Origin of the sequence: Bryocella elongata (assembly GCF_900108185.1) — a bacterium.
Lineage (GTDB): Bacteria > Acidobacteriota > Terriglobia > Terriglobales > Acidobacteriaceae > Granulicella > Granulicella elongata.
The window spans coordinates 460,736-509,107 of sequence record NZ_FNVA01000004.1; the positions used below are offsets into that span (position 1 = coordinate 460,736).

Consider the following 48,372-nt stretch of genomic DNA (forward strand, 5'->3'; position numbering starts at 1 on the left):
GGATGGGCGTGGCGGCGCTTTCGATGCTGAACATCATGGAGCATTTCCCGATGGGCGAGCTGGGGCACAATACGCCGGACGCGCTGCACGTGATGATTGAAGCGAAGAAGCTGGCGTACTCGGACATGGCCAAATATGTGGGTGATCCGAGGTTCTCGACGGTGCCTGTCGACGCGCTGATCTCGAAGAAGCTGGCCGAGGAGCGATACAAGCTGATCGACATGAAGAAGGCGAGCTGCCAGGTGCTTCCGGCGGATCTGACGGCGGAGCTGAACAAGCACGGCAATTCGACCATCTACATGAGCGCGGTGGACAAGGATGGGAACATCGTCTCGCTGATTCAGTCGAACTACAGCGGGTACGGGACGGGAATGGTCGCCCCGGGGCTGGGCTTCAGCTTTCACAACCGTGGTGCGGGGTTCCAGCTGACGCCCGGGCTGCCGAACTCCTTGGCAGGGCACAAGCGGCCGCTGCACACGATCATCCCGGCGTTTATGGAGAAGGGGGACATGCACATCGGGTTTGGAATCATGGGTGGGTGGAACCAGGCGCAGGCGCATGCCCAGTTCGTGGCCAACGTTGTGGACTACGGGATGAACGTGCAGGCGGCGCTCGAGGCTCCCCGGTTTACCAAGGGAAGCTTCGAGGGCTGCGACGTGGATATGGAGGAGACGGTTCCGGCCGAGGTCCGGGCCGAGCTGGAGAAGCGGGGCCACAAGATTCAGCTGCTGGAGCCGTTCAGCTTCTCGGTGGGTGAGGGTGCGGCGGTGGTACGGGATTCGGCACGGCAGGTAAATTTTGCGGCAGGTGACCCGCGGTCGGACGGTGCGGCGATCCCGCAGGAGCCCCCGATGCCGTAGAGCAGGCGCCTGGATGGGGAGATCCCCCGGAAGGATTGAGCTATGATCCCCCGGACGCATCGTTTTCCACGCAATCGCATCTAGAATTGAGGGTGCCATCGAGAATCGACGGCACTCAGGATGCCCCGGTAGATGGCGGGCACCAACGGGGCGCCAGCCGTCGCAGGTAACGGTGACAAGAGGAGAGAGTATGGCAGGTCAGTTTGTCTCGGAAGTGAATGATGCGGAGTTTGAACAGCAGGTATTGCAGTCGGAGACACCGGTGCTGGTGGACTTCTGGGCAGCCTGGTGTGGACCGTGTCGCGCTCTGGCGCCGGTGGTAGACGCCATTGCGACGGAGAATCAGGGCAAGCTGAAGGTCATGAAGATGGACGTCGACCGGAACAACATGACACCGGGCCGCTACGGTATCCGTGGCATCCCTGCGCTGCTGTTCTTCAAGGGTGGCAAGGTCGCGCACCAGATCACGGGCTTCGTGCCGAAGGATACCGTGGAAGCTGCTCTCAAGCAGGTTCTCGCGTAAGATAAGATACGAGAAGCTAGATTCGAGATGCGAGGGTCGGCAAGGCGCCGGCCCTTTCGTCGTTTCCCAGGCGGGATTCGTTGCAGCGATACGAAATCGCATCTCGCATCTCGCATCCCGCATCTCGAATCTGTATCCGCGCTCTAGTAGACTGAATTCCACATGGTCGAGTGGCTCCTTGTACACGGCAGCCTGATCGCCTTCTTCATTCTGGCGAACAGCTTCTTCGTGGCCGCCGAGTTTGCGCTGGTCTCCGCGCGTGAGACGCGGATCGAGCAGTTTATTGCGCTCAATCGCCCCGGCGCACGCACGGCGCTGCGGCTCAAGCACAACATCGATGAGTTCCTGCCTGCCGTTCAGTTTGGCGTTACGCTGGCGAGCCTCGCTCTGGGCGGCATTGGCGAGCATGCACTGGCGGACCTGGTGACGGATGAGCTGGGGCGCATCCCGCATTTTTCGAGCCACGTGACGCTGTACTCGCATGCGATCTCGGTCGTGGTGGCGTTTGCGGTGATCACTTACTTCGAGGTCCTGCTCGGCGAGCTGGTGCCGAAGTCGCTGGCACTGCAGCGGGCAGAGCGGCTGGCGCTGGCGGTTGCGGGGCCGATGGAGGTCTTCATCCGCATCACGCGGCCCGCGGTGAAGGTGATGAACTTCTCCGCGACGCAGGTGCTGCGGGTGTTTCGCGCGCCGCTGCGGGGCGAGAGCGCGGCGCACTCGCCGGAAGAGCTGAAGCTGATGGCCACGGCGACCCGCCGCATGGGTCTGCTTCCCCCTTTCCAGGAGGAGATGATCCATCGCGCGATCGAGCTGAACAACGTGACGGCGAGCGAGATCATGACGCCGCGGGGGAAGATCTTCTCGCTACCGGCGGACATGCTGCTGGAGCAGGCGAGCGCGAAGATCGTCGAGGAGCAGCACTCGCGTGTGCCGGTGTACGACGCGGCCCGCGGGCGCGAGGCGATCATCGGGGTCGTGTACTCGAAGGATGTGTCGCGGCTGATGCACTTCCGCGGTGTGGCCCGGCCAGTGGCTTCGATGCGGCGTGAGGCGGCGGTGGCCTCTGGCGATGTGAATCTGCGGCAGGTGATGCGCGAGGTGTTGGTGGTGCCGGAGACCAAGCCCGCGCTGGAGCTGCTGGAGGAGTTCCAGGAGCGGCGGCGGCAGATCGCTATCGTAGTAGACGAGTTTGGCTCCACGCTGGGCATGGTGACGATGGAGGATGTGCTGGAGCAGATCGTCGGAGAGATGGAGGACGAGTTCGACACCAGCCGTACCTTGCAGGTGGCTGCTTCCGGTGGCGGACTGATGGTGGAAGGCTCGGCCAGCCTGCGCGATCTTGCAACGCAGCTAGGATGGAAGCTGCCTCGCGAGGCGGGAGTGGAGACGTTGGCAGGATTCCTGCTCGAGAAGCTTGGGCACATCCCGAAGGTGGGCGAGCGCGTGGACTTTGGCGGACGCTGCTTTGCGGTGATGGAGATGGACGGCATGCGCATCGCTCGGGTGCGCGTGGATACCGCGACCCCGAAGTTGAAGCCAAAGGCAGCGCAGAGCCCGGCGAATGTCGCGTAGATCGATCTTCGAGGGCGGGAGCCGGGCCAAGTTCCCACAACCCGGTCACTCCCTCCTCACGCTAGACTCAAGCGAGTGAGTCAGAAGTCCCCATCACCAGCCTGGACGACAGCCAGGAGCATCCTGATGCGTGTCGTGACGACACTGCCCGTGCTGTGGCTGGTGGTCACGATTGTCTTCCTGCTGATTCACCTTGTGCCCGGTGATCCTATCGTGCAGATGCTGGGCGACGGAGCGAGCGCGGGCGACGTCGAGAGCCTGCGGCACAGCTTTGGCTTCGACCAGCCTCTGCACACGCAGTATTGGCTGTACTGGCGCGGCATTCTGCACGGAGACTTCGGCCGCTCGCTGCGGTTGCATGACTCGGTACTGCATCTTGTACTGCAGCGTTACCCGTACACACTGGCGCTGACGGTGGCTGGGATGTTGATCGGGGCGGCGCTTGCGATTCCTGCTGGCGTCGCTTCGGCGCGTATGCGGAATCGCTGGCCGGACCGCACGCTGGGGGTTGCGAGTCTGTTCGGGCTCTCGTTTCCCAACTTCGCACTCGGCCCCATCCTGATCGTTGTGTTCTCCATCGGGCTGGGATGGCTCCCTGTCTCGGGCGCTGGCGTCGGCGCCGGGCAGTTCCTGGTCCACCTGATCCTGCCTGCCATCACTCTGGGCCTGGGCATGGCGGCGATCCTGACACGCATGGTGCGGACGTCGATGCTTGAAGAACTTTCGCAGGACTACATCCGCACGGCGCGCGCCAAAGGCCTCAGCGAGAGCCGCGTCGTCTACGCGCATGCCCTCCGCAATGCGTTGAATCCGGTGCTTACCGTGATGGGTCTGCAGTTTGGCTCGCTGCTGGCAGGTGCGATCGTGACGGAGACGATCTTCAGCTGGCCGGGCCTCGGGCGGCTGACGCTTTCGGCGATCTCCAACCGCGACTACGCGCTGGTGCAGGGAAGCATCCTTGCGATTGGGCTCACCTACGTCGCGGTAAACCTCATTACTGACTCGCTTTATGCGCTGGCGGATCCACGCATGCGCCGCTGAGGTGGGTCCTATGGTTTTGCCACGTCGTGTTGACGTGCAATCGGGAGAGATCGGCGAATGAAATTCGTAGATGCTGGCGGAATGAAGCGCTTGCTGGCTGCAGGGTTTGTGGGGCTCGCGGCGTATGGGGCCGGCGCACAGATCAGCGTTCCTGCGGCCCCGAATCCGGCCTCCGCCGCGCGTGACTTCAGAGACTCGCGCTACGGCGTCCACCTGGAGGTTCCGGCCGGTTGGACGCTGGCGCGGCGCGATGGGGAGCTCAGTAACTTCCTGCTCGACGTAAAGGGTTCGCCCGCGTCCAGTGTCGTAAGGGCCGCGTCCAGCATGGACTTCAATCCCTTTCCTCACTCCACCTTTGGCGGAGCCCTGCTGTATTTCACGGTGCAGCCGAACTCCGACGAACGGAGCTGCGAGAAGCAGGCGGACGCTTCCGCAGGGAAGAGCGAGGTCGTGGGCATCGGGGGCATGGGATTTACGCATGCTCACGTTGAGCATGGCAGCGAATGTGTGGAAGCCCGCGATGACGTGTACACGGCCTATCGGAAGCACGCCTGCTATCGCTTCGATCTTGAGGTCAACACCTTCTGCTCAGGATCGAGCGGAGCCCAGGAACTGAGCGCGGGCGAGTTGCACGACATTGAAGCTCGGCTCGCCGGAATCCTGTCGACCGTGACGTTCTCGTGGGAAAAATCCGGGGCACAAGAGGTGCCGGTATCGGATGCTCCTGTGTCACCGCGGACTCCACTGAAGAGTTCGCTTCCCGACGCTGCCAAGGGGCCAGGTACGGACCTCTAGCCGACTTCGCGGGGGGGGCGCTAGATCGCTAGATCGAGAAGTTCCGCGGTGGCCTGCCCCTTGTCGATGTTGAGCCAGGCCATCGCAATCGGCAGGGAGAACCGTCTGGGGCCGCAACTCCCGGGGTTCAGGTAGATCACGCCGTTGCGTTCGCGAATCTCCGGCTGGTGAGAGTGGCCGAAGATGACGACGCCTACCTGCGCGGCCTCCGGCTTGATGTCCAGATCGGCGATCGAGTGCAGCATGTAGATCAGGGTTCCGCCGAGTTCGATCACTTCCGTCGCGGGCAGGAGAGCGCAGGCGCCGCGGGTGTCGACATTGCCTCGGATGGCTGTCACCGGTGCAATCTCCCGCAGCGCGTCGAGGATGCGGATGTCTCCCACATCGCCGGCATGAAGGATGTGCTCTGCGCCCTGAACGGTCTGGAGCACCTGCGGTCGCAGCAGGCCATGGGTGTCTGAGAGAACGGCGATACGCATCAGTGGCTCCCTTTCTTCAACGTAGCCTGAAGCTGGGGACGTCGTCGTCTCACTGCATAGGAGAAAGCGTACGTCGTCAGCCCGACCCTACTCCAGCCGGGTACGCGGATCGAGGGCATCGCGGAGCCCGTCGCCGACGAGATTGAACGCGAGGACGCAAAGTGCGACGAACGCGGCCGGAAAGACAACAAGGTACGGCGCATCAAAGAGATGCGAGCGGGCGTCGTTGAGCATCGAGCCCCAGGTGGCCGTGGGCGGCTGAACGCCCAGCCCCAGGAAGCTGAGGGTGGCTTCAGCGAGGACGGCCGCCGCCATGCCGACAGCTGCTTGGACCAGGAGCGGTTGCAGGATGTTCGGCAGGATGTGCCGGAGGAGGAGACGCAGATCCGAAGCTCCGAGAGATCTGGCTGCTGCCACGAACTCTCGTTCTTTCATCGACATGACCTGCGCCCGGACGAGACGGGCGTAATTTACCCAGCCAGCCAGAGCAAGGGCCAGAATCAGGTTTTCGAGTCCGGGGCCCATGAACGCAACGAAGGCGATCGCGAGCAGGATCCCGGGAAGAGCGAGGAAGACGTTGGACAGGTACACGTTGATGACTGTGTCGATCCAACCGCCGTAAAAGCCGGCGAGGGCCCCCAGGAGAAGTCCTGCTCCCAGCGAAAGCCCAACGACGGACACTGCGACCGTCAGGGAGACGCGGGCGCCGTAGAGCGATCGCGAGAGGACGTCACGGCCAAGCTCGTCGGTTCCGAAGAGGTGCTGCGCTGAAGGGCTTTGCAGGCGAGCGTCCAGGTTCAGCGCGGCGGGATCGTGCGGAGCAATCCAGGGCGCCAGGAGAGCCATTGCCAGGAAGGCCGCCAGCAGAAAAAAGCCGGCCGCCGCCATGGGGTGACGTGCGATTCGATAGCGGTGTCTATCTGCTTTCGACGCGTCGTGCGAAGTTTGCATCCAACGGAAGATGGTGTCCATTCCTTGTCCCATCATAGAGCGCCGTAAAGGGAACTGTGGCGTATCCAGACGTTTGATTTGACTGCAACATGTTGGAAACTATTGGTTTGAGCGAGTAGAATCAAGACACCCTCAAACCAAAACACTTAGCTCAATCGCCCCGAAAAGAGCACCGAATGAGCGCGCGGCGATCAAAAAACGGGAGTCTTCACGAATGAAGTTGGAAGGATCTACGGCGGTCGTCTGCGGTGCGGGCGGCTTCATTGGTGGTCACCTGGTCAAGAGCCTTCTGGCAAGTGGGATTAAGGTCCTGCGGGCAGTCGATGTCAAGCCGCTGGACGAGTGGTATCAGGTTACGGAGGGCGTGGAAAATCTCTCCATCGATCTCAAGGAGATCGAGAGCTGCAGGGTTGCGGTCAAGGGAGTTGACCTGGTGTACCAGCTCGCCGCCGATATGGGCGGCATGGGCTTTATCGAGAACAACAAAGCGCTTTGTATGCTCAGCGTTCTCACCAACACCCATATGCTGATGGCGGCGAAAGACGCTGGTGTAAAGCGCTTCTTCTACTCTTCTTCTGCCTGTGTCTACAACGGTGAGAAGCAGACGAGTCCAGATGTGATTCCGCTGAAAGAAAGCGATGCCTATCCGGCGCTCCCGGAAGACGGCTATGGCTGGGAGAAGCTGTTCAGCGAACGTATGTGCAGGCATTTCGAAGAGGACTTCGGCCTCGTCTGCCGCGTCGCGCGCTATCACAACGTGTATGGTCCGCACGGCACCTGGGATGGCGGTCGTGAGAAGGCGCCCGCAGCTATCTGCCGCAAGGTTATTGAGGCAAAGCTGAGCGGGAAGCACGAGATTACGATCTGGGGCAACGGCGAGCAGACGCGCAGCTTCATGTATATCGACGACTGCACGCTGGGATCGCAGATGATCATGAGCAGCGATATCGACGAACCCATCAACCTGGGCTCGAACGAGCTGGTGACGATCAATCAGCTTGTGGATATCGCCGAAGATATTGCAGGGATCAAACTGAATCGTCGCTATGATCTCTCCGCTCCGAAGGGTGTGAACGGCCGCAACAGCGATAACACGCTTATTGTGGACAGGTTGAGTTGGCAACCATCCATCCGGCTGCGCGATGGGCTCGAAAGGACGTATCGCTGGATCGAAGCCGAGATCAAGGCGAGAGACGCCCGGGGGAACTAAAGAATGCTGCGTAGAAAAAAGACGCGCACGACAATCCTGGGCGTTGAGTTTTTCTCAGGGACGGTAGAGCAGGCGGTGGCTACCATCGAGCAAGGCGGCCTCCTCGTCGTTCCCGCCGCACCCGCGCTGAAGAACCTGACGCACGATCGCGTCTATCGTGAGGCTCTTCTGGGGGCCGATCTTGCGATCACCGATTCGGCATTCATGGTCATGATCTGGAATTTTCTGCAAGGAGACAATCTCCAGCGGCTATCCGGGTTGCAGTACCAGCGCTATCTGCTGGACCAGCAGAGCGTTCGCGATCCGGGGAATACCGTGTGGGTGATGGCTAACAAGCCCAGCGCGAAGCGGAATCTCGAATACCTTGCCACCGTCGGAATCAGTGTCCCGGAAGAGTGCGTTTACACGGCGCCTATGTATGGAGAGCACGACGCGATTGAAGATCAGGAGCTGGTGGATCTCATCGATCGCCTCCGCCCCCATCATGTTGTCATCACGATTGGTGGAGGGTCGCAGGAGAAGCTGGGCTTCTATCTGAAGCAGCATCTCAGCTTTCTCCCTGCGATCCATTGCACCGGAGCGGCTATTGCGTTTCTGAGCGGAGACCAGGTGCACATCCCCGGATGGGCCGATCGCCTGTACATGGGCTGGCTTGTCCGATCGCTCTCGGACCCGATGCGCTTCATCCCGCGGTACTGGGATGCCCGCAAGCTGTTCCAACTGATCGTGCGCTATCGTGAGCGCCTGCCCGCCACCGCCGACTAAGCTTTTCCAACTCCTCGCCCACATTACCTTCGGCTGACTTTTTTGCATGTGCCGCGCGTGGAGTTTGCGGCTCCGGTGTCCAATCAATCATGCTTCGCCTCGGGTCTCTGTTGTGCTCGCTCGCTTGCCTTGCCCTCGCCGGATTGGAAACTTCCGCCGTGGCCCAGCGTTCGCCCACCTCATTGGCAGAGCAGTACCTGTTCCAGTCTGCGAACCAGGAGCGCGCGTCACGGGGACTTCCTCCACTGCGTTGGGACGCTTCTCTGTACCACGCGGCCTATGACCACGCCCGGGAGATGGCGGCCCGCGAGACGATCTCCCACCAGTTTCCAGGGGAGAGCGAACTCGAGGTGCGGGGCCGGTACGAGGGCGCTCGGTTCAGTCTGATTGCGGAGAATGTGGCGATGGCGCCCAGCGTCGCCGTCGTGCACACGGCATGGATGAATTCGCCGGGGCACAGGGCCAATCTGCTTGATCCGCGGGTGGACTCGATCGGGATCAGCGTGCTGCGCCGGGGCAACGAGCTGTATGCCGTGCAGGACTTTGACCGGTCAGTGAAGATGCTCTCTCTGGATGAGCAGGAACAGCGCGTAGCGACGCTCGTGGCGTCAGGCGGAGCGATCGACCTGTTGCCTGCGACAGAAGATGCGCGTCGTACCTGCCAGATGGAGTCAGGCTATGCTGGAGAGCGGCAGCCGTGGTTCGTGATGCGCTACACAGCCGCAGATCTTGAGCACCTTCCGGATGCGTTGCGAGAACGGCTCGGAAGCGGTCGCTATCATCAGGCAGCCATCGGAGCTTGTCCGGCACGCGACACGAAGAACTTCTCCGCATTCAACATCGCGGTTTTGTTGTATCCCTAAAATTGTGATCTTCGCACCTGCAGACGATCGCCGTGGCCTGCACGTTGACCGCGATGGTGCCGATGAGGTTTGCACAGCGAGGGCCTTTGACCCTGCGGCTGTCGTTTGGTATAAAAGAGATCGAGCGGTCGCCCTGACCGCCGCGTTCCAAGCGCGATCCTGAGTAGCTCAATGGCAGAGCATTCGGCTGTTAACCGAAGGGTTGTAGGTTCGAGTCCTACCTCAGGAGCCATAAAATCAATAAGATACAAGCATCATCTCTCCCCGAAAACCTAGAAAAAGACCTCACTGTGGGGACTTTTGTGGGTACCCCAAAGAAATACTGTGGGTAAACGTGGGTATTCCCGAGCAATTGGGAGATGGCGGAATTTCGTATCCAAGATCGGTCCGCCGGCCGGGTTATGGATGTTCTTGCTCACCCGCGAGCACGGAGTCGCTGTTACGGTGGCACTCTCCATACATCTTGTGCCGACCACACCAACAAGGCAGCGTCGGCTTAATCTGACGGAGATGCTCCGCCGGCGTCATCGCCTTGGCCGAGCGGCCTGGCCAATAGCCCGACCAGAAATCCATCGCCCGCGCGGGACCGCTTCGCGTCTGTACCCATTGGAAGCGCGGAGCATCTTCGACAATCGCCTCGCCGGGTAGCGGCTGATAAAGCGGAGTGACGACGTGGCCGATCTTCCGGCAGAGCCTTCGGGTGCGGAGCCAGACCAGATGTTTCGCGACGTACTGCGTGAGCTGGTCGAGAAACTGCGTGTAGTAGTCCGCGTCTTCAACGAATCGAAACTCGGCACTTGAAAACACGCACAGGCCGGGCAGCGGCCTGCCACTGTAGTCAATGGTTTGGTCGCTCCTCGGGTGCGGGTGGACCGCGGTATCGGCGTAGTACGGCTGGTAGCGCGGACTAAGCAGGTAAGCGCGCGGCACGGCGTCCGGCTGCGTGCAGACCATCACCTCGCACGGCGCCGCCATGTTCACTAACAGCGGGTGCGCCCAGTGGCTTTCTGTAGACGCGCCGGGACGAATCGAGCCAGCAGAGATCCATAGCGTGCGCTCGGCCTCGATGTCGCAAAGGATGGAGCGCGCGGCAGCATCGTCTGAATAGGGCTGAATCACACCGCGCCAGGCGGAAACCGTCAGCCCATCGGCTGGCGGCTCCGCCTGGACGAATTGCTGGTAGTCCGGCGTTAGCATCGGCTTTACTTCAGCAACTTCACGCCGACACAGTGGCCGCGCTGCACCGGCGCGGGACGGTACGGGGCCGGCGACGGCGCGACAGCTTGAGTGTGCCGGCAGATTGGCAGCCGGCCCAGGTTGTCCGTGACGACCCCGTCGCGGTGGGTTTCGAGGAAACGGCGGGTGCCGTTGTGGGCAACGCGCACGTCAGCTTGGTTGCCCTTGTCGTCGCGCACGGCAAATCTCTCCGTGCCGGCGTTGATCGCCGCGATGGCCTGCGCCTCGGTGAAGTGTTTCAGCGCGCCGGTGGCGCTGTCCGTGCCCCCGACCGCAGCGATGCTGCCATTTGATGCGTGGGTAATACAACCTAGGTAGATCAAAGTTTTCTCCTTATTGCGGGCTCCCACCGTATACTCGGCGATGGTATGTTCACCCCATCTAACGAAGGGGCGTTACAGGACATCGGCACATGGCTGGAATCGACAGATTTCGTAAGGAGGCTGCCGGATGGGCGAAGTACGTTATCCGTTTGTGAAGCAGATGGTGAAGAAGGTTTTGAGGGACAGTAAGATTGTCGCTGCTCCCGTAGACCTTGTGGCGATTCTGACCAAGCACGGGATTGAATACGAGGAACTGGACGATTTGCCCGACTCAGTTGATGCAATGATCGTCGAAGACGGCGACGGCCAGACCCACGCGATGGTCAACGCAAACCATCACCCTCACCGCCAGCGTTTCTCGCTCGCGCATGAGTTGGGTCACTACTTCTTACATAAGGGTGCTTCGTTCGGAGAATCCGTGAGTATCGATAACCCTCCGTCCGGCGAAGAGATAATCATCAATACAAAATCACCCGAAGAAGCGGAGGCGGATTTCTTCGCGGGGGAATTGTTGGTGCCGCTTGAACTCCTCAAGGCTGAGTCCAACAAGCAAATTCCTCATCTATCCAAGGTTTTTGCCGTCAGCGAGCAGGTCGTCAGTATCGCTGTCAGCCGACATATGAATGCACTTTTCAAATGAGCAGATCTGCCCGGCCCTTGCGTTCTAACTCTTTGGCAAGCTTTTCGATGAATTCCTCTACACCAGCGTTAGCGGGTGGTGCTGCCGACGCTTTGGCTGCTTTCTTCTGATGAAGCCGGGCGGCAATCACATCTAGCGCTCTCTCGGTGTCCTCGCCTCTTCGGTCATGACGTAAACCGCCATGTGAACGCGCCGCCGCCTTCAAACCGTGTTTTGTCGCGCTGACATCGGTGCTTACGTTCATAGTGGCGGATGCTTGGCTGATCGTGACGCGAAAGAGCATTAGCACATTCGCGATATCCGATGGAGGGAGAGCTGTAGGGTGGACATCTCCTCGCTCAATTCTGGACACGAACGCCTCATCCTTGTACAGCCGATTCGCTATTTCAAGTCTGGTAAGTTTTGCTTCGTCGCGAATCGCCTCGATGAATCTTCCAAAGGGTAAGATTTTTGAACCGACAGCCGTACGGCCCTTTTCGATAGCGTCATTCTGAATTTGTGTAGTTAGCCGCGCCTTCAGTCGTTCGAGGCGTTCATTCGGTTCGGGAAGATGTTGACCGAGCAGGCAATCGACCCTTTCGTCAGTCATCTCTAACTCAATCTCCCCTCGGCTAATCAATTGGCGAAGTCCCGAGTTCAGTTCCCTTTCATTCATCTCCGGACACCTCCCTTTCCGTGGCGATTTCGCTTTCTTCCGACTGCTCTAGCGTGATGTTCAGTTTCTTCATGGCGCGTAAGTGTCGTACTCGTGCTGCTGTTTCTTTGATGCCGAGCCATCCGGCGATGTCGGCATATGAGCAATGATCTGCCCGCCACAGCACGATGTTCCGATCCCACTGCGTAAGCGCTTCCAACTTTACCTTAAGCTCGTCTAGCAGCGCCCTATTCAGGCCGGCGCATTCGGTCTTTCCCGGAGGTGGCGCGATCTCCCCGATCTCCTCCAGAGAGACGCTCTGGACGCGACATTGCCTATGAAAGTCGATGGCGCGATTCTTTGCGATTTCAAAAATCCAAGTGGTGAGTTTCGCGTTGCCCAGGCGAAACGTAGAGATCTTCCTATAGGCGCTATACAGAGCGTCGGAGGCGCATTCCTCTGCGTCAAGTTCGGGAACGTTCAACGTGGACGCCAGGTAGTTCGCCACGGGCTGGAGAAGACGCGCGAAGAGACGCTCCCAGGCGGACGTGGACCCGCTCTTCAGCTCCGAGACAAACTGCGGCGAGTTGATATCGTCGAACGACGTGGCAAAGCCCTCTCAAATCTTTAACGTAGGGGCGTTACATCCTGGGTCTACCGGCTGTCCCACTACTCCTATGCGCTCATTGAGCTAGAACGGGTAGCTCTGTGGCGACGCTGGCGGCTTGAGGAATAGGTCGAATCCCATTGCTCTTACTGGCTAGCGGCTTCGGTTTCGCAGGCTTAGTCACGAGCGATTCCAGAGCGTCGCGTTTCGCTTCCATGCGAATGTGGCTGTAGTGCTTGAGCATGTTCCGCGAGACGTGCCCCGCGATATCCATGATCGTCTGCTCGCCAGCGCCGCTCTCAGCGAGATCGGTGATGAGCGTGTGACGGTGATCGTGCCAGCGGCCCGTCACTTTGGAGTTCCGTCGCACTGTATCCCAAGCTGTCTTGAGCGTGGTCACGGGCCGCGTCGGGTCGCTCGGCCTGGGCTTCCCAAAGGGGAAGAGATACCACTCGGGCCGTATCTCTGAGAACACGACCTCGTACCATTCGGCGTATTCAGCCAGCGTCTCGGAGAGTGCCGAGTTGAGGGGAATGGTTCTCCCCTCGCCAGCCTCCGTCTTGCTCTTGCCGACCGTCAGGTATCCCTTCTTGAGGTCTACCTGTGCCCAGGTGAGCTGCTTTAGCTCCGCATCGCGGATACCCGCGTTCAGAGCCAGCATGATTGCCGGGTAGATGTGTGGCGACTTCGACTTCCGAGCCTCAGTCAGCATTCGGTCTTTTTCTTCCGTGCTGTATGCCTTGCCGATGGGTTTGCCCACCTTCAATTTGAGCAGGTTCCGCTTGCGAAGCCGAATCCGCAGCAGGTCCCCCGGATCGCCCATGAGACGCAAGAGGAAGCCAACTTCATCGTTGACAGTCTTTGGGGCCGCACCACCCGCCAGTCGCTCATTTTGATACGAGGTGACGACCGCTTCGTTGCAGTCGATGAACATCCGGCTCCCGATTACGCGGCTGATGTGTCCGACCGCATAGGCAGCGAAGGTTGCAGATTGGGGGTGCCGCAGCTTGTAGGCAATGAGGTATTCATCGGCCAAATCGCTGATCGTCCGAATGCGTTCCTGACGTGTGTCAGTGATGTTGTTGAAGCCCTGTTCAAGTTCGCGTTTACGATTCTGTTCTGCAGTTTTAGCGAGAGTCTTGGAAGGGCTCTTTGTTGATTCCCGGATGCGTCTCCCGGCGAAATAGAACTCGTACCACCAAACATCACCACGAAGAAACAGTGCCATAGCCGGGCCCCTCTTATGCTGTCTTGCGGACGCCCCCGTGTGAACTTTGCGCCTTGGAAGGTGGAATCCTTCCGAGCTCGCGTGTCCCGCCGGAAGGTTGTGATTCCATCCACTGACTTAAATCGTACTCCCCATAGCGCACCAATGTACCCAGCTTGCGAAACTTTGGTCCGCGGCTCTCCAGCCTCCACCGGCGCAGCGTTCCGAGGCTGATGTGAAGCCGCTCCGAGATGTCCTGCTCTGTCAGAAAGTCGTTGTCCATTGATGATTCACCGCGATTGGATTTTTCGTCCTCCCACAGCGTGGCCGTTGTCCATGCTTCTGTCCAATACTTTCTGACTATGGCCGTTTCTCGACAGTCATAGTCTTTGACTATGGCCTCAGTCCTGAGCGTTTGGGAACACTTTCACCCGCAGCGTGTTGACTTTGCAGGTACCCAGGCCGACAATTGCATAACGTTGGGCTTGACTTGTGGCCGCACTTAGCGCATCGACTCTGAGTATGAACGATCACAAGAAAGCGGGCCCCGTAAGATGTCAGACCTCGTAGAGTTAAAGAAACTCAAGAACCTCATTGCGGTCGCAGAAGCAGGAAACATCAGCGTCGCCGCGAAGCGCCTTTATCTCTCGCAGCCCTCCCTCAGCATTCAGATTAAAGACCTTGAAGACGTGATGCAGGTACCCCTACTGGTGCGCGATCATAAGGGCGTTCGTGCGACTCCTGCCGCAGAGATATTGATAACGGGAGGTCGTGAACTTCTGAGGATGCGGGACGAAATGATTGGCATGGCTCGCGCGTTACATCGCGTGACGTTCGTGCCGATGCGACTGGGGTTCTCTTCCTTCGTAGACCATGCGCTGTACGAGATGGTTTGCTCCATCCACACATCGCTCTTTCCGTCGTGCGAGATCAAGCCGAAGAGTGGCGATCCTGTAGACCTTTTGCTCATGCTTGAAAGAGGGGAGATTGACGCTGCATTGGTGACGCTTCCCGCGAGTGGCGCGGGACTCAAGGCATATCCCTTTACGCAGAGTCGGCTCGTAGTGTGCATGAAATCCAACGATCCATTAGCAAAGCTAAAAGAGATAACCCCGGCAGACTTTGGCTCGAAACTTACGATCTTCCGCGACCCCCGACAGCATCCCCAAGCGCACGACCGTTTGATCGAGATGCTGGACGTGGTTGGCATTACAGGCGACGTTGCAAGCACGAACAAGACGCCGCACGATCTTCAATGGATGGTCGAATCGGGAACTGGCTATGCGCTCATCCGGGAGGGTTCGGAGTTGCAGCCAGGACTTGTAACCCGGCCCGTCGCCGGTGTGACGTGGACTGTCGATAGCGCATTGATTGTCGCGAAATCCACTTCGCAGAGAACGATGCCTCACTTGGTGCGTGAGATGCGAAAGAGGTTGCGGCTGCAATCGTCGTTGCCGCAATCGAAGAAGCCCGTTCGCTCGGTTCGTCCCAGAATCGGCGACAGAATTCTTCCTCTTTTCGGCTGAACGTCAGCCATAGTCACAGACTATGGAAAACCCCATTTAGGCCGATTCGGCCATAGGGAATGAGTATTGGACGCGCGCGCACGCGCGGCCTAGTGTCAGGGGCATATCACGACCGTATCGGTCGTTGGAGGTGCCAAATGACACGTATTCGAATCATCATCCCAGCAGCAACGATTGAGCGGACAAAGCTCTACTTGATACGCGGAGCAGCCCTGCTCCTATGTGTATTGATCTTCCCCCTAGCAGCTCATGCCTCGCCATTCGATAGTGGCATTAGCTCCATCCAAACGCTCTTCACCGGGACCGTAGCGAAGGCTGCCAGTCTGATCGCAATTGTGATTGGCGGGTACACATTCGCGCACGGCGAGCCCGGCGCGAAGAAGACGCTTGCGGGCGTTGCAGCCGGCACCGGCATAGCAGTGATGGCAACCAACATCCTCACTTGGCTATGGGGCTCCTAACTTCACCACGGCTGCGAATGTCCTGCACTCCAATTCACTTCACTCCAACGACGTTCTATGCGAGGGGCTTATGCCGGAAACAACTCAGAAGCGCCGCAACCGAGTCTTCAAGAGCCTGCATAAGCCCCTCACCTATATGGGCATCGAACGCACATTATTTTTCATGATTGCCGTGTCGGCAGTTGGGATGTTCAACCTCTTCAATTCGATCATTGGCGGCATCATCGTTTTCATTGGCGGCTGCATCTTCGGCCACTGGGTGACGAACTCAGACCCCGCTTTCCTCAAGATTATTGGACGTTCCGAGAAGTTCAAGCTGCGCTACGACGCCGCGAAACAAAGAGTCCCGAACGTAGAGGTGCGGTAATGCTGAATCTCTCGCGAGTCATCAAGCCGTGGAAGGAAGCGGACGCATTGAGCGCCCACATCAACCTCTATGGATTTTGGACAGAGACAACGTTTCTGACCAAGAGCGGCGACCTCGGCATGGTGCTGAGTGTTACCGGCGTGGACTATGAAAGCCTTGACAACGACGAGCAGCAATACGCGGTGAAGCGTCTCGAATCCGCCCTCAAGTCCTTCGGAGAAGGCTTCCACGTCTATCAATATCTCTTCAAGACGAACCGGCCCGAGATTCCGTTTGCCAGCTACGACGACGCCCTGATAGACGCAGCGATTGATCAGCGTCGGCAATTCTTCGAGTCCAAGCGCGACCGGCTCTATCAGATCGAACTCTTCTATGTGGTCGTGCTCGAAGGTGCGCGGTCGAAGACCGGCATCATGCCCGCTCTCCTGCGTATCCCGCGCGACCCGCAGGGCGGCATCCGCGAACTCAAGGCGCAGTTCACCAGCGACAACATGAAGATTTTGCTGCGGACGCAGATCGACGCCGACCTGATAAAGCTGGAGCAGCGGGTACAGAACTTTACCCGCCAGCTCGCCGACCTCATGCCGATCGAGGTGCAGGGACAACAGGCGCAGTTCAGCTTCTTCCGCCGTCTGCTCAACTTCGATGACTGGCGTATCGCGGGCAAGCCGCAATCGACGCAGTATCTCGACTATCAGGTGGTCAACTCCAACATCGAGGCGGAGCGCGATCACCTCCGCATCGGCGACCATTTCGTCCGCATCCTCACGATGAAAGAGGCCATTGCAGAGACACGGCCTCTGATCCTTGACCGGCTCTTCAAGATTGAGGGCAACTTCTATGTCGTCACCGAGTGGACGCCACTTTCGATGGCAAAGGCCCGGAAAGAAGTGGACAAACGCCGTCGCCATTTCAACATGAGCAAGTCCGGTTTCGTGTCGCAGATGGGCAGCGATCCAGCGAAGACGAACCAGCGCGACGTGCTGATAGATGAGTCGAAGCAGGCCGATATCGAGAACCTTGGCGAGTGCCTGCGGGCGCTCGGCGACGGCCAGACGTTGGGAGATTTCTCGCTTACCGTGGTGCTTTACAGCACTGACCTCCAGACTATCAATCAAGAGATGGGCGAGTTTACCGGGGTGTTCACGAACGCCGATGGTGCGCTCTTCACCGAGACATACAACCAGCTCAATGCGCTGTTTGCGACCGTTCCGGGCAACTACGCCCAGAACCTCCGCAAGATGTACCTGCTCAACTCCAATTACGCCGACCTGTCCTTTCTCTTCACCATCCACCCAGGCGAGAAGACGAACCCGCATCTCCGCTCAGAGTATCTGGCGGTGTTGGAGACAGACAACGCCACGCCGTACTACCTCAACCTGCATAACGGCGAGGTAGCGCACACTCTCATCCTCGGCATGACAGGTTCAGGCAAAAGTTTTCTATGTAATTTTCTTCTCACGAACGCTCAGAAATATCGGCCGCAGACCTACATCTTCGACATCGGCGGCTCGTTCCAGTCGCTCACGGAGATCTTCGGTGGAACGTACCTAAACGTCGGCCAGGAGAGCCGGGACTTCACCATCAACCCGTTCAGTCTGCCGGAGAGCAAGGAGAACCTGCAATTTCTTTTCTCATTCTTCCGTGTGCTCATTGAGGGCAACGACAAGCGTTACCGTCTCGACTTCAAAGAGGAGCGCAAGCTATGGGAAGCGATCGAGCGGATGTATGTTGTCGCGCCGGAGCAGCGGACTCTATCGACGTTCAGCCAGATCATCGGTGAGTTGAAAGAAAGGCTCCACCGTTGGACCAAGGAGGGGCAGTACGGATTCCTCTTCGACAACGTAGAGGACACGCTCAGTTTCTCCAAGTTCCAGACGTTCAACTTCGCCGGCTGGGGCGATGCTCCCGAGGTCTTGGAGCCGCTGCTCTTCTATGTCCTTCACCGGGCCAGCAATGAGATTGCGAACCCCGCGAAGCTGGCGACGTTCAAGACGTTCCTGTTGGACGAGGCTTGGCTCTTCATCAAGAACGAGACCATCCGCTCTTACATCGTCGCGGCTCAGAAGACTTGGCGGAAGCACAACGCGGCGATGATCCTTGCCACGCAGTCCATCAAGGAGCTTGAGGATTCCGGGATGCTGGCGGTTGTCGCCGAGAGCTGCCCGACCAAGATTTTTCTTGCGAATCCCGAGATGAACCGCCAGGTCTACCGCGAGGCGTTCCATCTCAACGACACCGAACTCGACATCATCGCCGACCTCATTCCACCCGGCGAGATGCTGATTCGCAAGGCGCACTCCAGCAAGAAGGTACGGCTCAACGTCGATTCCGTCTCGTACTGGATTGCGACCAACAACGCCCGCGACAACCTGCTCAAGCGGGAGGCCTTCGCAGAGTATGGCATCGCCGAGGGCGTTCGCCAACTCGCTACCACTCACCCGTTCCAACCGCGCCGCTAAGGAGTCCACCCATGAAGCACCTGAAGACAACAGCCATCGCAATCATGCTCGCCACGCTCGGCAGTCTGGCATTGCACGCCCAGACCGCCTCGCGCAACGTCTCCTACCACTCCCAGGACATCGTGCCGATCCGGGCGAAGGTCAAGTACACAACGCTCATCGTTGTCCCAGCCACCGAAAAAATCATGGAGGCCGCGACCGGCGACAAGGACTTCTGGATTGTGGATGTGGTCGGAAACTTCTGCTTCGTTCATCCGGCCAAGCCGGGCATCAGCTCAAATCTTAACCTCATCACGGACAAGGGCAATATCTACAGCTTCACCTTGACTGACATCACCGCATCGGGCGGCGATCCCGATCTCAAGGTCATCATCCAGCCAGCGGATGCTTCCAATATCGTTGCGGCAAATGGACCAGCCCAATACGTTCCAGCCGCCCAGCTTGAACAGGCCCATCAACAGATATCGACGCTTCAGTCACACGTCGGAGCAACCGTCGATGAGTACAAGAGTGCCTACCCACTTGCGTTGAAGTTCGACTATACCTTCAAAACGAATGAGGCCCCCTTCGATATCCAGTCGATCTACCACGACGACAAGTTCACCTATATCAAGACCAATGCACCGGAGAAGTTCAGCGTGTACGAGATGCGGGACGGCAAACCCAACCTCATCAACTACGACCTGCGGGAAGGGACATACATCATCCCGAAGGTGATGGACAACGGCTATGTCGAACTGGGCAAGAAAAAGATGGAATTCACAAGGAAGGGGTAACACAATGGCCGATACCGTCACCGCAGACCCGCAGCTCACAGACCACACTTCGCAGCCCAAAGGCGTGCTGCAGAAGAACCTCAAGATGTTTCTTTATCTCGGGGCAGTCGTTCTCCTCATTCTGGCAACCGTTATCAGTTCCAGAAAGAAGGCCCCCACGGACGCTGAGAAGGCCAAAGGTGCGCCACCGCAGCCTTACGTTCAGGACAACACAGCAAGCAACGTAGACGCCTTGCAGCGTCAGCTAGGGGCCGACAAGCTGAAGGCGGAACAGGACGCTCAACTGGCAGCCGCCACCGGCTCACCAGCGGGCGGTACAGGGGCGCAGCAGACCGCCGCAGCGGGGTATGCCCCTAACGGGCAGCAGAACGGCACCCAGGCGAACGGGCAGCCCCAGCTCACACCGTCGGAACAAGCCGGACAGCAGCTTGCCGCGACGGAGAAGGAGAGGGCGGATGCAGCGCGGTTTTCGTCCAATATCGCCTTTGCCCGAGGGGAGGAGACGGTTGCTCCGGAGCAGAATGCACCGCCGCGGCCTCCGGCGGCGGCGCAGAATCCCTATGCCGCCGCTTTACAGGCGGGCCAGCCTACTGCCTTGACCGCTCCCCGCGCCGCCGGAGAGCAGAAGGCGTCGGGAGATCAGATACCGGCGACGGAGTACAAACGTCCGAGCGAGGCCAATATCGACAATGCCATAGGCCAGCCCTATGTCATCTATGAAGGCCTGACGCTCGATACGGTGTTGATGAATCGGCTTGACGGCGATGCCGTGGGGCCGGTGAAGGTGCTGGTATCGAATCCGGTGTACTCGCACGATCACCAGCACGTCCTCATTCCCGAGGGAACGATCGTGCTGGGCGAGGCCCGCAAGATCGGCGCCGCCGGTTTCGGCCAACAGCGCCGTATCTCCGTCGCTTTCCATCGCCTGTTGATGCCGGACGGATACAGCGTTGACCTCGACCAATTCCACGGCCTCGATCAGATCGGCGAGGAGGGCTTGAAGGATCAGGTCAACAATCACTACCTGCAAATCTTTGGAACGTCGATTGCGCTTGGTGTGATCGCCGGTGCCGCGCAGATCAGCCAGGGCGGGTCGAATCTCACCAGTTCCGGCCCGCAGTCGTTTACGAACGGTGCGGCGTCCAGCGTGTCGCAATCGGCCACCACGATTCTCGACCGGTTCATTCAGATCCCGCCCACGATCACCATCCGGGAGGGACATCGCGTGAAAGTTTATTTTACGCAGGACATGCTGTTGCCAGCCTATGAGAACCATCGTATAGCTCAGTCGTTCTAAGGAGACCAACATGCGTAAAGCCATAGTTATTGTCGTCGCTTTCGTCGCCCTCACCGTCGCCGGATGCAAGAGTAAGCAAGACCAGCTTGTAGAACTCAACGCGCAATTTGATAGCCAGAACGCGCAGTACCAGAAGAATTGCCTACTCGCCCCCGCCGAAGTCATCCAGCGCACACAAGCGGAGTGCAAGGCGCAGCGAGACAAAATGAATCCTCTCGGCAAAAAGATCATTGATCTCCAGAACGATATTGCCGCCTCGAAACGCTAAACGATTCCCATAACCGCCCCTAACCATCCACGCACAACAACCCGAAGGCCCCGACAAGGAGAACCATATGAAGGGACTCTTAACCACAGCTCTGCTTACCCTCTCCACGCTTACAATTCCCGCACACGCACAGATCGGCGCGAGCGTCGTGCTTGACCCCACGCAGTCCGCGCACGCCGTGCAGCAAATCATCCAAGGCAGTCAACTCTATACGACCAACCTCCAAACCCTAACGAACGTCATGGAGACGTACAACCTCGCCCACCGCATGGCAACGGCACCATCCAGCTACTACACCGCTTTCGCTAACATGGGAGAGCAGATGTGGACGCAGGTGACGCGGCCCGCAAACACTTACGGCAACTCTCTTCCGTGGATGAATGCGGCAACGAACGGCAGCGGCGCTGCCTCAGCGAACCAGGGAGCGGGCGTCCAGAGGACGGGGCAAATCTCCGGATATACCTCTCTGAATGCTCAAGGACAACAGGCCATTGCAGCGCAAGGCGCAACCATTGACCTGGGCGATGCGGTGACTTCAACCAGCCTTCAAACGATTGGAACGATTCGCGCGAACTCCACACAGCGCGCAATCGACATCCAGACGCTTGAAACTGCCAGCCACTCCATCGACCCAACCCAACAGACCGAACTAGCTACGTTGCAGCGCATCAACCAGGCGATGCTTTTGCAGCTCCGCACGCAGCAGGAGGCGAGCCAGATGACGCAGGCCCAGAGCTTGCAGCAGATGGTGCAGCAGAAGCAGCAGCAGGACGCATTGAAGATGTCCATGCAAGCGGCTGACGGATACGAGACGAACTACAACAGCCACGTCTCGACTGACACAACAGGCATCACCAAAGCACTGAGCTACTGATCCGCCGGGGGCGATTATGGGAAATCAATTACTCACGTTCATAGCACAACAGTGCGACAGCCTAACCGCAACAATGTCGCCTTCCGTCGATGCAATCGGACTGCACATCGTCCTCTCGCTGGCGACGATCATGATGGTGTGGTTTGGAGTGCAAGAGGCGCTTGCGTCGGCGCAAGGCGGACCTGGATTCAACATGGGGAAGTTTCTCAACTTCTTCATGCTCATCAGCTTCGCTTATATGTTCGTGAAATATTACGACTCCAGCATCCCCGGAATCGGGTACTCGCTTAAAGGCTTTATCAGCCAGGGAACCACCAGTCTCGCGCAGACGATTGGGCAGGATGGCATACAGTCGATGTTCCAATCAATCGACGCGGCGTTAGCCAAGTCCGGCCCCGGTATGGCGATGTTCACCGCGCCATATCTACTCTTCGCTTATATCAGCACCCAAATCGGACTCTCGGTGCTTTCGGCCATCGCTGCCGTCATCCTGGCATACGGCGCAGTTGCGGGAACGATCATCGGTATTCTTGGCCCGATCTTCATTCCATTTCTCATCATCGAGAAGCTGGAATTTCTCTTTTGGGGATGGTTCAAGGCGTACTTGAGTTTCGCTTTCTACAAGGTAGTCGCAGCAGCGACGATGAGTATTCTGGGGCACCTTTTCATCACCTATTACGCCAATCTTACCGACTTCACCAATCCCCTCACTCTCATCAAGAATCTTCCATTGCTCATCGTGCTTGTGGTCGTGAACGTCTTCCTGATTCTCAAGATACCGGCTATTACGGCTTCGATCTTCTCGGGCAGCAGCTCCGGTCACGATGCAGGTATGGGCGCAATCACCGGAGCCATCACAGCCGGAATCATGGGTTAACGGAGATCCCCAATGCCAGTTCAAGAGACGAAATCCCCCGAGATCACCCGCGCAGCGGAACGCTATCTGGAACAGTACGGCGATCCGCTTGTAATGAACACCTATTTGAAGGTCACAATCCTCGTATTGTGCGTCGTCTGCCTGATGCTGGGTACGCTTACCTTCAAGAGCCAGAAGGCGCTCGCCGGCATGAAACCACTCGTCATTCGCATCAACGACGTAGGCCACGCCGATGCTATCGACTATCGCAACTATGAGTACAAGCCGCAGGAGGCAGAGAACAAGTATTACCTCTCGCGGTGGGCCGCGCTTTATTTCCAGCGCAACCGCTACACCATTGAGCGCGACCAGACCCAGGCGCTTTACTTTCTCAATTCGGATGTCCAGCAGGCCGTCATCCGGCAGGAGCAGTTGACCAAGACGATTGCTACCTTCCAGCAGGACAGCACACTCCCGTATGTCGATATCAATATCAAGAGCGTCATACTCGACGATCTACGGGTGTCGCCCTACTCCGCACGCATTGAGTTCGAGAAGGTCTACACGAACGCCAACGATCACACGCAACTAAAGACGGAGCGCTGGACTGCCAGCGTGACCTATGTGTTCGCCGATCACGTTGCGAACGATGCTCTGTCATTCAATCCGCTTGGACTCACTATCGTTCGTTACCGCGCAGACCAGGCGTTTGATTAGGAGCCTGTATGAACCACGACCTGGACCTTCTCATATCGTTTCTCCAACCAATCAAGGAACTCTTGCTTGATGACACGGTGAGCGAGATTATGGGCAATCCGAACGGCCAATGGTGGTTTGAGCGCAAGGGCAGGTTGGAACACGCGGAGGTCATCTTCGATGCGAAGGCGCTCCGCACCGGCCTTGAGGTGATTGCGAACAAACTCAGCCGCAAGTTCGACGAAGCGCACCCGCTATTGAATGCCCAATTGCCGGACGGGAGCCGCCTCGCGGCGGTCCTTCCGCCCGTCGTGCGGCCCAATCCCGCCGTCACCATTCGCAAGTTCTCCAAGGTGCGGTTCACCATCGCCGACCTCATCCAGACCGATGCAATGAGTGTCGAGATAGGCGACATGCTGAGCGGCTATATTGAGGCCGGGAAGACGATTTTGATTAGCGGCGGAACCGGCAGTGGAAAGACAACGCTGCTAAACGCTCTGGCCGATTTCATTCCCGAAGGCGAGCGCATTGTGGTGATCGAAGACACTTCGGAACTGCGTATCGGTAAGCCGAATCTATTGGCGTCCGAGTGCCAGACCGAATCGCACACCGGCGCGGTGAGCTTCAACGATCTATTGAAGGCGGCGCTGCGGTGGAGGCCCGACCGGATCATCCTTGGCGAGGTGCGCGGCGAAGAAGCACGCACGCTGCTCGATTCCTTCAATACCGGCCACGCAGGTTCGATGGCAACAATTCACGCCAGCTCTGCGGTGAAAGCGCTTCGCAGGTTCGGCGAATTGGCGATGCGTTCGCATCAGCAATCGAATCGCGACGACATCTCGGCAGAGATAGCCGAGACAGTTCAGATCGTCGTCCAGGTGGGACGATTCGCCAGAGGCCGGAAGATCAGCGAGATTATCGCGGTGCGCGGATACGATCGCGCCGCAAAGCTATTCCTGTATGACACCATCTTCGATCTTGCAGGAGAGCGCGACAATGAGCGCGACAACCCAATAGTCCACCCAATCAATTCAACCAGCACGAAGAGGGAGAACGTTCATGCCATTGCTTGAGATCACTACCAGCCGCAAAGTCACAGCCACCGTTTCACTTGAGGAGCCCACAGCAAACCTCGTCAATCAATATGCAGCATTCACCCGTGTTGCCGCAGACGATGTGGTGAACAAGGCGCTCGAATATGTCTTCACCAAAGACAAGGACTTCCAGAAGTTCATCGGCTCGCCGAATGATGCAAAGCCGATACATCCGTTGCGTATCAAACGGAATGGCGACGATAGGCCGAAGGGAAAGCCGGGACGCAAACCAGCAACGTCAGTGCCGAGTCCAGCACCAATACCGGTAGCGAATGTGGCGGTTAAGTAAAGTGAATTACCCCCTCCAATCATTTGTGCCGGGATGGAAGCGGTGCTACGCACCGGATGAATTATGACACTCCATCCCTCTGAGGGTCGTGCTGGGAATCCTTACGGATTCTTGAAAGCGACCGAACAACCTCAACAACTTACAGTGCTCAGGAATTCTTGAGAATACCCAGGTATTCCCAAGAATTCGTGACAGATTGAAGGCCAATATGCCCCTTCTCAACGATGACGCGATGGTGGAAAAGGCAGAACAGCGGGCATCCTTTCGGCTCACGAATGTCTCATCGAAACTGAGCCGGAGTGAAGCGGAGCGACTCGATTTACTCGCCAAGAAGCGCGGCCAGCAACGCGGCGAGTTCATTCGCCGGCTCATCCTTGACGAGCTGATACGAGATAGCGGCGCTCCTACCGCAAGTCCTGAGTTGAGCGAGATCGTAGGGGTTCGGCTGATGCTGACGAACCTCCTAAAGCCGCTTGCAACCGGCCTCAAGATTACCCCGGAGGTGTTCGACGGAATCATGGTCGAGGTCAAAAAGCGGAAGACAGCATTAGCCGTTGAAACGAAGCAAGACCTGGAGCGTGCGTGATGGCAAGTCAACAGTGGGGCCGTAAAGAGACGGTCATCTTTCCGCCGCATTCCCCGATCTACACCTATGGCGCGGTGTTCCTCGCATTCGTGCTGACCGGCTGCTTTCTGTATGTCCGTTTCACCTACGGCCAGACGCCCTTGCAGCAGTTCTACACGCCGATCTATGCACGAACGGCGGCAGGTGCAGCCCTCAACAAGAAGGACAAGTACCAACTGCTTTACGTTAGCGACGGCACCAAAATGGGCGCACCTGCCGTTGAAGCCGACGTGCAGCAAGGCACGACTCCGGCACCGGGCGGCAAGCATATTCCGCTTGCGCTTTCGAGCGCGGCGGCAGGGCGTGGACTCCGCGCTCTCTATCGTGGGCCGGAGCAACCGTACCTCGATAAACCACTGCACGAGTACCTGAAGAGCACCGTCTTCGAGGACGAAAAGCTCTGGGACATATACAAACTCCCGCTTCTTTTTGGCTTCCTCACTTTGCTTGCACAGCTCCCGTTTTCCATTCGGAAAGACATCAAACGCCGGAAGCAGATGAAGTACGGACGGCTGCTCAAAGGGCCAGTGATGCTCACGCCCAAGGAGTTCAATGAGACCGTCCAGGGCGACGGTGTCGGCTTCAAAACAACCGAAGCCAAAGAGATGATGCGGATACCACGACAGGCCGAAGCCCAGCACATCGAACTCATGGGCGACACAGGCGCCGGCAAGACCAGTCTCATCATGCAGATACTCCGGCAGATTCAAGCCAGGGGTGAAATGGCTATCGTCTATGACCCCGCTTGCGAGTTCATCCAGAGGTTCTACGACGCCACGCGCGGGGACATTGTGCTCAATCCTTTGGATGCCCGCTGCCCCTACTGGGGGCCGTCCGAGGAGCTTCGTCGCAAGGCCGAAGCCAAGGCTATTGCCGCCTCGCTCTACCAGCCGACCAGCGACAAGAAGGGTGAGTTTTTCACCGAGACGCCACAGAAAATCTTTGCCCATCTGCTCACGTTTGGACCGACGCCGACTCAGTTGGTCGCATGGCTATCCAACCCGGATGAGATCGACAAACGTGTACTCGGAACGGAGATGCAGGCCATGATTGCGAAGGGCGCGCAGCAGCAGCGCAACGGTGTGCTTGCCTCGCTCGGACTGGTAGCAGACAGCCTACGGATGCTGCCCACCAAAGACCAGGCGAAGACGACATGGAGCGCTACAGAGTGGGCCGAGACACGCAAGGGTTGGATCTTCATTACCTCCAGCGCGACCGAGCGCGAAGCCTTGCGCCCGCTTCACAGCCTTTGGATCGACCTGTTGGTTCTGCGACTCTTGACCGCGCCGCAAGGCACCCAGAAGCCAGTTTGGTTTGTATTGGACGAGCTGGCGAGCTTGCAGCGTCTCCCTCAGCTCCACACAGCCATTACCGAGAACCGGAAGAGCCAGAATCCTCTCGTCCTGGGCTTCCAAGGCAAGGCCCAGCTTGAGGTCATCTACGGCCACTTGGCCGAGGTTATGCTCTCGCAGCCCGCCACCAAAATCTTCTTGAAAACCACTGAGCCGAAGGCGGCGGAATGGGTGTCGAACGCCATCGGCAAGATCGAAATCGAGCGCATGAAAGAGACACACTTCGACGGCACACGTTCCGGCAAGAACTTCACTTTGGACCGTCAGGTTGAACCGCTGGTCATGGACTCGGAAATCTCCGGCCTTGAGAATCGCCATGCCTTTCTCAAGCTGGGAAACAACGTCGCCCGCTTCCATTTCGAGTACATGGACTTGCCTCAGAGGACTCGCGGTTTCATAGCCCGCGATATGGAAGATGATGCGCTTGGCTTCGATCCAATCACTCTTGTCCCGAAGGCTCAGACGCCCAGCGAGCCGACGATTGACCTTGAAGCCGACGTGCCAGCAGGGAAGAAAATTGTCTCTCCGAAGGTCGAAGATGCCGTCCTGCCGGTGCCCGAAGAGCCGACCGAAGAGGAGCTTGCCGAGGCGGGAACTGACCCGGATACCCCCGTGGACTCCAGTGAGGTCGAGAGCGACCAAGAACTCCAGGCAGCGGTTGACTTCGTCGGGCGTTAGAGGGCCGTATGCTTACCATCTCGAAGCCTATCAGCTCCGGCCAAGCACAGACCTACCACGCCAAAGAGTTCACCTCCGCCGAGCAGAACTACTGGAAGCAGGGCGACACCATTCTCGGAGAGTGGCAGGGGCAGTTGGCCGAGAAATACGGCCTTGCCGGAGCCATTGACGCCCAGCACTTCGCCCGCCTCAGTGAAGGCCAGAACCCTCATACCGCCGAGCAGTTGGTCCAGCATCGCAAGGCGCAGGAGTACACCACCGCAGACGGAGCTACCGTAAAGCCCGTTGAGCATCGGGCCGGGTGGGATGCGACGTTCTCAGCTCCAAAGTCCGTTTCATTGACCGCTCTGGTAGGAGGCGATGATCGTGTCCGCGAAGCCCACCGGCAGGCTGTGACCATCGCCTTGACGGAGTTGGAGCGTTACACGCAGGCACGCATCGGCGGGAACAACCCCGCCGAAACGACGGGCAAGTTCATAGTCGCAAAGTTCGAGCATGACACCGCCCGTCCCGTTGACGGCTACGCCGCTCCCCAGCTCCATACCCACGCCGTCATCTTCAATATGACCGAGCGCGGAGACGGCTCTACCCGCGCCCTACAAGAGCGCGGATTCTTCGATAGCCAGCAGTTTGCCACCGCTGTCTACCAATCCGAACTGACCTTCCGGCTCCGCAATCTGGGCTACGAGATTGAGGCCGGAAAGAGTGGTGCTCCCGACGTAAAGGGCTACACCTCCGAGTACCTTGAAGCGTCCAGTCCGCGCCGCCAGCAGATCGAAGAGGCCATCGCACGGAGCGGTTTCAGCGGGCCGGAGGCCGCGCAGATCGCCGCCCATAACACCCGAGACCGGAAGGAAATCCATACTCCCTCTGAAGTTCTTGCCGCTCACAGGCAGATTGCGGCCGAGTTCGGCAATCAGGCAGATCATGTGGTCGCAGAGGCCAGGGAAAAGGCTGAAGGACTGGCACAGAATCGTGTGCCGGATGCGCCCCAGCGGGCGCAGGAAGCAGTCAGCTTTGCCAAAGATCGCAGCTTCGAGCGTGAGGCCGTCACCGACGAGCGGGACATTATGCGCGACGCCTTGCGGCGCGGCATGGGCGACCTCACCTATGACCAGGTGCGGACGAACTTCGATCAAAGGCACGGCAGCGGTGAGTTCCAAATCGTTGACGGCCAGAAGCATGAAACAGGGCGGCAGTTCACCACCCGCGAGACCATCGCTGCGGAGCTGGCGACGGTAGGACATATGCAACGAGGCCAGAATACCGTCGAACCAGTCCTGCAAAAAGAACAAGCTGCAGCCCATGCCAACAGCCGCGAACTTCTCAATCCGGCGCAGCGGAAAGCCATCGAGGAGGTGCTGTCTTCCCATGACCGCGTCCACGGTTTGCAGGGCCTCGCAGGGTCAGGTAAGACCAGTACGCTGTCCTCCATCCGGGAAGGAGCAGAGAGGAACGGCTACGCCGTGGAGGGTTTCGCTCCCACCAGCCGAGCCACCGCCCAGCTACGAGAGGCAGGGATCTCAGCGGACACTCTGCAAGGTTTTCTTGCACGCGGAGGCCAGGAGCAGACGAAGGGCGACCCCGACCGTAGACACCTTTATATGGTCGATGAGTCCAGTCTCGCCAGCACCCGCCAGATGCAGAGCTTTATGGAAAAGATTGGGCCGCAAGACAGGGTGTTGCTCGTGGGAGACACCCGCCAGCATCAAGGCGTAGACGCCGGCAAGCCCTTCGAGCAGATGCAGCAGGCCGGGATGCAGACCGCTCAGCTTGACCAGATCATGCGCCAGAAAGACCCGGAATTGCTTCGCGTCGTTGAGCACTTTGCCAAGAACGAAACGGCGATGGGCGTCAGTCTCTTGCAGCAGCAGGGGCGAGTGACCGAGATCCAGGACAACGCCCAGCGCATTGAGGCTATTGCCAAGGACTATGCCGCCAAGCCGGAGAACACGCTCGTCGTCTCGCCCGATAACGCCAGCCGCCGCGACATCAACGATGCCATCCGCAACGAGCTAAAAAGCTCCGGCATTGTCTCCGGAGACGACCGCCGGATGGATGTTTTGACACAGCGATCGGAGCTTACCAGTGTCGATAGAGAGTGGGCAGCCAACTATCAGCAGGGTGACATTCTTTACTACATGCGTGGCAGCAAGGAGCATGGGATCGAGCCACGCTCGTATGCCACGGTGGCCGCCATCGACGCCGCAGCCAACCGGATTACAGTCTGCAAAGACGACGGGAAGCAGGTCATCTACGACCCGGAACGCTTGAGCGGGATCACCGCATACCGCGAGATCAGCCGCGATTTCGCCCAGGGCGACCGCATCCAGTTCACGTCCACAAACCGCGAACTGGGTGTCTCCAATCGTGATCTTGGAACCATTGACCGGATCGACGGCAAGCAGATCGACGTGAAGATGGACGGCGAGAAAGAGCGCAGCGTCAGCTTCGATTCGGCCAAGATGCGGCACTTCGACCACGGCTACACCGTAACCTCTCACAGCTCCCAAGGGCTGACTACTGATCGCGTATTGGTGAACATGGACACCACCGTTCACCCGGAACTCATAAATACTCGTTTCGCTTATGTCTCCGTCTCCCGTGCGTCACAGGACGCACGGATTTACACCAATGATGCCGGAACCCTTGGCGAACGCCTCAGTACGGACGTGACCAAGACCTCGGCGATAGACCTTCAAAGAGCGTCGGTCGAACCGACCGCCAACCAGCACGCCCCGAACAAGGAGCCACCAATGACCAACAGCAGAGAGCACCCGCAAGATGATCTACGCCGTGAGCCATCTACCGAGGCGATGGTTTCGCTCCCCGAAATCATTCATCACGAAGCCGAAGTTGATGCTCGGCACTATGCGCCCATCGAAGCAGCTTTGCCCAAGGAAACGGAAGGGTACGAATGGAAGCGGGAGACAGGCGACATCGAGAGCTATAAGCACGATCAGACAGGAGGTTGGCTGCATATCGACCCACAAAGCAATTTCTACGACAGGGAAGCCCAGCCGATTAGCCGAGAGAATGCCCTTGAGCACGCGGCACACGAGCCGTCCCATGCGGTAGCCGACAGTCTCAACGTGCAGCCCGGCAGCAGCGATCAAGGCAACGATCAGGGGATCGGTCTGTGACCGTAGCCGGTCCGGTTCTGGATCATCCTGCACAATACCCGGCATGGGTTGATGATTCGGACATAAATAGAAACGGCCCCCGATGAAGGGGGCCGTCTCAAACTGCCATGCGCCTCTTGATTATCCCTACACTCGTGGAGACCATTGCTGGCGGGTGACCGGCACCACGGCTTTCGCCGCTGCATTTATATGCCGTTATTCATACGATGCACCTTGGCGCAACGAAGGCGCAAGCGAAAACCGACGGGACAGCCCAAAATGGACCCAGCGCCCGCTACTGCTTCCGGATCACCGCCGCCTCTTGACAGGCGCGCTACGCTGAAAGAGTGATCGATACTTCTTCACTGACGGACGAGCAGAAGGCGAGCGCAGATTTCGCGTTCCACCATCAGCGCATGATGGACAGGTTGACTACGCCCGATTTCATCGATGCGCTCTGCGTTCACGAGGCAGCCCATGTCATCTACAACGAGCGCAGGGGCCCTTGCTTCTATAACGTGCTGAAGACACGAATCACCTGCGATAGCCAGACCGGAATATGGGGCGGCCAGTTTGGCGCTATTGAGCAGCATGAGCCCTTCTGTTGGGATGGGAATCACAGCACGTTTGAGCATTGGCTTATGGGAGACGCACAAGCAGGCGCGGCGGGTTCCGTTGCAGCGCAGAGGCTATACCCAGCCTTGGACGATCACGGAGAAGAAGGAGACAGGCGAAAGTTCTTAGCTCTTTGCGAACAACTGAAAGAGCATCCCTACGCGCCGAGAGTCCACGTTGATATGTTCTGGGCCGTAGCAAAGGACATCGTGAGACGCCAGCTCGATAGCGAACCAACGCTCATGCAGCGTATACATGAGAAGGCGGTCGAGTTGAGGCCGCGACTCGGCTTCTGACAGATATGGCAATAAACGGAGGCGTCTAAGTGAGTGTAGAGGTTTCAGAATTTATAAATGTGCGTCAGAAGCTCAACGAGCTCGGAGCCGAGTACCCTACCGACGGAATAGCCCTTCTCCCACTCAACATCTCGACAGCGGAATCCATCGGCGATCTAAAGCAAGCGTCTGAAGCGGCCACGATAAGAAAGCTCCTCCGACAGGCGGACATTCCGGTCAAAGACATCCTAAGCAAAGAGAAGCGACCGCCATATGTGAAGAACAAGTCGAATGACTGGGTATCACCGATAATCTTCGTCTCCGCTACCGTGTGGAACAACAATCCTAAATTGGTATCAGTTGCGTTGAATATCGTGTCGAGCTACATCTATGACGCGTTCAAAGGTGCCACAGGCTCTCGCACTACAAAAATATCCGTTGTGGTGGAAGACCCAAACGGCAAATCAACGCGCATCGACTATGAGGGGCCGTCTGAAGCAGTGAAGGACCTTGCAAAGCTGGTCAGAGAGGCGAAGAAGTGATCGTCACACAGGAAGAGGCAAGCTACATAGAAAAGTTCAATGAGGCCGTGACTCACTTCAGTCATTTCTGTTTCTGCACTATCGACAGTGGTTTGCAGAAGGAAGCATCTGCACAGATTTACGGCTTCTTACAGCAGCTTGCAGAAGACAAGGCCGCTGCCGTGGCTACAGGCGATGAGAGGTGGGCGAACTTTTTGCTCGGCTGTGAATGCCGTCTCAAGGGGATGCGAGCCGAAATCCTGATGTGGGTATTGCTCAAAGAAGAGAAGCCGGATGAAGCATGGCGACTGTTGGTAGATGCACAAGGCTTCACTTCAGACGCGATGAAGTCTGATGACGGTTTCCAGCTTCAACCCTTTATAGATCATCTTGCAAAGATTGAACGAGTAGTCTTCCCGCCGCAAGCATTCATGAGCGCGGGAATGGTGTGCGATCACGAGGAATGCAGTATTTGCCATGGAGACTACGAGGACTGCGACCACATAAAGTGTAGACCATATATGGGCGAGTTCTGCACTGTTGAGTTGTTCGGGTGCGAGCCCGATCATGTCGCATTAGTTGATGAGCCAGCAAGCAAACATTGCCGCGTTCATACGGTTTCAACTCCTGAGGGCCGTCGTAGCAAGATGACGCGGCTGGTAGAACCTTACAAAGTGGGCGAAGGGCCGCCAGAAGACGGATCGTTGCTAGCGTCTGCAACAATACTTCACTTGGGACCTGAGAAGGCCTAGTCGAACGGCGATATACCGCCGAAGAATTCCATTGGCCGCCCCCCTATGTGTTGGTCATGCACGACTGCAAAGTGGATGGCGACTAGAGCTTCCATGACTCGCCCTGCATCGTTCCAGCTGCATGTCAATTTACCCGTTCGCTTCCGACAAGGGTGAAGCCCCAATCTTCCAAATCCCTTACCTCGACCGCTGCGTGGAAGAGAGGGCAGCTTTCTTCCGTCATGAGCCTCGTTTGCAACTCCCTCGCGTCTTCCGCAGTGGCAATACCCGCTTCACTCAATTCGTCCACCACTTCCTGTACCGAATCGTAATTCCGCTTCCAGCATCGTGCGCTGGCATTGCTCTCAAAGACCAAGGCACTGATGTTGTCCGGTGCGTTGGGAAATAGGATGAGCGAAATTTGCATAGAGCGCCCTCTGGGTAGTTAGAGTCTTCTTCTCCCCTTGGGGATACCTGTTCACTCTTCATTGCACGAAATCGTCAGCGGCACGTCACACAACGGTTGATCCCAGCCGAAATGCAAACAAATTCATAGCTAGCAGTGGGATGAGGTTTCCTCCCTGTCTGCGGCCCTCCGGTCCTCCGCCACCCTCCTCAGCAGGGAGGCCCAACCTCCCCGCAACGCCCCTCCGACAAGAGCAAAAGCCATCGCAATTTCTCGCGCTCCGCGCCCAGCAAGGAAACCAAGCCTTCTGAGGAGCGCCGCTCCTGGCGCGCGCAAGGCGATGGAAAAAGCTCCGTGCAGCTCCAGGTATTCGCTTCCTCCGGCCTGCGGCTGGCCTGAAGGCCACTTTTCCCACACCTTGCACTTGCCGCCCTCGATGGCGTGGGCCATGGCCAAGGCGTGTCTGGGTACAGACACAGCACAGCCATTCAAAAACGGAGGAACCATGCGCACCACGCAAACCACACCACCAGACACACCCAACCCGTTTACATGGCGGCGATTCGCCGACGTGTACATGGGCGACCACCTTCTTGGAGAAGACACCGCAGACCTCGCCAGCTTGGGCTTTTGCGGCGATACCGTCACCGTCTCCTGCCCCGCCTGCGGGGAGGTTCTTGGGAACGTCCCCGTGGAACTTCTCAGCGATGGGCTGCAAGACCTCACCACAACCCACATCACGCCTGTACTCGATTGGCATTTTGCAAAACAGCATCCCCGTTCCACCTAAACCCCCACGACATAACCCCAAGGAGCAACGACCATGCAGAACTCCCACCGCATCACCCTCAACGACCTATTGAAGCAGGAAGGCCGCAGCTTTGAAGAGATGGCCGAAGCCGTATTGTTCGGCGACGAGAACGCCCTCGCGCTCTGCGATGAGCAATGCGAAGTAGAGCCGGACGGCACCTGTCCGCACGGTTGCCCTTCGTTTCTCCGCGCTGCCGGAATCATCTAGCCCCACGCACCAACCCAACACGACCCAGGAGACGAAACGCCATGATGACCGCAACCTATTCCCCCGAAGACAACAAGCTCAGACTCTATGCTTCCAGCCGTCTCGACGCTGAACTCTATGCACGAGTCAAGACCGCAGGTTTCAAGTGGGCACCCCGGCAAGACCTGTTTGTCGCCCCGATGTGGACACCGGGACGTGAGGATTTATTGCTCGAACTGTGCGGCGAGATCGACGACGAAGATACAAACCTTGTAGACCGTGCCGAGGAGCGCAGCGAACGATTCGCCGAATACAGCGAGAGCCGCACCGAGGATGCAAACCGAGCGCAAAAAACAGTTGCCGCTATTGCGGACGGCATTCCCTTCGGCCAACCCATTCTTATCGGCCATCACTCGGAACGCCGCCACCGGAAAGACATTGAGCGGATCGACAATGGGATGCGCCGCGCCGTCAAGATGTGGGACACCGCGAAGTATTGGACAGATCGCGCCGATGCCGCCGTCCGTCATGCCAAGTACAAGGAGCGTCCCGACGTTCGCGCCCGCCGCATCAAGACGCTGGAAGCCGACAAGCGCAAACAGGAACGCAGGATTGCCGAGTCGCAGAAGTTTCTTAAGATGTGGCAGCGTGAGGCACTGACCCGCGCTCTGGCTCTTGCCATCTCCAACCAAGACCATATCACCGTCTATTACACGAAAGAGAAGTACCCGGCATCCACCTATGAAGGCGCGAATACCCTTTGGGGCGGCTTGGACAAAGGGATTATCAACGAGCAAGAGGCCGCAGTCATCGCCATTCGCGTACACCAGCGCAGCATCGCATTCGTGCAGCGTTGGCTTACTCACTATGAGAACCGCATCGCCTATGAACGGGCGATGCTGGCCGAGGGTGGCGGAACCATCGCCGACAAGACCGGCCCGGAGAAGGGCGGCGCTTGCCGTTGCTGGGCTTCGCCTAGTGGCGGTTGGTCTTACATCCAGAAGGTCAACAAAGTTTCGGTCACTGTACTCGAAAAGCCGCCCTATGGCCCGAACACGTATACCCGCACGATGCCCTTCGACAAACTCTTCGCCGTGATGTCCGCCGCCGAGGTTCAGGCCAAACGCGAGGCTGGCCTTTTGATCGAGTCCGCCTTTGGCGTCGGCTTCACTCTCAACGAGCCATCGCCAGAAGAGCCGAAGGAGCAAGACCCCGAAGCCGCATTGCGCCGCCTCTGGGACGCGCAGGGCGTCTCCCAAGAGCGGCAGGACGAGCTTATCGCCGACTTGACCGCGAAGGCGCAGCCAGGGGCGAAGATTGGCCCCTTCACACTCGGCGGCAAGATCGACTGACCTCCCGCAATCAAACCGTGCGCGTTCCGTTCTTTCGACACCGGAAGAATGGAACGCGCCCAACCCTCCATGAGGAATTATCGAAATGACTTTGCGAGAGCTACAAAAGCACATCAACGCGACCATCGACGCCAACGATAAGGCTGGCAACCAGCGCAATGCAATGCGCGTTTGTGTCCAGATGAAGAGAGACACCAAACGATACCGGCTGCGGCATTTCGAGGTAGACCTTTTCTATCGTGGTCAGCTCGACATTGGATAGAATCACTACGGTGCTTATATCCACGTCTACGAATGCGGCGAGATCAAGCCATGAGCCTATCGACTCCTGCGCGGTTCAAGCCTGAAACGTCACGCCGCCGTCCCACTCGATCCGAACAGGACAATCACAGGACGCGCAGACCATGACCTCGCCATCGTGGGAGTCGTCGGCGAAATGAACGTCGCCACGATGTCCGCAGTTCGTACAGCGATAAACGTAGAGCACTTCGGCAGGAGCGGACATCGTGGGGTTGTCGGACTTCATGGTGTCGCTCCTGATTGCAAGTATCTTACAAAACCTTATTACGCCCGTCTTTCCCATCCCCTAAACGTGCTGTCGCTTTGCGCCAGCGCCGGTTTTGCCCACCCGCCGGGCTAGGACATCCAACCGCAGAGGACCGCGAGACACGCGCTCCATTCCCTTTCCAAAAAAATCCGCCGCGCGGGGAACCCATGAACGGTTTCCCCACGCGGCGGATTTTAACTTTTAACGACAGCCGCAGCTTGCTCGCTTCGCAAGCGCCTTACGCTGAAACCAATTCGCGCCGGCTCTTCGCCGCTTTCGCCGTGGACACCTTGACCGAGGAGACAGGCTTCGCCGGCTTGGGTGAAGTGAGTTTGACCCGCGCCTCCAGGTTCAGCCTGCCGGCGAACTGAATCAGTTTGGTGATGCTGATGCGGGCCAGCTTGCCCCGCAGCAAATTGCTCACGTCCGGCTGGTGCGCCTTGAGCGTCGCCACCAAATACGCTTGCTTGAATCCCTGCTCTTCGATGTGCTGTAGCAACGCTTGCCAAATCTCCGCCTTGATCTTCATCTCCAGCGTCTCCGCAGGAGAGAAGCCCAGATCGTCGAAGAGGTCCCCTTTGGTGACGTGTCCCGGCTTATTGCTTTGGCTTGCGTTTTTCATGTCTCCGCTCCTCCAGAATCCTTTGCTTCACTTGCGACAACCGGCTCGTGGCGGTATTGAGATCCTTGCGCTCGGTCTTGGCGGTGTCTTTTTCAAAGCAGTCCAGCACATAGATGGTGTCTTCGATGCGAGCTAAATACACCATTCTGTACCAGGTCTTTTCGTCGGCGTCTTTCAGCTCGAACACGCCTGCACCGATGGACTGCATGGGCCTGACCGTCAATCTCGCTGGCCGTCCGTGCTGCATCTCGCGTAACGAATTGCCAAAGTCCCATTGGATCGGCTTCGGCCACGACTTCAGCACCTTCCATGAGTCGCCCTCCCAGGAGATCGAAGCGATACGGTTTCGTTCGGGCGGCGGCACACACTCCACTTTATAGTATCCGTACTATAAACGCAAAAGCTGAGACAAACGCTGAGGCCGTGATGCTTTGAGGGCGGAAGTCTCCCCCCTGTCTGCGGCCGCGTGCGCGTCCTCCGCCACCCTCCTCAGCAGGGAGATCCAACCTCCCCGCAACGCCCCTCCGACAAGAGCAAAAACAAAAGCAATTTCTCGCGCTCCGCGCCCAGCAAGGAAACCAAGCCTTCTGAGGAGCGCCGCTCCTGGCGCGCGCAAGGCGATGGAAAAAGCTCCGTGCAGCTCCAGGTATTCGCTTCCTCCGGCCTGCGGCTGGCCTGACGGCCACTTTTCCACACCTTCCATGGGAATGGGCGGCCAACTATCAGGAGGGCGATGTTTTGTACTACACGCGCGGAAGCAAGGAGTTTGGTATTGAATCTCGCAGCTACGCAACCCGATCACACGGGAAAGCGCTCTTGAAAACGCGAACCACCCGCAAAATCACTCGTTGGATGATAATTCAAGAGCGCAGTCGTCCAGAACCGGGGACAGAGACTACGGCATCAGCCTATGACGTTCTTCAGGCTCGCCTTACTTGCGAGATTCCAAAAGACTTAGCTGCCGGCAACGGAGGCAGGGCCGCTAGCACCGATGCTCTAGAATTGAGGCACGGAGAATATCGCTCGCCAATGAGTCTGACGCCATATCACGCCAAATACTTTGCTCACGATTTGACCCGCAAAGCAGTCGTTGGCATAGATCGTCTTTCCATGTCTCTTTTTGATGCTGCGGTAGATCTAAACCCACATCAGATTGAAGCAGCCTTATTTGCCTTGGAGTCTCCATTGTCAAAAGGGGTGATTCTGGCCGACGAGGTGGGCCTCGGAAAGACCATTGAGGCAGGAATCGTCCTATGCCAGCTTTGGGCGGAACGCAGGCGGCGCGTATTGGTGATCTGTCCCGCTTCGCTCCGCAAGCAATGGGCTCTTGAGCTCGAAGAGAAGTTCAACCTGCCAACTCGCGTACTCGATTCAAAGTCGTTTCGCGATGAGGAACGGAAGGGCAAGGCCCCCCTTGCTGAGCAAGCCGTTCTCATCGTGTCTTTCAATTATGCCAACGCCATCCGCCACGAGTTGAAGTCGATTGCATGGGACATCGTCGTGGTGGATGAGGCACATAAACTGCGTAATGCGTATCGCCCCAGCAACAAGGTAGGCCAGGGTATTCGCTGGGCCACGGAAGATTGCCGGAAGCTCCTGCTCACTGCTACACCGCTCCAAAACTCCCTTATGGAGTTGTACGGCCTTTCGACGCTGATTGATGAGCACCTGTTCGGCGACATCAATGCATTCCGGAGTCAATACGTGAATGCGGGCAGCAGCATTACGGATTTGAGGCAGCGCCTCTCCGAGTTTTGCAAACGCACTCTGCGGAATCAGGTCACAGAGTTCATTCGCTACACCGAACGGCGGACGATTACGCGACCGTTCTCGCCAAGCGACGATGAACATGCGCTGTATGAAGCCGTGTCCGCGTTTCTCCAGCGCTCTGACAGCTACGCCCTTCCACAGCGCCAGAGGCATCTCACCGCACTCATCCTTCGTAAACTGCTGGCATCGTCATCGTTAGCGATTGCCGGCACACTCGATACGCTGCGCCTCCGCCTTGTGACTCTTCCGGACGGACAGTCTGGGGACGCTCCGCAACTTGTCGAAGCAATCATCGAGAGCGAAGAGATGGAGGATGACCTGCTTGACGAGATTCTCGCCGAAGAAGAGGAGAGTCAGACCCCAGAAGTCGCGTCCGTTAGCATAGACCGCCAAAAGCTTCGTGAAGAAATTGAGATTCTTCGGCACCTCGGCGTGCGGGCTCGAAAGATCGGAGTTGACTCCAAGACGAGGACGCTTTTGCAAGCATTGAACATCGGCTTCGAGCAAATGGCTAAGACCGGCGCTGCACGCAAGGCACTCATTTTCACGGAATCACGTCGCACCCAGGAATACTTGAAAACCTTCTTGGAGGCCAATGGCTACCAGGGACAGGTGGTCTCCTTCAACGGCACCAACAGTGGCCCAGAAGCAACGGCGATATATGAGCATTGGGTTGACAAGAATCGTGACACCGGCCGAGTTTCCGGATCTCGGGGTGTAGATGTCCGGACGGCTCTGATCGAACACTTCCGTGATGAAGCAACAATTTTGCTCGCGACGGAGGCTGCGGCAGAAGGGATCAACCTGCAATTCTGTTCTTTGGTCATCAACTATGACCTACCCTGGAATCCACAGCGCATCGAGCAAAGGATCGGTCGGTGCCATCGGTACGGTCAGAAACATGACGTAGTGGTCATTAACTTTCTCAACGAGCGCAATGATGTGGACCGCCGGGTACTCGAACTCCTAAGCGAGAAATTCAATCTGTTCAACGGTGTCTTCGGAGCTTCTGACGAAGTGCTCGGAGCAATCGAGTCCGGCGTGGATTTTGAGAAGAGAATCCTCGCGATTTACCAGGAGTGCAGGACGCCCGAGCAGATCGAAGCTGCCTTTCGCAAGCTGCAAGACGAGATGGACGAGCAAATCCGGACACGTATGGACGATACTCGCCGGAAGCTGTTCGAATCCTTCGATGAGGATGTACATCATCGGCTACGCATTCAGCTAGCCGATGCGAAAGCCCAACTCGACCGCGTTGGGCGGCGCTTTTGGGTTCTGACGCAATTCATTCTCGCGGAGCGTGCCCGCTTTGACGATGCTGCTCTCGCCTTCGACTTGAACCGTCCTCCGCACGGAGGCATTGGAGCGGGCCGTTACCACCTGATCTCAAAGTTGCAGCCTCATGCCGATGACGGCGGCGAAGATGTCAGCCGCTTCCTCTACCGTCTCTCTCATCCCCTCGGCCAGTATGTTATGGATGACGGTAAAGCGCAGCATACGCCCCCATCTTGCCTCGTATTTGACTCGACAAACCATCCGACACGCCTCCATACGGTTGAGGCTCTGCGCGGAAGAAGCGGATTCCTTACTCTCGTTCGGCTTCAGATCGACTCCTATGAGCGCGAGGAGCATTTGCTATTCTCCGGCTTCGAGGATGATGGCGCGTCCCTTGACCACGAAACGATGGAGAAGCTCTTCGGCTGCGCAGCTCGCGTCGAGGACAAGGGCATCTCGCCGACGGTGCAACAACGGCTTGAAGCAGAGGCCGACCGTCACGCCAAGGCCACGGTAAGCCGTTCCTTGGAGCAGAACAGCGTCCACTTCAATAAGGCGAGGGAAAAGCTAGAGAAATGGGCCGATGACATGGTTTTGTCGGCGGAGAAGGCCCTGCTTGACACCAAAGAACAGATCAAGGCACTGCGGCGTCAGTCGCGCCAAGCGGTCACCCTTGAAGAACAGCACACGGTTTTGGAGAAGATCCAAAAGCTAGAGCGCCAGCAGCGCCGCCAGAGGCAGGAAATCTTTGCCGTGGAGGATGAGATTATGGTGAAGCGCGATGCACTGATTGAATCGTTGGAAAAGCGGCTAGCGCAGCAGACCCACTCGGAAACCTTATTTACCATCCGTTGGACGGTGCAGTAGCGTCCAGGCAGAACTATCACGAACAAGATCCCAGGATGACCACGCAAGATGAGCCAGAAATACGAGAAGCTGAAAACCCTGTTGAAAGAGCTGTTTCAGCTTGACCAGCCCGACTTGGACTTCGGTCTGTACCGGATCATGCACGCCAAGAGCGCCGAGATCACTCAGTTTCTTGATGTGGACCTGTTGCCGCAGGTCAAGCAGGCTTTTGGCCTCTACAAAACTGCGGACAAGGCTGAGTTGGAGAAGGAGCTTGCCAAGGCCATTGAGCAGGCCGTCTCCCTCGGCGCCGACCCTGAATCGCTCCCAAAGGTGAAGGAATTGCGCTCGAAACTCGCCAATGAGGCGGTCGATGTAAGCGCCCTAGAGAGCGAGGTCTACGACCACCTGTTCAGCTTCTTCCGCCGTTACTATTCGGATGGCGATTTCCTGGCTAAGCGCGTCTACAAGCCCGGGGTCTACGCAATTCCTTATGAAGGTGAGGAGGTCACTCTCTACTGGGCAAACCGGGACCAGTATTACATCAAGACCAGTGAGTACCTTCGCGACTATGCCTTCCGCTTACGGCCCAATGATCCACCGAACCCCATGCGTGTTCATTTCCGATTGGTCGATGCGGTAGAGGGCGAGCACGGTAACGTGAAGGCCGCCGAGGGAAAGGAACGAGTCTTCATCCTTGCCGCATCGGGGGAGTCAGGCCATGATTTCCTGACAATCCAAGCTGGTGAGCAGGGGCCAGAGTTGAGCATCGGGTTTCAGTACCGACCTTCCACTTTAGCGGACTGGTCAGACGATGTCCGCGACGGGAAGACCAAACCGCCAACCCAGAAAGACTTGGTTGCCGATGCAACCAATCAAATTCTCGCGATCTCAGACCCCAATCTTAACGTCTGGATAGCTGAGTTGAGTAGGCCTCACATCCCCACAAGTGGGGACGTGAGTGACGGCAGCAGCCTGCAAGCGCATCTTCGCCGTTACGTAGCGCGAAACACTTTTGATTACTTTGTACACAAGGACCTCGGCGGCTTTCTGCGACGCGAGATGGACTTCTACATCAAGAACGAAGTCATGCACCTAGACGACATCCAAGACGAGTCAGCGGCCCGCGTCGAGCAATACCTATCCAAGATTAAGGTCTTGCGTCGGATTGCCGAGAAGATCATCACCTTCCTGGCACAGTTGGAAGACTTCCAAAAAAAGATTTGGCTAAAGAAGAAGTTTGTCGTTGAGACCAACTACTGCATAACGCTTGATCGCATACCGACAGAATTCTATCCAGAGATAGCGGCCAACGAAGCGCAGCGCGAAGAATGGATCAGCCTTTTGGCAATCGACAAAATCGAAGGAGACCTAGTAACAATTGGTTATAGCGTTCCACTGACCACAGAATTTCTAAAGGCGTGTCCAGGATTGTCCATTGATTCAGCACACTTTAGCAGTGACTTTCTTGCGCGTCTAATCTCCTCCTTCAATTCGTTGGATGAGCAAACCGACCAGTTGCTGATTCACTCAAACAACTTTCAGGCAACGAAGCTGATTATGTCCCGCTATAAAGGACAAATCAACACGGTGTACAACGATCCGCCTTACAACACCGAAGCTTCGGAGATTCTCTATAAAAATGGGTACAGGAACTCATCGTGGTGCTCGCTCCTGGAAACCGTGACAGAGAGTTGCTATTCGCTCCTGTCCGAAAAGGGCATTCTTTGTACGACCATCGATGACCAGCAAGTCACCGAACTTACAATGATCATCCGCGAGATTTTCGGCGATGACGAAATGCTAGGAACAGTGGCGGTAAGGTCAAATCCCTCGGGACGGATTACCTTAAGGGGTTTGGCTCAATGCCACGAGTATGCAATTTTCAGCTCGAAGTCAAAAATAGGCTCACTGCAAAAGCTTCCAAGAACCGCCGAGCAACAAGAGCGATTCGATGAGGAGGATGAAGAGGGATCATTCGAGTGGAGGAACTTTCGAAGGGACGGCTCAAGTTCAACCAGGAGAGATAGGCCAAAACAGTTTTTCCCTATCTTCTCAACCGAAGAAGTAGTTCGCATTCCCCAAGTCCAGTGGGACGAAGGAAAAGCAGAGTACAAGATTCTTGAACAGCCGATCGCTAACGAATCGGTCGTTTGGCCTGTTGATTCAGACGGTATTGATCGCTGTTGGCGCTGGGGGATCGATACCGCTCGCAATCGCGTTAGCCAGCTAGCGGTTAGAAGAAACCCACAAGGACTCAAGCAGATATACAACAAGTACAGACCGAATGCGGAAGGTGTGTTGCCCCTCACAATCTGGTCAGACAAGAAGTATTCGGCCACGGAATATGGAACAGGAGTGCTAAAGAATCTGTTTGGTGGCAGGACGCCTTTCGATTTTCCGAAATCTCTGTATGCGACCCGAGACGCCCTCCATGTCGCATCGATTGGCAAATCTGGTGTTGCGCTTGACTGCTTCGCCGGAAGTGGCACTACTGCTCACGCAGTCATCAGTCTCAACAGGGAAGACGGTGGGAAGCGTCGAAATATCTTAATCGAGATGGGCGCGCACTTCGACACAGTCCTTCTTCCTCGGATTAAGAAAGTCGTTTATTCCCCCGATTGGCGAGATGGTGTGCCGACCAGTCAAGCATCCGGCATTTCTCAAATCATCAAGTACGTGAGACTCGAGTCCTATGAAGATGCACTGAACAACCTGCAGACTCGCCTCACGAAAACACAGCAACTTTTGCTCAATGAAGCCGACTCGAAGAAGGCTGGCGGGCTGAAGGAGCAGTACATGCTGAGCTATATGCTTGACGTAGAGACTCGCGGGAGCCAGTCGCTACTCAATATCAGAGCATTTCAAGACCCTACGGCTTACAAGTTGTTGGTGAAGCGTGCAGGCTCCGATGAAAGCCGTGAGACGAACGTGGACCTCCTTGAGACGTTCAACTGGCTGGTTGGGCTGACCGTCGAACACATCTCCGCTCCCATGATCTTCTCTGCCAACCTTGAGCACGACACCGAGAAGCGACTCCGCGTGAAGGGACGAATCAAGCAAGATGATTCTGGCCCATGGTGGTTCCGCACTGTCACGGGCACAGCGCCCGATGGACGGCAGACACTCGTCATCTGGCGGAAGCTCACTGGCGATCCCGAGAAAGACAACCTCGTGCTCGACGAGTGGTTTACGAAGCAGGGCTACTCCACCAAGGACTTTGAGTTCCAACTGATCTATGTGAACGGCGACAACAACCTTGAGAATCTGAAAGCACCGAATGACACTTGGAAGGTGCGCCTCATCGAGGAGGACTTCCACCGTCTGATGTTCGATACGGAGGGCATCTGATGCGTCGCGGACGCCAACCGAAAGCTGCGACGGCCGAATTGTTTCCGACGCGCCGACGCACCACCAACCAGCCCCAGGTGCGATTTGCCGGCAAACTCGTCCTCAACCAATGGCTGCTATCCCTATTCAATGTCGAACGGTTTGAGCAGCTAGCGGAACATCTCCGTAATGAAAAGCTGGAGGGCCTGGACGAGAACAACGTTCACCATTTTCATCATGCGCTCACCGCGCAGCTCTTCAATCTGACCCAACTTCCTACGGAGTTGCTGCTCGAATACGACCAGAATATCGTCGGATACACCCTGCGCCTGAACGACCGCCGCATCACACGCGGCGAAGAGCCTATCACTTGGAAGTACTTCCAATACCTCATGCTTCTCTTTACGGAGATCTATCTCGACCGGTACTTCAGCGACCCGGCGGCACTGCTCCAAGCGATGAATGTGCAGATTGCTCTCTACAACGCTGACAAACTGGATGCCGACCAGATCAAGCCCTTCGATGCGGAAGGGGAGGCATGGTCACAACTGAACAAGCTCGCTTATTGGAGTGCGACGGGCAGCGGTAAGACCCTGCTGATGCATACCAATATCCTCCAGTACCAGTTCTATTTGGATAAGCACAATCGGCGTCGCGACCTGAACCGCATCATCCTGCTCACGCCGAACGAGGGCCTGAGCGAACAGCATCTTAGGGAGTTTGAAACGGCCGGGATACAGGCTGAACTCTTTAATAAAGATGGCAGAAACCTGTTCGCGGGCCATGCGGTAGAAATCCTGGACATCCACAAGCTGAAGGATGAGATGGGTGAAAAGACCATTGCGATCGATTCCTTCGAGGGGAACAATCTGGTTTTGGTGGATGAGGGCCACCGGGGAGCCTCTGCGGGCGAGGAGGGAACATGGATGCGGTTTCGCAACGCTCTTTGTGAGAAGGGATTTTCGTTCGAGTACTCGGCCACTTTTGGCCAGGCTGTAAAGGGCAACCAGCGCCTGACGAACCTTTACGCGAAGAACATTCTCTTCGATTACTCCTATCGCTACTTCTACGGCGATGGGTTTGGCAAAGACTACCAGATTCTGAACCTTGACGAAGAGACGCAGACGAACAATCTGGAACTCTACCTCGTCGCTTGCCTGCTGGCGTTTTTCCAACAACAGAGGCTCTATGCAGAGCAGGCGGCGGCGTACCGGCCTTTCAACATCGACAAGCCGTTGTGGGTCTTCGTTGGGGGAAGCGTCACGGCATCCCTGCGCGTCAAGGATGCTTCGGACATCATTGAGATTTTGCTTTTCCTGAAGCGATATATCTCGGACAGGGCTGGGAGCATCCAGCGCATTGAACGCGTCCTGAATCAAGGTATCGTTACCACCGATGCAAAAGACCTCTTTGCTGGCCGATTCTCCTACCTAAACACACTGGGGCTTTCAGCTACACAGATCTTTGAGGAAACCCTCGCCACCCTGTTTAATGCGCCTGGTGGAGGATTGCTCCACGTCGAGAATATAAAGGGAGCGACCGGCGAGATCGCATTGCACATCGGCGACAATGAGCCCTTTGGCGTCATCAACGTCGGTGACGATGCCAAGTTAGTAAAGCAATGCGAGGAGCGGGGCTTGCAAAGCGGCGAGCGAGAGTTCTCCGGGAGTCTATTTCAGGAGATTAATCAATCCGATTCGACAGTGAACATCCTAATCGGGTCGAAGAAGTTCACTGAAGGTTGGAATAGTTGGCGGGTCAGCACTATGGGCCTGATGAACGTAGGGCAAACAGAGGGCTCGCAGATAATTCAGCTATTTGGGCGCGGTGTGCGCCTGAAGGGCTTTGACATGAGTCTTAAGCGGAGCTCCAAGACTCAGCTTCCAGAAGAAGTGAAGCGCCCAAAGCATATCGGTGTCTTGGAGACGCTTTCGATCTTCGGCATCCGCGCAAACTACATGGCGCAGTTCCGAGACTTCCTTGAAGAGGAGGGACTTCCCGTCAACGATGATCGGCTTGAGTTCCTGTTGCCGATCATCAAGAATCTCGGAACGCAGAAGCTAAAAATCATTCGCTTGAAGAAGACGATCAATGGCGTGAGTACAGAGTTCGGTGATGCGTTCCGCAAGCTTGGTCCCATCCCCACGATGGTTAAGCCAGATCCGGCGAACGACAAGTCAACGGTCTACCTCCAGAAGAATCAGGTGGTCGTCAACTGGTATCCAAAGATTCAGGCCATGAAGTCAAGCGGTGTTCAGGGCGGGGATGGAGACGCAGCCCCCAATCAGACACACCTTACTGCAAAGCATATCGCTTTCCTCGATATGGACCGACTGTACTTCGACCTAGAACGCTTCAAGGCTGAACGTGGCTGGCACAACCTCAACATTACAGCCGAGGGATTGCTCCCACTATTGACCAATCAGAGTTGGTATCAACTTTTGATTCCTGCCGAGGAGTTGGCCTTTGATTCCTTCGAGAAGGTGCAGATGTGGCAGCAGATCGCGCTAACGCTTCTGAAGAAGTACACCGAACACTACTACACTTTCCGCAAGCGGGAGTGGGAGTTGCCTCACCTCGAATACCAGGACTTGTCCGAAGATGACCCAAACTTCCTCGGGTCGAGAGACGAGTCTGGAAGCGGCTATTACCGCTTCCTCATTGAGCGGTCGGAGGAAGAGATCATTGCCAAACTTGAAATCCTTAAGACATCCATCGCAAACGGTTCTCTCCTTCCATGGGAGTTTCAAGGTCTGAAGGCATTGTGGTTTGACCGGCACCTCTACCAACCGCTGCTTTACATGGATAGCAACGTCGTCGAGATCAGCCCCGTCCCGCTCAACAAGGGCGAACGACGATTTGTTGAAGACATCAAGGCGTACCACGACAACTCACATGAATTCTTCGCAAACAAAGAACTGTACCTGCTACGCAACCTCAGCAAGGGCCGGGGCGTCGGCTTCTTTGAAGCCGGCAACTTCCATCCTGACTTTATCGTTTGGCTCCTGGTCGACGGTCAGCAGTATGTGATCTTTGTAGACCCCAAAGGCATCCGAAATCTTGGTCAAACCGATCCCAAGATTCAGTTTCACAGCACTATCAAGGAAATTCAGCACCGTCTCGGTGATTCGAGCGTGCGGTTAGAGTCCTTCATTATCTCTAATACGCCCTCGCATACGATGAGAATGCTTTGGACGATTGACAAGGCGCAGATGCAAGCTTTCCATATTCTTTTTCAAGAGGAAGATAAGGATACCTACATCGAGTCGATGTTGAAGATGGTCGGAGTAGATTGAATGATTCGCCACCTTTCCACACAGAGGTCTAAGGGGCAGTTGATATCAAATAAGCGGTTCTATCTCTTTCTACGTCCAATAATGCAGGTTTACGTAGATCGCTGAAATAGAGCAGGCAGAGTAGGATTCCACTCCGCTCCCTGTGGAGGAGGCTCCTCCCTGTCTCCGGCCCTTCGGTCCTCCGCCACCCACCTCAGCGGGGAGGTCCACCCTCCCCGCAACGCCCCACCGCCAAGAACAAAACGCTAGGGGTTCTGCCCCACGCGCGGCGCAAGGGGTGTCCCGCATAATTTTTCCTTCGTAAAAATCACTCGATTCTCTCGCCCTACGGGTGGGAGATACCCCTCCCCATTGCACCTTGCTACCCCCGCTCTTCGCCAGGAGGCGTTCGGCATGTATGTACCTGCCACTTGCCCATTCACGGCAACAGCAAGGGCAACAGCCCAACAGGAGGAAGCACCCATGAATACCGCCATCGTCACCACCACACCCACCGTTACCCCGTTCATCCAGAACCTTAAACAGCAGCAGCAACAGAAGCCGCAAACCGCGAAAGAGGCCATCGCAGCCAATGTCAAAGCGCTTATCGAGCAGTTGGAAGAGGGACACAGTGAAGGTCTAACCGCCTACCTCATGGCTATGGGCAGGTTCCACAATTACAGCTTTGGAAACATCTTGGAGATTGCGCGGCAGAAGCCGAGCGCAATCCGTGTTGCCGGAATGTATGCGTGGAACCAGCTAGGCCGCAGGGTCAACAAGGGAGAGAAGGGCATCCGCATTTTAGCTCCCATGACAGGCGTTCGTCGCAAGAAGGACGACGAAGCCGCCAAGGATGTTCGGACGCAGAACCAGTCCGTTCTAGTCGGATTCCGTTCCGTGTACGTCTTCGATGTCTCGCAGACGGAAGGCTTGGAGCTTCCAGAGCTTTCCAGCCGCGTCAGTGGCGATGTGGGAGAGCGCATGGAACGGCTGCTCGATTTCGTTGCAGTCCAGGGCATCTTGCTTGAGTACAAGGAGAGCATCGCCCCGGCGTTGGGTGTCAGCTACGGAGGCAAGATCGTTTTGCTTCCCGGCCAGTCCCCAGCGGAGGAGTTCAGCACCCTTGTTCACGAAGTCGCACACGAGATGTTGCACAAGGCCGAGCGGCGCACCGCTACCACCAAGGTAGTGCGTGAGACGGAAGCCGAGGCAATCGCCTTTGTGGTCGGCAGAACCATCGGCCTCGACACAGGCCGGGCATCGGCTGATTATGTTGTCCTCGCGGTTATGTGACGTTCAGCGGTTGAGACCCTGTGAACGCTGGGGATGGCGGTTTTGAAGACAACATAAGTCGAAGGGCT

At 57.2% G+C, this 48,372-nt stretch carries 47 protein-coding genes and 1 tRNA gene (1 of these 48 running past the window's edge); 35 read left to right on the forward strand and 13 right to left on the reverse strand.

Features of this window, described 5'->3' with window-relative positions:
• The 5 genes from ggt to C4S68_RS13870 form a co-directional block, all read left to right on the forward strand.
• Positions 1-860, forward strand: partial view of a gamma-glutamyltransferase gene (gene ggt / locus C4S68_RS13850; protein WP_235011594.1) — the 3' end only. The gene continues 895 nt to the left of window position 1, outside the view; 860 of the gene's 1,755 nt are visible here — the last part of the coding sequence; its start codon lies beyond the left edge, outside the window; its stop codon occupies positions 858-860.
• A gap of 190 nt (positions 861-1,050) precedes the next feature.
• Entirely contained in the window at positions 1,051-1,383 is a 333-nt protein-coding gene (gene trxA / locus C4S68_RS13855) for a thioredoxin (protein ID WP_103933663.1), read from the forward strand.
• 162 nt (positions 1,384-1,545) lie between these two features.
• Positions 1,546-2,955: a hemolysin family protein gene (locus tag C4S68_RS13860; protein WP_103933664.1), complete on the forward strand. Its 1,410-nt coding sequence runs from the start codon at positions 1,546-1,548 to the stop codon at positions 2,953-2,955.
• A gap of 126 nt (positions 2,956-3,081) precedes the next feature.
• Complete coding sequence (locus tag C4S68_RS13865; protein WP_103933665.1) at positions 3,082-3,996, forward strand: ABC transporter permease; 915 nt, start codon at positions 3,082-3,084, stop codon at positions 3,994-3,996.
• Between the two features lie 57 nt (positions 3,997-4,053).
• Entirely contained in the window at positions 4,054-4,791 is a 738-nt protein-coding gene (locus tag C4S68_RS13870; RefSeq protein ID WP_146072148.1) for a hypothetical protein, read from the forward strand.
• Between the two features lie 20 nt (positions 4,792-4,811).
• Here C4S68_RS13870 and C4S68_RS13875 read toward each other — a convergent pair whose 3' ends face one another.
• Together C4S68_RS13875 and C4S68_RS13880 are read right to left on the reverse strand one after the other, a co-directional pair.
• Positions 4,812-5,270 (reverse strand): metallophosphoesterase family protein, encoded by a 459-nt coding sequence (locus C4S68_RS13875; RefSeq protein WP_103933667.1) that lies wholly within the window; start codon positions 5,268-5,270, stop codon positions 4,812-4,814.
• Positions 5,271-5,357: 87 nt separating this feature from the next.
• On the reverse strand, positions 5,358-6,221 hold the full coding sequence (locus C4S68_RS13880) for an ABC transporter permease (RefSeq protein WP_103933742.1): 864 nt from the start codon (positions 6,219-6,221) through the stop codon (positions 5,358-5,360).
• 214 nt (positions 6,222-6,435) lie between these two features.
• Between C4S68_RS13880 and C4S68_RS13885 the strand changes: the two genes are divergently transcribed.
• From C4S68_RS13885 to C4S68_RS13900, 4 genes are all read left to right on the forward strand, one after another.
• Positions 6,436-7,431, forward strand: coding sequence for an NAD-dependent epimerase/dehydratase family protein (locus tag C4S68_RS13885; protein WP_103933668.1), 996 nt, complete (start codon positions 6,436-6,438; stop codon positions 7,429-7,431).
• 3 nt (positions 7,432-7,434) lie between these two features.
• Positions 7,435-8,196, forward strand: coding sequence for a WecB/TagA/CpsF family glycosyltransferase (locus C4S68_RS13890; RefSeq protein WP_103933669.1), 762 nt, complete (start codon positions 7,435-7,437; stop codon positions 8,194-8,196).
• Between the two features lie 158 nt (positions 8,197-8,354).
• On the forward strand, positions 8,355-9,059 hold the full coding sequence (locus tag C4S68_RS13895) for a CAP domain-containing protein (protein WP_160115151.1): 705 nt from the start codon (positions 8,355-8,357) through the stop codon (positions 9,057-9,059).
• 157 nt (positions 9,060-9,216) lie between these two features.
• Positions 9,217-9,291 (forward strand) — tRNA-Asn (locus C4S68_RS13900).
• Between the two features lie 167 nt (positions 9,292-9,458).
• Here the strand turns inward: C4S68_RS13900 and C4S68_RS13905 are convergent.
• Together C4S68_RS13905 and C4S68_RS13910 are read right to left on the reverse strand one after the other, a co-directional pair.
• Complete coding sequence (locus C4S68_RS13905) at positions 9,459-10,256, reverse strand: hypothetical protein (RefSeq protein WP_103933671.1); 798 nt, start codon at positions 10,254-10,256, stop codon at positions 9,459-9,461.
• Between the two features lie 5 nt (positions 10,257-10,261).
• The gene (locus C4S68_RS13910) at positions 10,262-10,618 is read right to left on the reverse strand and encodes a DUF3892 domain-containing protein (RefSeq protein ID WP_160115152.1); all 357 of its coding nucleotides are present in this window, start codon (positions 10,616-10,618) and stop codon (positions 10,262-10,264) included.
• A gap of 127 nt (positions 10,619-10,745) precedes the next feature.
• Here C4S68_RS13910 and C4S68_RS13915 point away from each other — a divergent pair, with 127 nt between their 5' ends.
• Positions 10,746-11,258 (forward strand): ImmA/IrrE family metallo-endopeptidase, encoded by a 513-nt coding sequence (locus C4S68_RS13915; protein ID WP_103933673.1) that lies wholly within the window; start codon positions 10,746-10,748, stop codon positions 11,256-11,258.
• On the opposite strand, the gene C4S68_RS13920 is transcribed toward C4S68_RS13915, so the two are convergent.
• The 4 genes from C4S68_RS13920 to C4S68_RS23965 form a co-directional block, all read right to left on the reverse strand.
• Entirely contained in the window at positions 11,251-11,913 is a 663-nt protein-coding gene (locus C4S68_RS13920) for a helix-turn-helix domain-containing protein (protein ID WP_103933674.1), read from the reverse strand. The two genes, C4S68_RS13915 and C4S68_RS13920, sit on opposite strands and share 8 nt — an antisense overlap.
• Positions 11,906-12,484: an RNA polymerase sigma factor gene (locus tag C4S68_RS13925; RefSeq protein ID WP_103933675.1), complete on the reverse strand. Its 579-nt coding sequence runs from the start codon at positions 12,482-12,484 to the stop codon at positions 11,906-11,908. The genes C4S68_RS13920 and C4S68_RS13925 overlap by 8 nt, the downstream gene beginning before the upstream one ends.
• A 91-nt stretch (positions 12,485-12,575) precedes the next feature.
• Positions 12,576-13,727, reverse strand: coding sequence for a tyrosine-type recombinase/integrase (locus tag C4S68_RS13930; RefSeq protein ID WP_103933676.1), 1,152 nt, complete (start codon positions 13,725-13,727; stop codon positions 12,576-12,578).
• Positions 13,728-13,740: 13 nt separating this feature from the next.
• Entirely contained in the window at positions 13,741-13,989 is a 249-nt protein-coding gene (locus C4S68_RS23965; RefSeq protein WP_407641105.1) for a helix-turn-helix transcriptional regulator, read from the reverse strand.
• Positions 13,990-14,260: 271 nt separating this feature from the next.
• Between C4S68_RS23965 and C4S68_RS13940 the strand changes: the two genes are divergently transcribed.
• From C4S68_RS13940 to C4S68_RS14025, 18 genes are all read left to right on the forward strand, one after another.
• The gene (locus C4S68_RS13940; protein ID WP_103933677.1) at positions 14,261-15,232 is read left to right on the forward strand and encodes a LysR family transcriptional regulator; all 972 of its coding nucleotides are present in this window, start codon (positions 14,261-14,263) and stop codon (positions 15,230-15,232) included.
• A 137-nt stretch (positions 15,233-15,369) separates the two neighbouring features.
• Positions 15,370-15,693, forward strand: a complete 324-nt coding sequence (locus C4S68_RS13945) for a TrbC/VirB2 family protein (RefSeq protein WP_160115154.1) — start codon at positions 15,370-15,372, stop codon at positions 15,691-15,693.
• A gap of 70 nt (positions 15,694-15,763) precedes the next feature.
• Positions 15,764-16,060, forward strand: coding sequence for a VirB3 family type IV secretion system protein (locus tag C4S68_RS13950; RefSeq protein WP_103933679.1), 297 nt, complete (start codon positions 15,764-15,766; stop codon positions 16,058-16,060).
• Positions 16,060-18,522, forward strand: coding sequence for a VirB4 family type IV secretion system protein (locus tag C4S68_RS13955; RefSeq protein ID WP_103933680.1), 2,463 nt, complete (start codon positions 16,060-16,062; stop codon positions 18,520-18,522). The genes C4S68_RS13950 and C4S68_RS13955 overlap by 1 nt, the downstream gene beginning before the upstream one ends.
• Before the next feature lie 11 nt (positions 18,523-18,533).
• A complete protein-coding gene (locus C4S68_RS13960; protein ID WP_103933681.1) occupies positions 18,534-19,298 on the forward strand; it encodes a TrbG/VirB9 family P-type conjugative transfer protein in 765 nt (254 codons plus the stop codon).
• Positions 19,252-20,595 (forward strand): TrbI/VirB10 family protein, encoded by a 1,344-nt coding sequence (locus tag C4S68_RS13965; RefSeq protein ID WP_103933682.1) that lies wholly within the window; start codon positions 19,252-19,254, stop codon positions 20,593-20,595. The genes C4S68_RS13960 and C4S68_RS13965 overlap by 47 nt, the downstream gene beginning before the upstream one ends.
• 10 nt (positions 20,596-20,605) lie before the next feature.
• Complete coding sequence (locus tag C4S68_RS13970) at positions 20,606-20,863, forward strand: hypothetical protein (protein WP_103933683.1); 258 nt, start codon at positions 20,606-20,608, stop codon at positions 20,861-20,863.
• Positions 20,864-20,930: 67 nt separating this feature from the next.
• On the forward strand, positions 20,931-21,737 hold the full coding sequence (locus C4S68_RS13975; protein ID WP_103933684.1) for a hypothetical protein: 807 nt from the start codon (positions 20,931-20,933) through the stop codon (positions 21,735-21,737).
• Positions 21,738-21,810: 73 nt separating this feature from the next.
• Positions 21,811-22,614: a type IV secretion system protein gene (locus tag C4S68_RS13980; protein ID WP_160115155.1), complete on the forward strand. Its 804-nt coding sequence runs from the start codon at positions 21,811-21,813 to the stop codon at positions 22,612-22,614.
• A 12-nt stretch (positions 22,615-22,626) separates the two neighbouring features.
• Positions 22,627-23,310, forward strand: coding sequence for a VirB8/TrbF family protein (locus C4S68_RS13985; protein ID WP_103933686.1), 684 nt, complete (start codon positions 22,627-22,629; stop codon positions 23,308-23,310).
• Positions 23,311-23,318: 8 nt separating this feature from the next.
• Positions 23,319-24,362, forward strand: coding sequence for a CpaF family protein (locus C4S68_RS13990; protein WP_103933687.1), 1,044 nt, complete (start codon positions 23,319-23,321; stop codon positions 24,360-24,362).
• Positions 24,349-24,672 carry a hypothetical protein gene (locus C4S68_RS13995; protein ID WP_200821551.1) on the forward strand — a complete coding sequence of 108 codons (324 nt, stop codon included), beginning with the start codon at positions 24,349-24,351 and terminating at the stop codon, positions 24,670-24,672. The genes C4S68_RS13990 and C4S68_RS13995 overlap by 14 nt, the downstream gene beginning before the upstream one ends.
• A 208-nt stretch (positions 24,673-24,880) precedes the next feature.
• Positions 24,881-25,258, forward strand: coding sequence for a ribbon-helix-helix domain-containing protein (locus C4S68_RS14000; RefSeq protein WP_103933688.1), 378 nt, complete (start codon positions 24,881-24,883; stop codon positions 25,256-25,258).
• On the forward strand, positions 25,258-27,327 hold the full coding sequence (locus tag C4S68_RS14005) for a type IV secretion system DNA-binding domain-containing protein (RefSeq protein ID WP_103933689.1): 2,070 nt from the start codon (positions 25,258-25,260) through the stop codon (positions 27,325-27,327). Before C4S68_RS14000 ends, C4S68_RS14005 begins: the two co-directional genes overlap by 1 nt.
• Before the next feature lie 8 nt (positions 27,328-27,335).
• Positions 27,336-30,470, forward strand: a complete 3,135-nt coding sequence (gene mobF, locus C4S68_RS14010) for a MobF family relaxase (protein WP_103933690.1) — start codon at positions 27,336-27,338, stop codon at positions 30,468-30,470.
• A gap of 326 nt (positions 30,471-30,796) precedes the next feature.
• Positions 30,797-31,360 carry a hypothetical protein gene (locus tag C4S68_RS14015; protein ID WP_103933691.1) on the forward strand — a complete coding sequence of 188 codons (564 nt, stop codon included), beginning with the start codon at positions 30,797-30,799 and terminating at the stop codon, positions 31,358-31,360.
• A gap of 29 nt (positions 31,361-31,389) precedes the next feature.
• Entirely contained in the window at positions 31,390-31,881 is a 492-nt protein-coding gene (locus C4S68_RS14020; RefSeq protein ID WP_103933692.1) for a hypothetical protein, read from the forward strand.
• Complete coding sequence (locus C4S68_RS14025) at positions 31,878-32,612, forward strand: hypothetical protein (RefSeq protein ID WP_103933693.1); 735 nt, start codon at positions 31,878-31,880, stop codon at positions 32,610-32,612. Before C4S68_RS14020 ends, C4S68_RS14025 begins: the two co-directional genes overlap by 4 nt.
• A 124-nt stretch (positions 32,613-32,736) precedes the next feature.
• Here C4S68_RS14025 and C4S68_RS14030 read toward each other — a convergent pair whose 3' ends face one another.
• On the reverse strand, positions 32,737-33,018 hold the full coding sequence (locus C4S68_RS14030; RefSeq protein WP_103933694.1) for a hypothetical protein: 282 nt from the start codon (positions 33,016-33,018) through the stop codon (positions 32,737-32,739).
• 484 nt (positions 33,019-33,502) lie between these two features.
• On the opposite strand from C4S68_RS14030, the gene C4S68_RS14040 reads away from it, so the two are divergent.
• From C4S68_RS14040 to C4S68_RS14050, 3 genes are read left to right on the forward strand one after another with little or no spacing between them, the layout of a single operon-like run.
• Positions 33,503-33,787, forward strand: coding sequence for a hypothetical protein (locus C4S68_RS14040; RefSeq protein ID WP_103933696.1), 285 nt, complete (start codon positions 33,503-33,505; stop codon positions 33,785-33,787).
• Between the two features lie 33 nt (positions 33,788-33,820).
• Positions 33,821-34,015 (forward strand): hypothetical protein, encoded by a 195-nt coding sequence (locus C4S68_RS14045; RefSeq protein WP_103933697.1) that lies wholly within the window; start codon positions 33,821-33,823, stop codon positions 34,013-34,015.
• A gap of 41 nt (positions 34,016-34,056) precedes the next feature.
• Positions 34,057-35,346: a DUF3560 domain-containing protein gene (locus C4S68_RS14050; protein ID WP_103933698.1), complete on the forward strand. Its 1,290-nt coding sequence runs from the start codon at positions 34,057-34,059 to the stop codon at positions 35,344-35,346.
• 100 nt (positions 35,347-35,446) lie between these two features.
• Here C4S68_RS14050 and C4S68_RS23220 read toward each other — a convergent pair whose 3' ends face one another.
• The 4 genes from C4S68_RS23220 to C4S68_RS14065 form a co-directional block, all read right to left on the reverse strand.
• Positions 35,447-35,614, reverse strand: coding sequence for a hypothetical protein (locus C4S68_RS23220; RefSeq protein ID WP_160115156.1), 168 nt, complete (start codon positions 35,612-35,614; stop codon positions 35,447-35,449).
• 69 nt (positions 35,615-35,683) lie between these two features.
• Positions 35,684-35,872: an FmdB family zinc ribbon protein gene (locus C4S68_RS14055; RefSeq protein ID WP_103933699.1), complete on the reverse strand. Its 189-nt coding sequence runs from the start codon at positions 35,870-35,872 to the stop codon at positions 35,684-35,686.
• 259 nt (positions 35,873-36,131) lie between these two features.
• The gene (locus C4S68_RS14060; protein WP_103933700.1) at positions 36,132-36,515 is read right to left on the reverse strand and encodes a helix-turn-helix domain-containing protein; all 384 of its coding nucleotides are present in this window, start codon (positions 36,513-36,515) and stop codon (positions 36,132-36,134) included.
• Positions 36,490-36,879: a type II toxin-antitoxin system RelE/ParE family toxin gene (locus tag C4S68_RS14065; RefSeq protein WP_160115157.1), complete on the reverse strand. Its 390-nt coding sequence runs from the start codon at positions 36,877-36,879 to the stop codon at positions 36,490-36,492. Before C4S68_RS14065 ends, C4S68_RS14060 begins: the two co-directional genes overlap by 26 nt.
• A 665-nt stretch (positions 36,880-37,544) precedes the next feature.
• On the opposite strand from C4S68_RS14065, the gene C4S68_RS14075 reads away from it, so the two are divergent.
• The 4 genes from C4S68_RS14075 (at position 37,545) to C4S68_RS14090 (ending at position 48,304) form a co-directional block, all read left to right on the forward strand.
• The gene (locus C4S68_RS14075) at positions 37,545-40,427 is read left to right on the forward strand and encodes an SNF2-related protein (RefSeq protein ID WP_103933703.1); all 2,883 of its coding nucleotides are present in this window, start codon (positions 37,545-37,547) and stop codon (positions 40,425-40,427) included.
• 48 nt (positions 40,428-40,475) lie between these two features.
• Positions 40,476-43,757 (forward strand): site-specific DNA-methyltransferase, encoded by a 3,282-nt coding sequence (locus C4S68_RS14080; protein WP_103933704.1) that lies wholly within the window; start codon positions 40,476-40,478, stop codon positions 43,755-43,757.
• A complete protein-coding gene (locus tag C4S68_RS14085; protein ID WP_103933705.1) occupies positions 43,757-47,032 on the forward strand; it encodes a DEAD/DEAH box helicase family protein in 3,276 nt (1,091 codons plus the stop codon). Before C4S68_RS14080 ends, C4S68_RS14085 begins: the two co-directional genes overlap by 1 nt.
• A 462-nt stretch (positions 47,033-47,494) precedes the next feature.
• Positions 47,495-48,304, forward strand: a complete 810-nt coding sequence (locus tag C4S68_RS14090) for an ArdC-like ssDNA-binding domain-containing protein (protein WP_235011596.1) — start codon at positions 47,495-47,497, stop codon at positions 48,302-48,304.
• The last annotated feature ends 68 nt before the right edge of the window (positions 48,305-48,372 follow it).

What these genes read in the sequence shown, in the direction of transcription:
- trxA (WP_103933663.1), top strand. Translation starts at nt 1,051, where the DNA reads ATGGCAGGTCAGTTTGTCTCGGAAGTGAATGATGCGGAGTTTGAACAG.
- C4S68_RS13860 (WP_103933664.1), top strand. Translation starts at nt 1,546, where the DNA reads ATGGTCGAGTGGCTCCTTGTACACGGCAGCCTGATCGCCTTCTTCATT.
- C4S68_RS13865 (WP_103933665.1), top strand. Translation starts at nt 3,082, where the DNA reads ATGCGTGTCGTGACGACACTGCCCGTGCTGTGGCTGGTGGTCACGATT.
- C4S68_RS13870 (WP_146072148.1), top strand. Translation starts at nt 4,054, where the DNA reads ATGAAATTCGTAGATGCTGGCGGAATGAAGCGCTTGCTGGCTGCAGGG.
- C4S68_RS13875 (WP_103933667.1), bottom strand. Translation starts at nt 5,270, where the DNA reads ATGCGTATCGCCGTTCTCTCAGACACCCATGGCCTGCTGCGACCGCAG.
- C4S68_RS13880 (WP_103933742.1), bottom strand. Translation starts at nt 6,221, where the DNA reads ATGCAAACTTCGCACGACGCGTCGAAAGCAGATAGACACCGCTATCGA.
- C4S68_RS13885 (WP_103933668.1), top strand. Translation starts at nt 6,436, where the DNA reads ATGAAGTTGGAAGGATCTACGGCGGTCGTCTGCGGTGCGGGCGGCTTC.
- C4S68_RS13890 (WP_103933669.1), top strand. Translation starts at nt 7,435, where the DNA reads ATGCTGCGTAGAAAAAAGACGCGCACGACAATCCTGGGCGTTGAGTTT.
- C4S68_RS13905 (WP_103933671.1), bottom strand. Translation starts at nt 10,256, where the DNA reads ATGCTAACGCCGGACTACCAGCAATTCGTCCAGGCGGAGCCGCCAGCC.
- C4S68_RS13915 (WP_103933673.1), top strand. Translation starts at nt 10,746, where the DNA reads ATGGGCGAAGTACGTTATCCGTTTGTGAAGCAGATGGTGAAGAAGGTT.
- C4S68_RS13920 (WP_103933674.1), bottom strand. Translation starts at nt 11,913, where the DNA reads ATGAATGAAAGGGAACTGAACTCGGGACTTCGCCAATTGATTAGCCGA.
- C4S68_RS13930 (WP_103933676.1), bottom strand. Translation starts at nt 13,727, where the DNA reads ATGGCACTGTTTCTTCGTGGTGATGTTTGGTGGTACGAGTTCTATTTC.
- C4S68_RS23965 (WP_407641105.1), bottom strand. Translation starts at nt 13,989, where the DNA reads ATGGACAACGACTTTCTGACAGAGCAGGACATCTCGGAGCGGCTTCAC.
- C4S68_RS13940 (WP_103933677.1), top strand. Translation starts at nt 14,261, where the DNA reads ATGTCAGACCTCGTAGAGTTAAAGAAACTCAAGAACCTCATTGCGGTC.
- C4S68_RS13945 (WP_160115154.1), top strand. Translation starts at nt 15,370, where the DNA reads ATGACACGTATTCGAATCATCATCCCAGCAGCAACGATTGAGCGGACA.
- C4S68_RS13950 (WP_103933679.1), top strand. Translation starts at nt 15,764, where the DNA reads ATGCCGGAAACAACTCAGAAGCGCCGCAACCGAGTCTTCAAGAGCCTG.
- C4S68_RS13955 (WP_103933680.1), top strand. Translation starts at nt 16,060, where the DNA reads ATGCTGAATCTCTCGCGAGTCATCAAGCCGTGGAAGGAAGCGGACGCA.
- C4S68_RS13960 (WP_103933681.1), top strand. Translation starts at nt 18,534, where the DNA reads ATGAAGCACCTGAAGACAACAGCCATCGCAATCATGCTCGCCACGCTC.
- C4S68_RS13965 (WP_103933682.1), top strand. Translation starts at nt 19,252, where the DNA reads ATGTCGAACTGGGCAAGAAAAAGATGGAATTCACAAGGAAGGGGTAAC.
- C4S68_RS13970 (WP_103933683.1), top strand. Translation starts at nt 20,606, where the DNA reads ATGCGTAAAGCCATAGTTATTGTCGTCGCTTTCGTCGCCCTCACCGTC.
- C4S68_RS13975 (WP_103933684.1), top strand. Translation starts at nt 20,931, where the DNA reads ATGAAGGGACTCTTAACCACAGCTCTGCTTACCCTCTCCACGCTTACA.
- C4S68_RS13980 (WP_160115155.1), top strand. Translation starts at nt 21,811, where the DNA reads ATGTCGCCTTCCGTCGATGCAATCGGACTGCACATCGTCCTCTCGCTG.
- C4S68_RS13985 (WP_103933686.1), top strand. Translation starts at nt 22,627, where the DNA reads ATGCCAGTTCAAGAGACGAAATCCCCCGAGATCACCCGCGCAGCGGAA.
- C4S68_RS13990 (WP_103933687.1), top strand. Translation starts at nt 23,319, where the DNA reads ATGAACCACGACCTGGACCTTCTCATATCGTTTCTCCAACCAATCAAG.
- C4S68_RS13995 (WP_200821551.1), top strand. Translation starts at nt 24,349, where the DNA reads ATGCCATTGCTTGAGATCACTACCAGCCGCAAAGTCACAGCCACCGTT.
- C4S68_RS14000 (WP_103933688.1), top strand. Translation starts at nt 24,881, where the DNA reads ATGCCCCTTCTCAACGATGACGCGATGGTGGAAAAGGCAGAACAGCGG.
- C4S68_RS14005 (WP_103933689.1), top strand. Translation starts at nt 25,258, where the DNA reads ATGGCAAGTCAACAGTGGGGCCGTAAAGAGACGGTCATCTTTCCGCCG.
- mobF (WP_103933690.1), top strand. Translation starts at nt 27,336, where the DNA reads ATGCTTACCATCTCGAAGCCTATCAGCTCCGGCCAAGCACAGACCTAC.
- C4S68_RS14030 (WP_103933694.1), bottom strand. Translation starts at nt 33,018, where the DNA reads ATGCAAATTTCGCTCATCCTATTTCCCAACGCACCGGACAACATCAGT.
- C4S68_RS14040 (WP_103933696.1), top strand. Translation starts at nt 33,503, where the DNA reads ATGCGCACCACGCAAACCACACCACCAGACACACCCAACCCGTTTACA.
- C4S68_RS14045 (WP_103933697.1), top strand. Translation starts at nt 33,821, where the DNA reads ATGCAGAACTCCCACCGCATCACCCTCAACGACCTATTGAAGCAGGAA.
- C4S68_RS14050 (WP_103933698.1), top strand. Translation starts at nt 34,057, where the DNA reads ATGATGACCGCAACCTATTCCCCCGAAGACAACAAGCTCAGACTCTAT.
- C4S68_RS14055 (WP_103933699.1), bottom strand. Translation starts at nt 35,872, where the DNA reads ATGAAGTCCGACAACCCCACGATGTCCGCTCCTGCCGAAGTGCTCTAC.
- C4S68_RS14060 (WP_103933700.1), bottom strand. Translation starts at nt 36,515, where the DNA reads ATGAAAAACGCAAGCCAAAGCAATAAGCCGGGACACGTCACCAAAGGG.
- C4S68_RS14075 (WP_103933703.1), top strand. Translation starts at nt 37,545, where the DNA reads ATGAGTCTGACGCCATATCACGCCAAATACTTTGCTCACGATTTGACC.
- C4S68_RS14080 (WP_103933704.1), top strand. Translation starts at nt 40,476, where the DNA reads ATGAGCCAGAAATACGAGAAGCTGAAAACCCTGTTGAAAGAGCTGTTT.
- C4S68_RS14085 (WP_103933705.1), top strand. Translation starts at nt 43,757, where the DNA reads ATGCGTCGCGGACGCCAACCGAAAGCTGCGACGGCCGAATTGTTTCCG.
- C4S68_RS14090 (WP_235011596.1), top strand. Translation starts at nt 47,495, where the DNA reads ATGAATACCGCCATCGTCACCACCACACCCACCGTTACCCCGTTCATC.